The following is a 57671-nucleotide window of genomic DNA, read 5'->3' as shown; positions in this document are numbered from 1 at the left end:
AAACGGGTTTGACCGCACGATGAAGACCGCGCTTTACGTAGCCCGCATAATTCATCATGATATCGTGTATGCCGGAGCAAAAAGCTGGCAATGGTGGCGGGCTGTCGGCGGTGATTACAAAGACGGGTTGATTCGTGAATATACTGCGGAGGATAATTTCCTGGATGGCAGGGTGGAAGACTCTAAATTAATGTGGGCTTTAGGCAATTATAGCCGTTTTATCCGTCCGGGAGCGGTGCGGTTATCCGTTTCGGCTTTCGACAAGGCAGAAACGTTGCTCCCCGGCGGCGATACCGACCAACAGGGATTGATGTGTACTGCATATAAGAATACAGACGGAACATACGTAATGGTGGTTATTAACTATGCTGATGAGGAAAAGGAGTTTTCTATCCGCAAAGATAAGGTCGGAAACAGGCAATGGCAGATGTATCGGACATCCGATAAGGAAGGGGAAGATTTGCTGCCGGTAGGGAAAGTGAAAAGCGGAAAGGAAATCCGGATTCCGGCGCGTTCTGTCATGACTATGCTTTCGTCGGACTAGCTGCCTCTGTTCTTTTTTATACGGGAAAGTCTTGAAAATAAAACTCCGCTTTCTGTTTCGCTTCCTTTAGAAAACGGTATATTTATGTGCCCGTCCATTGCTTTCGTAGCGATGGGCGGGCGTAATGTTTCATTTCCGACAGAGAGAATATCCTGTCCTGCAAGCATCACTCTTTCTTGTATTGTGTCGGAGTTTTTCCCGTATATTGCTTAAAAGCCGTACTGAAATATCGTGAAGAAGCGAAGCCGACCTTCTCGGAAATTTCCGTAAAGTTCAAATCAGTCTCTTTAATAAGTTTTATGGCCTGCTCGATACGGATTTTATTGATGTAATCATTCGCCCCCATACCGGCAATGGCTTTCAGCTTATTATATAACGAAGCACGGCTCATTCCCACTTGGGTGCAAAGGAAAGGAATGTTCAATTGAGGATTATCCAAGTTATCCACAATCGTTTTATTCAGCTTCTCCATGAAAAGGCTGTCCGTCTTGGTAAGGTCGTTTTCGATAGGTGCAAGATAAATACCCACTTGCTGGTAATGTTTCCGGGTTTGCATCCTGTTGTAAAGCTTGTTCAATATCTTGCCCGTCAATTGGCTTATGTCAAACGGCTTTTCCAAATAACTGTCCGCCCCCAGCATGTATCCGTATTTTCTACTGGCATCATCGCTCCTTGCCGTCAACAGGATAAGGGGAATATGGCTCACGCTGATATCTTCCTTGATGGTCTGGCATAATTGATACCCGTTCATGCCTGGCATCATGACATCGCTGACGATAATATCCGGTTTTTCGTCACAAGCCATCCGGTAAGCCGTTTTGCCGTCATTTGCCGTCAGTACCCGTTTAAAAACCCCCTTCAGCTCATCGGCGATATAATTCACGAGAGTCATATTATCATCTACTACCAGAATCGTATATTCTTTGGGGTTAATGGAGTTTATAATCCCTTGGTCGGGAATATCGATATCATTTGCCGGCTGGGAAGAAAGCAATTCATTCAAATAAGACTTGTTTTCAGGCATCGGGTTGTTTTGTTCCTGTGACACAGGAAGTTCAAAGTAGAATGTAGCCCCTTCCCCCGAAGGATTGGTATAAGCACCAATCTTCCCCTTGTGCAGCTCAACCAGTATCTTGGCGTATGACAAGCCGATGCCGCTTCCGCCTTGTTCGTTGTCCCCTTGATAGAAACGTGTGAAAAGCCTGTCCGTATCTACGTTTTCCAGTCCCGGTCCTTGGTCGGAAACGGATATCCTTACGTTTTGCCGATTATCGGACAGTTCGGTGCGGATGGTGACAACACTTCGTTCGGGGCTGTGCTTGATAGCGTTAACCAGTAGATTCGAAAGAATGACAACACATTTTTCCTTGTCGAAAGTCACATTCCCTATCCGTTCGTCCAGTGTATAGTCGAAAATGACGGTATTATTGTCCTCATCATCAATGAAATCGACGCAAGTTTCCCTTATCCACCGGTTCAGATGATAACTGCCCATGTTCAGCCTTGCCATCCCCACTTCCATCTTTCTGGCATCAAGCACCATGTTAATCAAATCTTTCATTCGCTGCGACTGTTTGAAAACCATCAGCAATTGTTTATAATGACTGTCACCCGGCTGAATGGAATCAACCATCTTTTTCAAAGGAGCATATATCAGAGTCAGAGGCGTGCGAAGCTCGTGGCTGATATTAATCAGGAAACGTACCTTCTCTTCATATATCTGCCGTTCATGTTCCTTAATCATCCATTTGACTCGGTTGGACTTCCTGCGGAGAATTGTGAATACAGCGGCGGACAACATCGCTGAAAACAGTATTCCCATGATGGCGATAAACCACCAGGATTTGTACCAGGGAGGCAAGACGACCAATGTCAGTACCTGTTGGCGGGCAGACCACCTCCCGTCTTTTTTCGTATAGCTGACGCAAACCGGATAAGAACCCGACACGAGCGAGGATATGTTCAGTTCGGTGTCATAACTTGTCAAGGTGTTTGCATATTTCTCGTCCAGACTGTAACGAAACATACGGGAGCGCAGGATATCGTCGCCTGAGACCAGGAAACGCAGTTTGATGTTGCGGCTGTCCCAAGGCAGAACGATTTTCCCGTTTTTCAATTCATACATCCTGTTTTCTTCGCCCACAAAGAAATCCATCAGAAGGACAGGCAAGTCCTTATCTTCAGTCTGCTGCAAATCCTTGATATCGGCATCTATGCAAAGCAATCCGTTGACACCTCCCATATAGATATTCTGGTCGTTAGCCAGCAAAACAGGTTTAGACAGATATTCATTCTTGGAAAGACCGTCCGATTCCCCGTAAAGCCTGAATTTTTGTTCTCGCGGATGATAAGAGAAAAGATTCTGCCCTGCCCCTATCCAGACATTTCCTTTATTATCGCACAACACAGACTTGGTTTCCTGAAACAGGGAGTCGCCGAGACGAGTCGGTTTCCCTCCTTCCTGATAGACATACAGTCCCCTGTTGCTCGCAATCCAATATGTCCCTTTCCTGTCCCAAGCGACAGCGTTGATGAAATAAGCCGTATCGGAATGGAATACCGGATATAAGTCCTTCCCTTTCTTTTCCAGCTTATAAATAGTCTGCGTATCGTGAAAATAGGAAAAACGTTCGTCACTGCCTATTGCGCAAATCATTCTTTGCGGAATGACAGGTAAATTATTCTCCACCTCTTCCATCCGTCCGTCCGCCTGATAATAGCGAATGACAGGATTAGTCAGCAACAGAATCGTATTTGCGGTCTCGTTATATACATTGGACGAATTCCGGCTGTATTTTATGTAATTGTCCGATTTGAACCGAAGAGGTAAAAAAGGTCTTCTTTTCCCGGTTTTCTTGTTGAAAAGGAAAAATCCTTCCGAATAAATCGAAATCAGCAGTTCGTCCGTAGAATAGCCGCAGATGGAGACTATCTTGTCTCCCCATGTACCCGGATAATGTTTGAACTCGTTTTTGCCGGTATCGAGCCGGTTGATGCCTCCGCCGTCCGTGCCTATCCAAATAAATTCACTGCCCGGTTCCTGAAAGAGAGACAATACCGTATTCTCGCTCAGGCCTTTCGCGTTACGTAGAGGTACGCTTGAAAACGTTTTCATGTAAGTCTTGCGGACATTCACCAAACCGCCCCGGGCAGTCCCCAGCCATATATTATTGTTTTTGCTTTGATGTATATGCAAAATGGTATTAACCGGGAGAGAATGGACATTTCCCGACTCATGTTCAAGGACATCGACCTGCCCGTTTACGGGGTCTATGATATTGACTCCCCCGCCGTCTGTCCCGGCCCATATTTTCCCGTCAATCAAAGTTATGCATAAGACCAGATTGCTGCTCAATTTTGAATTGCGTGTGGTGTAATGGGCGAGCACCTCTCCGGTTCTCGATATTTTCTTTATGCCGTTGTTATAATCCGTCAGCCAAAGATGACCGTTGCCGTCTACACACAAATCCGCATAAATATTTGTTTCTGAGAAAGGAACAGGCTGCAGGTTTTTCACATTGATGTCATACAACAATAATTTATTGTTTTTCCTGTCGGAACATATCAACGTGTTCCTGTCCCAGAATTGCATCCGTTCGATAAAGAAATCGTTTGTAGCTGGTGAAACCCGTATTTCCTCCATCTCGTCGGAGCGATAGAAATAACGGTATAACTTGCCTCTCCCTCCGAAAATCAGTCCGTCTTCCGTCTTACAGACAGCTCCGGCCAGAATAGTCTTTCCTTCAAGCATATACGGGGTCAGGCAGTCGCATGCTTTGTCATACCGGGCAATCCCGTTGTAGGTAAGTATCCACAATTGCTTGTTCTCGTCCTCGATGACCTGTATGATTTGTTTATTATGTAAAATGCTGTCCGGTACGAACGTCGGATAAGGTTTCAATTCCTTTCCGTCATAACGCGCCAACCCGTTTGCCGTCGCTAACCAAATCAGCCCGCCGCTATCTTCATAAACATAATTTATATAGGAAGGCATTCCCTGATGCATGCCGATTTTCGCATAACTGAAACCGGCTTTGGCATATACCTGGGAAATGAGGGCGGAGAAACAAATGAAAAGGAGGCATATATGGCGATACGGTGATTTATTCCTCATAATGGTCAGATGTTTTAACATGGCACAAATATAAAATAAAAAAATTAACGTCGATTCAAAAAAACCGTTAAATATCCCGACCGAAAGACACCGTTTGTCTCCTTTCAGGCCTTTTCCCATCCCTGGGAAAAATTCCCCCGAACAGAGCCGGACAATGGCGGACGGGTTTCCTTCCCCTGCAATACACTTGGATAAGCGGGAAAGACATAGCAAGACTCCGTTGGATTCAACATGAAAATACATTGGTAAACGGACAACAGCCTCCAAATGTGATTATCAAATGTTTAAAAATTCCCTTTTAGTGAAAAATGGACATAAAATAGATATTACTGGAAACAAAAAAAATGAAATATCCTCATCTTTGGCTCTGAATTATGAAAAGGCCTTATCATAAAAACACTAATTTAAACCTGATAAATGTTTACTTTAAATCATTACCCCCCGGCACTGCACACGGGAAAAATCGTTGTCTTTTCCTTTTGTCATATTACGGAAAGTATAAATAGTCCGATACAATCGGCATGTTCCGCCAATACATCATAATCCTTTCAATCCAATCCAGATTGGATGTTTCCCGTATTTAGAAAACATATTTATAATGAGAAGTTATATGAAAATTCACATTTTAGCCCTTTGGATAGTGACTATGACTACGGTTCCTATTTCTATGCAGGCTTCTAAACACAGTAAAAGTAGTTACCTTCCGTCCAACACGGCCAATCGTTTCTCTGAGACTGCGGCCGGAAAGGATGGATACGACCAGACCCAGAAGAAAATAACCGGTGTTGTCCAAGATGAGAACGGGGAGGTAATCATCGGGGCGACTATTAAAGTCGTAGGAACCTCGCAAGGAGTGATTTCGGATATCGACGGAAAGTTTCAGATAGAGGCGCCGGCTAAGTCCGTGTTGGAGGTTTCCTATGTCGGATATTCAACCCGGAAAGTCTCAATCAACAACCAGACATTCTTGAAAATAATACTCAAGCAAGATGTGCAGGCCTTGGACGAAGTTGTAGTAGTTGCTTATGGAACGAAAGACAAAGCGACCGTGACAGGTGCATTGTCTACCATGTCGAGCAAAGAGTTGACAAAAATTCCTGTGGCAAGTGTCACGAACCTGTTGGCGGGAAGCATGCCGGGTGTGACAAGCGTACAGACAACCGGACAACCCGGACGGGACGAAGCTTCCATCTATGTGCGCGGTGGAGGTTCGTTGACGGATGCTGCCTCCAAACCATTGATTCTGGTAGATGGTATCGAGCGTGATTTCAACTCTCTTGACCCTAACGAAATCGAGTCTGTTTCCGTATTGAAGGATGCCTCTTCCACTGCGGTGTTCGGTGTGAGGGGTGCCAACGGAGTTATTCTTGTAACGACAAAACGAGGCGTTACGGAAAAGCCCTCCATATCGGTAAGCAGTTCGTTGAGTTTGCAGCAACCTATTGCCTTAGTCCAGCAGACCAATAGTTATGACTATGCCAGGTTTTTCAACTTGAGGCAACAGCTTGACGGGGTAACAGATCCCACAATGTATTTTACGAAAGAACAGGTGGAGGCATACCGTACCGGTTCCGAACCGATTCTCTATCCGAGTACGGATTGGGGAGACTATATGTTCAACGATTTTATGCTGCAAAGCAAGAATAACGTGAATATCACCGGCGGAACCGATTTAGTCAAATATTTCGTGTCGATTGGATACCTCTATCAGAACGGTATCATCAAACAGGGGTTGTACACTCCTTACGATAACAACTATCGGTTTGAAAGATATAATTATCGTGCCAACTTAGATTTTACTCCCACTAAAACAACGACAATAAAAATCAATATCGGCGGTAATGTCGGGAAGACACAAGAGCCTAACAGCGTGAACGGCGAATCGCCCTGGACATATGCCCAAACCTGGTCGCAACCATTTGCCAGTCCGGGGCTTGTGAATGGTGTCAGGACAATTGTCAATCGAAGCATGTTGCCCGCAGCATTACAAGGAGACCCGTTGCGTGACGGTTTCTATCCGTTTGCAGGTTATGGATATAAACAGGAAACCAAGATGAAACTGAACATGGACTTGGAGTTGATTCAGAAATTAGATTTTATAACAAAAGGACTTTCAATAGGTATAAAAGGAGCATACGACAACCGTTTCAATTTAACTAAAAATAGGACAGGGGGAGGTGTCGCCTACCAGCAGGCAAGTTATAAGACATTCCTGGAAGACAGTTCCATCCTTCCCACCGATCCTTCCTATGACAAAACAATCGTATATACGCCTTTAGGAAGTAATATCCCCCTGTCTTACAGTGAATATAACAGTGCCGACCGTAACTGGTACATAGAAGCCAAAATCAATTATGACCGTAAATTCGGTGACCATAATCTCTCCGGATTGTTACTGTACAATCAATCCAGGGACTATTATCCGATGACAGCTACGGGAAAATCGGCCGACTATGTATATATACCGCGCGGATATGTCGGATTAGTGGGACGTGTCACTTACGATTACCTTAGTAAATATCTGCTTGATGTAAATATGGGATATAACGGTTCCGAGAACTTCGCTCCCGGAAAAACGAGGTTCGGTTTATTCCCGTCGTTTTCTGCCGGTTGGGTGATAAGTGCGGAAAAGTTCATGGAACGTCAGAAAGTATTCGATTATTTAAAGTTGCGTGTTTCTTGGGGACGTGTGGGTAGTGACGTCGGTACTTCCGCACGCTTCATGTATATGCCTGCGGTATGGTCTCAGAATGGCACTTACAGTTTTGGAGTATATAATACCAACGGAACGCCTATCTATCAGATGGGAAGTTTGGGCAATGATGACATCACGTGGGAAACGGCCGACAAGCAGAATTATGGTATCGATATGAGATTTCTGAACGGAAGGCTTTCCGTCACGGCAGATTATTTCATGGAACACCGTAAAGATATCCTTATTACCCCGAACTCCACACCGTCGATTATTGCTATGACTTTACAAAACATGAATCTCGGTAAAGTGGATAATCACGGTTATGAATTATCATTGGGATGGCGGGACCAGATAGATGACTGGAGTTATCATGTGAAGGGAAATATTTCTTATTCGAAAAACAAAATCGTCTATATGGATGAAGTGCCCAATGAATATAGTTATATGGACCAGACCGGCGGTTCTACGGGAAGGCAGACTGGCTTATACCGTTTTGAGCGGTTGTATCAATACTCCGACTTTATAGATGACGGGAGCGGGAATCTCAAATTAAAGCCGGAATTCCCCCAGCCCTATGTAACCGTAGCGCCGGGCGATGCGATGTATGCAGACCTGAACAAAGATGGAATCGTCGATTCCAGTGACCGGGAAACAACCGGATATTCAACGCGGCCAGAGTATATGTTCGACCTGAATGCCGGTTTTGAGTATAAGAATTTTGCGTTCTCAATGCAATGGTTAGGAGCTACCCATGTGGATAAAATGCTGGACAAAGCCTATCGGATTCCTTTTACCGATTCGGGAAGACGCGGATTGCTACAGTATTTTGTAGACGATTGCTGGACTCCTTATAATCAGTCGGGGACGTTGCCTCGTCCTGCTACGGCATCACAGAGCTGGAACAGTGAAAACTCTACGTTGTGGTTGCGGGATGCCTCCTATCTTCGTCTCAAGAGCGTGTCCATGTCCTACACCCTGAGACACTCGAAGCTGCGGAATAAGCTGGGAATCAATTCGCTTGTTTTCACTCTGAGCGGTTACAACTTACTTACATTCTCGCCGCTGGATATTCTCGATCCTGAGACGATTACTTCCGGGGGAGGAGTGTATCCCATGGTGAGATTATATAATTTAGGATTAACTGTCAACTTCTAAATAATAGATTATGAAGAAATTATATCGAATAATAAGCCTTTCCCTAGCTGTTTCGGCCATTACGGGTTGTTCCGATTTGAAATTCGGAAATGCTTTGTTAGACCAGCAGCCGGAGAAACAAGGCGCCGACATAAAAGATATGTTCTCGTCGCGAACAACTTCGGAAACCGTTTTGGCAAAGGTCTACAGTTGCCTTCCTTACGGACTTTTCCTGAACAACCAAGGAACATCCAGAAACAAGTTGGGCAATACCGTCTTGGAAAACATAACCGATTTGTCGCAATCATTCGTCGAAAGCAACAGTAATGGTGCCAGGAATCTATATTATAACGGAGCGCTGAGTGCGAATGTGGGCAGTGCAGTGCAAGGAAGCGAAGCCTATCGGTGGGGGGACGAAGTGGATTGGACTGCCATACGTTACGGATGGACTTATATAACCCATATAAACGAAGTCCCGGACATGACGGAAGACGAGAAAAACGAACGTGCGGCCGAAGCGAAAACCGTGATAGCTGCCAGTTACATCGATATGTTGCGCAATGTGGGCGGAGTATGCTGGATTGACCATGAAATCGATATAAGCGAAACCATGCAGTTTCCCCGGCTTACTTTTGAAGAAAGCGTGAACAAAATCGTGGCGTTGCTGGATGAGGCCATTCCCCATCTTCCCTGGAAATGGGATGAATCCAATGACGGACGCATGAACAAAGCGGGAGCGATAGGCTTGAAATTACGCCTGTTGTTGTTTGCCGCCAGTCCGACATTTAATTCCGACCAGCCGTATCATCCCGCAGCCGATACATATACCTGCTATGGAAATTACGAAAAGGCGCGTTGGGAAGCCGCAAAAGCTGCCGGAGAAGCGTTTTACACCGAATGGAAGGCCAACGGGGAGTACGGGCTTACCCAGCCTGTAGATAAAAACTCCATGCAGGATAAAAGAGAAGCCTACCGGTCTGCTTATTATGACAGAGGAGGAACCGAAGTCCTGGTCTCTTCCCGTATGGGGTATGGCGAAGATATACATTCACTGTATTTGTCACAGCGGTTTTATTCCGCCCCGACCCTGAATTATGTAGACATGTTCCCTTGGAGCGACGGCGAAGATTTCCCTTCGGATTTTGATTGGGAAAACTGTTCGGATAGAGATCCTTTCTGGAAAGAAGAAGGAGGGGTAAAGGTGGAGGCACGCGACCCGCGTTTGTATGAAACGGTTGCAGTGCCCGGAGATACCTATTATGACGGTACACAAGCCCCTATTTACACCAACCATCCGAGTTATGTGACCGGAAGCGGTTTCTTGTTTATGAAGTTTGTTTTGCAAAATTCCTCTCAGCGTGCCAATCGTCCGGTGCAGTGGCCGATACTTCGCCTGTCTGAAGTCATGTTGAGTTATGCCGAAGCGTTGAATGAAGTGAACGATGGACCGACTGCCCAGGCGTATGATATCATAGACGAAATACGTGATAGGGCGGGCTTGTCGCCGATAAATAGAACGATGTCTAAAGATGAGTTCAAAGAAGCCGTCCTTCGGGAAAGAGCGTTGGAACTTGGTATGGAAGAGGTGAGATGGTATGATTTGGTCCGCCACGGGCGGAAAGCGGATTTCACCAAAACACTGTATGGTTTGTCCTCACGGGGCGATAAAGCGACAGCTCCTACCTCTTTTACTTATAAAAAGATAGAATTGAGTAAAAGAAGCTGGTGCGACAATTGGGATACTAAATGGTATCTATCCCCCATACCTGTGACGGAGTTAAATAAAAATTATGGAATGACCCAAAATCCCGGATGGTAATATCGGGGATAAAAAAGGAGAATTATGAAAAAAATATTATTTGCCACAATAATAACGGTTTGTGCTTTACCATCGGCGGCTCGACAGGCGGACTCGATAGCCGTTAAAGACATCAGCATAGGTTATAACATAACTGAAAAGGCAAACCAGAGTGCATTGTCAAGTAAAAGGATAGAAAGTCCTGAATTCGACTATTCACCTGAGGTTGAATTAGGAAAGGCCTTATTCGGAAAAATAGCGGGACTCAACGTTTCGCAAGGAAACGGTATTCCTTGCAACAACCATGCATCTCTGTCAATGCACGGGTACACTCCGCTTGTTTTAATCGACGGTTTCCAACGGGATATATCGATGCTGAACATCCATGAAGTAGAGTCTGTAAGTGTGTTGAATGACGCTGTGGCTGCTGCGCTATACGGTGTGGAAGGAGCCAACGGCGTTGTGCTCATCACTACCAAACGAGGAGCTGAATCGAAGTTGCGTGTAAACACCAATTATCAAATCGGTATAGCGACCCAGTTCAGGAATCCGCAGTTTCTGAATTCTTTTGAATACGGGACAATGCTGAATCAGGCCTTGGCTAATGACGGTCTGGCTGCCAGATATTCGGACCGGGAACTCGAAGCTTTCAGAACAGGAAACTACCCGTATGTGTATCCGAATGTGGACTGGTGGGGGGAAGTGTTCGACAACACCGCTGTCAACCACCAGTTCAATGTCGCCATATCGGGAGGAACCTCCAAGTTCAAGTACTATACCGCTGCCATGTATTCGTATGACGAAAGCCTTTTGAATGGAAAAGATGTAGATTCGCGTTATAGCATTGCTCCGACTGATATCAGGTTGAATGTCAGATCCAATATCGATGCCGTAATAACGCCGACGACGAATTTTAAAATGAATATGTTGGCACGGCTTCAGGAAGCCAACGGAGTAGCCGATGCCACAACCGTATTCGATGCACTGTATAAAACTCCTTCGGCAGCTTTCCCCGTGCAGGCAGAAGACGGAACATGGGGAGGCAATTCGATGTTTGCCAATCCTGTCGCATTGTTGAAAGGTAAAGGAGTGACGAGGAAAACATTCGGGACGTTTTTCGCAGACCTCACGCTTACCCAGGAATTAGACGCCGTTACGAAAGGGCTGTCGGCAGAATTGGCCGTAGCGTTCGACTATAACGGCGTCATGACAGATGCTTCCAGCCAAGAATACAGATATGTAGACCCCAACGGGAGTTTTCTAGGAGACGGAACCTTGGTGTCGAATCCTATCTATTACGGGAAAAATTCGGAAACGCTGAGTTATTCCCAAGGAAGAGAGAGCATTTATACGGCTATCACCTTTAATGCAAAGCTTGCATACGAACGGAATTTCGGTTTACACCATGTGACCGGTAACCTGCTTTATAATCAACGGTCTTATTCGGCGCAAGGGCGTAATAACTCCGTGAATCGAATGTCCGCCTCTCTGCTTGCCGGTTATTCATACGATAACCGTTACCTGGTCGATGCGGTAGTCAGTTACTCCGGTTCCGGATATTTGCCTAAAGGAGAACATTTCAATACCTATCCCGCCGTTTCGTTGTCATGGATTGCGTCGAACGAATCCTTCTTGAAAGATAATCCGGTGGTAGACCTGCTGAAAGTCAGAGCCTCCTACGGATTGTCCGGTTGGGATGGCAATCTCAGCCATGAACTTGCGTTGAGCGGTTTCGTTTACGACGGCAGTTATTATTTCGGCAACAATGCCGGAGCGGCCTCCGGGCTTTTCGAAAGCGCATTGCCTGTTGTCGGCTTGACTGCCGAACGCTCCAAACGAGTTACGATGGGCATAGACTTCGCAGCTTTCGGCAATCGGTTAGGAGCATCCATTGATGCCTACCATGAAGAAAGAAGCGATATTCTGCTCAATACGAATTCCCTGAACTCGGATGTTGTCGGTATAACTACCGGCAGTAAGAATCTGGGTGTAAATAGATACAAAGGTATCGACGCCTCATTAAGCTGGAACGACCGGATAAGAAAATTTGAGTATGGCATCAAATTGAACTATTCTTATATGCAGAGTGAAGTCGTAAAAGACGAAAGAGGTTATCAGGAATATGATTATCTTTATCGTACAGGGAAAGCGGTCGGCCAGTTTTACGGTCTTGAGGCAATCGGTTTTTTCGATTCGCAGTTGGATATCAACAATAGCCCCAGGCAGACATTCAGCGATGTCAAGCCCGGTGATGTGAAATACAAAGACCAGAATGGCGACAATGTTATCGACAGCAAAGATATTGTCAGCATGTTCGGGACAAGCCTGGCGCCTGTGTATTACGGCGCTTCCATTCGCTTAGCCTATGAAGGCTTCGAGATAAACGCTGATTTCCAGGGTGCGGCCGGAACGACCGTCAATATAATGAATTCTCCTATTTATCAGCCGCTTGTAGATAATGCAACCATGACAAGAACCTATTTAGACAGGGAAATCCCCTGGACTTACGAAAATAGGAATATTGCCACCATGCCGGTATTGTCTACCCAGAAAAGCTTGAATAATACACAAGGCAGCTCTCTTTGGTACCGTGACACCTCTTATTTTAAGTTGAGGAATTTGAGGCTCGCTTATACCTTGCCCAAGAAATGGGTGAAAAATACGAGCATGACTGTGTACGTTCAGGGAACCAACCTGTTTTCTGCTGATAATATAGAGTTTGCAGACCCCGAAGCGATAGGTGTGGTCTATCCTTCCACACGTTGTTATTGGGGAGGATTGTCTGTTAAATTTTAAACTATTTAAGACTGATGAATATGAGACTAAAAACGTTTTTATGGATTCCGTTATCTGCATTCGTGATGGCCTCCTGCGATTTTCTTGATTTTGACGAAACCAACGCCAGGAATACAGACGAGAATATCTATTCCGGTTGGTCGGGGGTGAACAACCTGATGAACGGCGTGTACACCTATCTGCCTCAAGATTTCGGAACAGTCAGCGGAGCCATGCGTGATTGCGGTTCGGACGACGCCGAATATGGAAAGGCCGATGCGGTGGTGCAAGCCTTCAATGACGGTAGCTGGTCGGCTACCAATACTGTGGATGACATGCTGTCTCTGTACGATGGGATTAGGGCAGCCAATAATTTTCTGGAGAATTATACGAAGTTCGATATTGAGAAGTATAAGTATGACACCAACTATTCGAGCTGGAGCCAAATGTTAAAATATTACCCCTATGAGGCGAGGTTGCTTCGGGCATTCTATTTGTTCGAGTTGGCACGCAGGTACGGGGATATACCGGTGCCGCTTTATACAATGACGCCGGAGGAAGCCAATTCCTTGCCGAAAACGCCGTTTGGCGAAGTAATCGAATTCATCGTGAAAGAATGCGACGAGGCGGCTCCCAATCTTCCGTTAGACCCTTATCAGTCGGAGACCGGACGTGTCACGAGAGGTTTTGCATTGGCTGTGAAATCGAAGGCATTGTTGTATGCCGCCAGCAAGCTGCATAACCCCTCTGGCGATGCGGAGAAATGGAAACGTTCTGCCGGTGCGGCTTTAAGCCTTATCAATCTTAACAAATATCAACTGGACCCCGAAGGAGCGCCCAACAATGTAAGTTCGAAAGAAGTCGTATTGTTCCGTATGAACCCCACATCTTCCAGCTTTGAGTTGAACAACTATCCGATACAGTTTACCAATGGCAAGCGTTCCGATCCGGCAACATCGACTTTCCCGTCGCAGAATCTGGTCGATGCTTTTGAAACGATAAACGGATATACCGTGACATTGGGAGAAAACGGCTGGATTACCGAAGATTCGGATTTCGACCCGTCTGCCCCTTACGAGAACCGCGACCCCCGATTGGCTAAGACAGTCTTGTATGACGGCGCTACCTTTAAAGGACGCGAATTAGCCATATATGAAGGAGGGGAAGATGACTTGCCCTTGGCTAGCGGAGGCAGTCCGACAGGATACTTTATCCGGAAATATCTGCAGGAAACAGTCAACTTCACGTCCAATGCGGAAACCACCGCTTTGCATTTCTGGGTGATTTACCGGTATGCCGAGACATTGCTCACCTATGCGGAAAGTATGGTAGAGGCTTTCGGTGATCCCGACTACAAAGATGCGCAATATACATTGTCCGCACGGGAGGCATTGAACCAAGTCCGGGCAAACGCCGGAATGCCGGATGTGACATCGACGGATAAGGATGAGTTTATAGAAAGGCTCCGGAATGAATGGAGAGTTGAATTTGCATTTGAAGACCATCGTTTCTGGGATGTGAGAAGATGGATGATAGGAGAAGACACGCAAAAGGAAATATACGGAGTGAGCATAACGAAAGATGACGATACGTATTCATACGAGAAGTTCCTGTATGAAAGAAGAGAATGGAAAGATTGCATGAATCTGTATCCCATACCTCAGAAAGAGTTGTATATTAACCGAAATCTACTGCCTCAAAATACAGGATGGTGATTTCAACTGTTCAAATACGTAATTTAACAAATAGAAGTTATGAAAAATATTGCTTATAATTTTTTGTACAGCATGAGTTTGCTGATGATGATTTTTGCAGGAAACGGATGTTCGGAAGTGGATATCGATTCCCAGAATACGGCTGCGCCCCAAGTGGAAACCGATGCCTTGGAGACTTACCGGGTGGGTTCCGGAGCTTCGTCCGACATTTATTTTAAGGTCGTAGGCAATGTGCCCTGGAAGATAACCAGCAGCGACGAAAGCGTATGTGTTGCATCTCCCTCATCAAGCGCCGTGAGCTCGTTGAGCGAGGATGTTGTTGTTACGGTGAATGCCAATCCCGCTACGGAACAACGGGAAGCCACTTTGACGATTAGCGGAGAGGGGACCGGGCAGGAGTATGTCGTAAAGGTTGTCCAGGCAGCTAAAGGAGCATTGGATGTTGAAGTGTTATGGGAGAAATCTCCGTCTGACCCCAATAAGTACCAGACGATAGAAGCTGCCGGTACAAACCAGGATGGAAAAGATTTGTTGAAGCTCACAACGAATTATCCGTGGACAATCACGGCAACTTCCGCGGAAGATGGTACCTCCTTAGACTGGGTAAGCTTTAGCAAAAGCCAGGGGGAGGCTGTGACCGAAGAAACGGTAAAAATCATCGTTTCTCCCAACAGCGTCGTAAAGAGAGAATGCGTCATTACCGTCCAGAATGCCGAAGGTGATAAACATTCTTTTACACTCGAACAAGACGGAGTTACATTGGAAATAACGGAAGAAGCCAAAGAAGGAGATACAACTGAAGAAAGAGTCGATTTCGCGGGAGGAAGTAAGAGTTTCAGAGTAAATACTGGAGTCGAGTGGACAGCAGGTCTGGTCAATCCGGATGAACTTAACGCTGCAGTTGTAAAGAACGATGATGGAACATTTACGGTAAAATTGGGACATACCCCCAGTATGGATACAAGAGAGCCGAGAATGGTAGAAGTCGGAGTTTACATTGACGGTACTTTGTGTGAGACTGTATCCGTTTTGCAGAAAGTCGGGTTTGATATATTGGATAATGGCAAATGCGAGTCTGTTTTTGATTATGACACGTATAAAGGCGGAGTTGTCATAACAGCTAAAAAAATATCGGACGGATGGCCGAATGTTAAGTTACAGACTAGAAAAGATAATTGGTCGTACGGAACTTATGTTTGGAAAGTAAGAGACCTCAATATAAATGTAAGTGAAGGCACTATGTTTAAAATCCACTGTCAGAGAGAGGGAGCAAATGCCAAGGGAAATTGGCATCTCCTGTTGCCTTTTAATAAAGATAATGCGATAAATAGTATTGTTCTCGGAGGCGCTGACGCTCATTGGGGTTCGATAGCGGGCGGTTATTGGTCAAGCATGACTACCGGTATGACAGAAGAGGACCTCAAGGAACTGCATACTATTCAACTTGAAATCAAGAGAATAAATGACAGCAATGCCGAATTTATCTGGATTTTCAATGGTGATGAGGCTAATAAGAAAGTTTTGAAAGTGGAAGATGCTGCAGGTGTCACCCTGTTAGACGAGATTGCAACCGGCGAGAAAGGAAAAGGCCAGATTACTTTCGGTTTGGATAATGTCGGCCAGAGCGGTTCGTCTTGCACTATCGAATCTTTCGTGTACACACCGGCAGAGACAACAGGAGAATAATCATTCTCAATATTAAAAACAAAGAAGATTATGATTATGAGAAGAAAGATGTTTAATTTATTCCAGCTATGCATTTGCATGCTTTTGCTTATGGCTTCGTGCGACGACGAGCAAGACATGAAAAGCGTAGACCTGAGATACAACCCCGAAAGTAAGTATGTATTCTCGGCAAAAGGAACCGAAACGTATCAATTCCAAGTCAAATCGACTGATTTATGGAAGGTGTACGGCAAAAGCGACTGGTGTATGATTTCGCCGGAAGAGGGGGCGCCCGGAGAAATTTTTGACGTCACGCTGAGGTGCAAGGAAAATGAAAGTCTGGACGACCGGACTGACACTCTCACCGTGCAAAGCGATTATTGGGTCGGAACCCAGTTCGTCGTGTTGCAAAAAGGTACGGCTTATCTCATGTTGACTCCGGAGACGGGGGTCGATGTGGAAGAGGATGAAGAGGGCCGGTATGTTTACTTCAACAAAGATGAGGCGCAAACGGCAGTCATGAAGGTCGCTGCGAATCAGAAATGGTCTGTCAGTATTCCCGAAGATGCCGAGTGGTTGGAGGTGGCAGGCAATACGTCCGGAGAAAATGACGGCTCTTTCACTCTTTCTGTCTCTCCGAACGGGGGAGAGCAACGGGAATGTGTTGTTACCCTGCTAGACCGGAACGGGAAAATCAGTGATCCGCCCGCTACTTTCAGAATTGTGCAGGAAGGTATAGTTCTGCAGACCGACGAAACTTATTCCAGAGTCGATACGAAGGGCGGCGAGATTTCTTTCACAGTCAAATCCAATAGTAAATGGACAGCGAGAAAAGGAAATGAAAGTGATGACTGGTACACGATTGTTTCTCCTTCCGGAGAACAGGACGGCGACGGGCAGTTGATACTCGACGTCTCTTCCAATAATAATACCAGTTTCAAGACTGCCGATATTATCATAGAAACGGTAGCTGAAAGCGGAGCAGTCTCTATCTCCAAGACGATAAGTATCAAACAGGGCTATGAGCCTATAGCGGATGAATATCCGTTCGATGAAGAGGAAGGTAAAAAATGGGTTACGAGGTCCGGTAGCGTGACCTTCGGCAGTGAAGGCGCGACCATGAGCGGAGGCATGCAATGTTCGCAGCCGAACATGCCTCTCGGCACTTATAGCTTCTATCTCAAATCGATGAGCAGCGATGCCAATCCTTTTATCAATCTATGTACTTCTCAGCCTGCCTGGAATGAGGTTTCATTCATATTGCGGGGACCTTCCCGGAAAGCGGATGCACGTACCATGCCTTGGGCTCCCGGAACGGAAGACCAGTATGATAAGACAGATGTCGATATAACCCAACCGCATGTCCTTACGGTGAAGCTTTATGACAAGGAAGGACAAGTCAAGATTGAATGGTGGTTTGACGGTGAATATATGACTGAACATTGGGGCAGGTATGAATCGACGACTCCGGGCGTCAATCCGTTCGACTGGCCGACTGCGGTTGTAGAAAACCGTGTCGAGGTCTTCTTCGGGCTGTTCGATACCGCAGGTTCATGTACGTTTGAGAAATATACCTATCAGAAACCTCTTGATTGGAATGACGGATTATAATGATATCCTCTGAAACAATCGCGTGAGAATCAAAGCCGGCGGATTGTCTTACGGCAGTGAGAACGGCTGCCGGCTTTCATTTATAAACTATTAATAAACAAGACATGGTTATGAAGAATAATTGGCTGTTATACATGAGCATCATTTTTGTTTTGCTTAACGGCTGTGCCGCAGACTCTTTGAGCGAGACAAACCTTTCGGCGGAACAGGCGAAAGAAATAAAGTCTTTTGCTTTGGTTGTAGATGAAACCAAGTACTATGGGGTGATTGATGAAGAATCGAAGGTGATAAAAGTAGGAGGAATCGATTATTCATCCAACATCACAGACGTGGAATGGACATTGGCCGACGGAGTTGTCATGGGCGAACCCGACCCCAAGACTTTTGTCGGCAAACAGTGGGACAAAGAAGCCGTTTTCTCTTTGGAGGCCGGAGGGCGGAAAGTCGATTACAAGATTATATTGAATGACTATCAGGGATATATCAAGAAGAAATACATGAATGTAGGATATTTGCCCGTCAGTGAATATCATCCTGAGAAACGTGAACTGAAATGGGATGTATTGACTCATATCATCATTACTCCTCTTTATATAACCGCCGATGGCGAACTTGACGACAGGAAGATGACCTGGGCTATGGAAGGAGGAGTCAGTGCGATTGCGGCAAGAGCCCATTCGAAAGGAGTAAAGGCCTTAATCTCTATCATGAGTGTTCCGGGAGAAGACAATAATACGTCTTTTTATACGGCATTGGAAACCCCGGAAAAACGGACGAAACTGATTGACAACCTGATAAAATATTGCCAAAGAAACGATTTGGATGGAATCGATGTAGATTATGAAGTAGGAGCATATTCGGGTCAACAAAGCAATGTACGGTTGTTGCCTTTCATGAAAGAACTCTATGAGAAGAAAGGTGACTTGCTCCTTACCGGTGCGGTATGGGTGATTGACTATTGGAAACCTTTATACACGACAGAATATCATAAATATGTCGATTACATCAATCTTATGGCCTATGGATTGGGAGGATGGAACGGTTCAGAAAAGGAAGAAGGCCAGCATTCGCCGTATGAAGGGGCAGTGAAAGCGATAGAACTGTGGACGAATGACTTGCAGGCACCGAGGTCTAAACTGTTATTGGGAGTACCTTTTTACGGCTTTTCCTGGGATGGGCTGGAAGGCATAGAAGAGGGACTTAATCCGTTTATCTCTTACGCCAATATCATGAAAGCCCGTCCGGATATGAAGGATGAAGATAATTTCGGTAGAACATGGTATAACGGAAGGAATACCATCAGGAAGAAATGCCAATTGGCGAAAGAGGAGGATTTGGCGGGCATCATGATTTGGGATTTGCGTTATGATGACGACCGTCCGGAATTCTCACTGTTGGATGTCATTGCAGATGAGTTGGATATGGCAGATTAAAGGGTGTACCCGATGATAAAGTTAACAGGTTAATACACAGTGTTTAGTGGACATATAGATACAGCGCGGTGGACATATATACTCACCATCGTGTATCTATATGTCCACCACGATAAGTATATATGTCCACCGGACTGAAAGACGATGCCTTATGATTGTTTATTGAATACCCTATTTCAGCTTCTTCCGGTACTCGTCCGAATTCAATATTTCCAACGCTTTTTGTACACTTTCGTTTGTCGTATTCATCACCCGGAAATATTCGTTCATATCCCAGAGGTCGCGGGCAATCAGCGCTTTGAGCTGTGTCTTGATAAGAGGAACCGATTTCCGGTATTGTTCTTCATTGAACTTCACCCCCTCTTTCTCGCCCATTTCCCGCAAAGTAGCCAGCATATCGTCGTTGATGACAAACTTTTCGTTGAATGATTCGAATTTCTTGTATTTGCCGGTCAATTCTTTCCGGTGTTCTTCAATGAACTTCATGGTGAATTTGATGACGGCGCCTTTGGCTACCAGGTTCCGGTGATAATCCGTATAAAGCGTGGTGTCGATAGGCACGAAATAATCCGGCATGATGCCGCCTCCGCCATAAACCGTACGTCCCAGTTTCTTCGTCTGCACTTTCAATGAATCCGGGAAATGGATGCTGTCGGCATTCATTAACTCACCGTGGTTGAAACGCTCTATCAGGTCTTTGTTGTAATCGGCCGTGCTGTCGTATGGTTTCTGTATGCAACGTCCGGAAGGAGTGTAATAACGGGCGATTGTCAATCGAATCATAGAGCCGTCCGGAAGGTCGATGGGCCGTTGTACCAACCCTTTTCCAAAGGAACGGCGGCCTACGATGATACCCCTGTCCCAGTCCTGCACCGCACCGCTGACAATCTCACTGGCGGAAGCCGTGTATTCATCCACTAATATGATGAGTCGCCCGTTGCGGAAATCGCCGTTGCCCTTGGCATAAAAATCGCTGCGTTTGGCGGTCCGTCCCTCAGTGTAGACAATCAGTTCTTTTTGTTCCAGGAATTCGTTGGCGAGGTCAATCGCTGCGTTCAGATATCCCCCTCCGTTTCCTTGCAAGTCGAGAATCAAGTCCTTCATTCCTTGCTTCTGGAGGTCTTTCATGGCTTTCTTGAACTCTTCGGCCGTAGTCGCTCCGAAACGGTTGATTCGGATATAACCGGTTTTCGGTTGAATCATATAAGCGGCATCAAGGCTGAGGATAGGAATTTTATCCCTTTTTACCGTGAATTGCAACGGGTCCTGTACGCCGCGGCGGACAACCGTCAGATTCACTTTTGAACCTTTCGGGCCGCGGAGACGCTTCATGATATCTTCCGTGCTCATTTTTACCCCGGCAATCGCACTGTCGTTGACGGCTACGATACGGTCGCCGGCAAGGATGCCGACTTTCTCGGAAGGGCCGTTGCTGACCGGCTGCACCACCAGCAAAGTGTCTTCAATCATCTGGAATTGTATTCCGATTCCTTCGAAGTTGCCTTGAAGAGGTTCATTCATTTTTTTCACTTCTTCGGCATCCGAATAAGTCGAATGCGGGTCGAGTTGCGCCAGCATTTTAATAATCGCCTCTTCTACCAGCTTGTTCTCGTCTACCTTGTCTACATAAAAATTGGAGATGGCGAACTCTGCCATCTGCAATTTGCGCATGGCAGACGAACCGAAATTCTGGGCTTGTGCGGTGACAGCACACAGACATGCCAGGAGTATGTAAATCTTCTTCATGGTTATCATCTTGTTTTCCGTTAGTCATTCATCGTTCTTTTTTTCAGTTGCCCGTTGTCTATATCCGCGGCTCGTCGTAGATTTTCATTCCTTCCGGAATGAACTGGCTGATGTCTTTGTCGTAAGTCAGCAGCTCGCGTACGATCGTGGAACTGACGCAGGTCAGCTCCGGCTCCGTGAACAGCAGGATGGTTTCGATGCCTGCGAGCTTGCGGTTGATATCCGCAATCGTTTCCTCATATTCGAAATCCTTCACGGTACGGATGCCCCGGACAATGAACTTCGCGCCGACTTCCCGTGCGAAGTCGATGGTCAGGCAGTCGTATGACATTACCCGGATACGAGGAGTGTCTTTGTAAAGTTCCCGAATCATTTCCTCCCTCTTCTCGATGGGAAAATACGTGTTCTTGTTCTCGTTGATGCCGATTCCTATCACAATTTCGTCCATAAAGGTGAGTGCACGTTTCACAACCGAATAATGGCCGATGGTGAAGGGGTCGAAAGTACCCGGAAATATTGCTTTTCTCATGATGCCAAGTCTTCTTCTATAACCAGATTGTCTATAATGAAATTCTGCCGTTCCATCGTATTTTTGCCCATGTAGAACTCAAGCAGTTCTTTCACTGCATCCGTTTTGCGCAGGGTTACTTGTTCCAGACGCATGTCCTTGCCGATGAAATGCTTGAACTCGTCCGGTGAAATTTCTCCCAGACCTTTGAATCGGGTGATTTCAGGGTTCGGGCCTAGCTCGTTGATGGCATTGATACGCTCTTCCTCGCTGTAGCAGTAGCTTGTCTTTTTCTTGTTGCGTACACGGAACAGGGGAGTCTGCAGGATGTACACATGCCCTTTCTTTATCAGGTCCGGGAAGAATTGCAGGAAGAAAGTAATCAGCAGCAACCGGATGTGCATGCCGTCTACATCGGCATCGGTAGCTACGATTACTTTGTTGTAGCGTAGTCCGTCCAGGCCGTCCTCTATATTAAGGGCTGCCTGGAGCAGGTTGAATTCTTCGTTTTCGTAAACCACCTTTTTGGTGAGCCCGAATGAGTTCAACGGTTTACCGCGGAGGCTGAATACCGCTTGGGTATTTACATCGCGGCTCTTGGTGATGGAACCGCTTGCGGAGTCTCCCTCAGTGATGAAGATGCAGGAGTCTTCTTCCAGTCCTTTCCCTTTCGGGTCGTTGAGATGGATGCGGCAGTCCCGCAGTTTGCGGTTGTGCAGGTTCGCTTTCTTTGCGCGTTCGCGCGCCAGTTTCGTGACGCCTGCAATTGCTTTGCGTTCTTTTTCCGATTCCTGTATCTTTTGCTGGATAACCTCGGCTACGTCCGCATTCTTGTGCAGGAAGTTGTCCACTTCCTGTTTGATGAAGTCGCCCACATACTTGTTGACAGTCATGCCTCCGGGAGCCATGTTGGTGGAACCCAGTTTGGTCTTGGTCTGGCTCTCGAAAATGGGCTCTTCCACATTGACGGCGATGGCGGCAACCAGACCGTTGCGGATATCGGTGTAATCCATGTTCTTGTTGAAAAACTCTTTGATGGTGCGGGCGATGTGCTCCTTGAAAGCGCTTTGGTGCGTGCCTCCTTGGGTGGTATGCTGCCCGTTGACGAAAGAGTAATATTCTTCTCCGTATTGTCCGGTATGGGTGAAAGCGATTTCAATGTCTTCTCCTTTCAGGTGGACGATGGGATAAAGCCCGGTGGCTGTCATGTTATCGTTCAGCAAGTCTACCAGCCCGTTGCGGGACAAGATGCGGTGGCCGTTGTAGATAATGGCAAGCCCGGTGTTGAGATAGGTGTAATTGCGCAACATCGTCTCGATAAATTCGGGCTTGAAAGCGTAATTCAGGAATAATGTGTTGTCCGGTTCGAAAAAAATATAAGTCCCGTTCTCTTCTCCGGTATCCTGCGTTTGGTCTGTAAGCAGTTCTCCTTTAGAGAAGGTGGCGATGCGGACTTTCCCGTCGCGGTAACTGCGCACCTCAAAACGGGAACTCAATGCGTTGACGGCTTTTACGCCGACCCCGTTCAGCCCCACGCTTTTCTTGAAAGCCTTGCTGTCATATTTGCCGCCCGTATTCAGCATGCTGACCGCTTCAATCAGCTTTCCTTGCGGGATGCCCCGTCCGTAGTCGCGGACGCTGATACGGAGGTTTTCCTCGACGGTAATCTCGATTTTCTTACCGGCTTGCATTTTGAACTCGTCAATACTGTTGTCAATTACTTCTTTCAGGAGGACATAGATTCCATCTTCGGCATGTGCACCGTCGCCCAGCCTTCCGATATACATACCGGGGCGTGTGCGTACATGTTCCATGTCACTCAAGTGGCGGATGTTGTCGTCAGTGTACTCTACTGCATTGTTGTTGTCTACAGGTATCAATTCGTTCTCTTCCATAGTTATTTTTATTTTATCTCTTTGATGAACGCACGGCGGCGCTTATGTTGTTGAGTCTCGAAATAATCCCATTGCGCCTGGACTTTTCCGTTCATTTCCAGTTCGGGATTGCTTTCTGCAAAGATAAAACCTAATTTTTGATAAACCGGAATTAAATCGGAAAATAACAAAGCGTTAACACCTTTGTTCTGGTATTCCGGCTTCACGGCAACCAGTAGTAAATCAAGCATTTTCGCACGTCGTTTCATGAACAGCGCCTTCAACAGGTAGAACCATCCGAGAGGCAACAGGCGGCCGTGCGATTTCTGCAGCGCCTCGGCGAGCGAAGGCATGGAAATACCGACGGCTACCAGTTTGTCGTCGGCGTCGGTGATAAGCGTAACCATCCGCAGGTCGAGAATCGGAAGGTACATCTTGACGTACTGGTTGATTTGGCGTTGCGTCAGCGGCGAGTATCCGTAGAGAGGGCTGTATGCTTCGTTCATCAGCTCGAATATCTTCTGGCCGTAGTCTTTGGCTATTTTCTTCCCGGAGGTGTATTTTTTTATTTTGAGGTTGTATTTCCGTTGGATTAGTTCGGAGATGCGCTTGTGTTTGTCGGGGATGGCGTCCGGAATGTAGATTTTGTATTCCACCCAGTCGGCGTCTTTTTCAAATCCGAGTTTCTCCATGTGCACGGGGTAGTACGGATAGTTGTAGATGGTAGCCATCGTGCTGAGCTGGTCGAACCCTTCGATTAACATTCCTTCCGCGTCGAAGTCGGTAAATCCGAGAGGGCCGGCAATATGGGTCATTCCCCGTTCCTTTCCCCAATCTTCCACGGTCTTGATGAGCGCGGAAGATACTTCGGCGTCGTCGATGAAGTCTATCCATCCGAAGCGGACGTTCTTGCATTGCCACTTTTCGTTCGCCTGGTTGTTGATGATAGCGGCTACACGTCCCACTATTTTGCCGTCCCGGTAGGCGAGGAAGTAGTCGGCTTCGCAAAACTCGAATGCCGCGTTTTTCTTCTTGTTGAAGGTGTTGAGCATATCGTCGTAGAGGTCAGGCACAGAGTAGGGGTTATCCTTGTACATTCTGTAATTGAAACGGATGAATTTTTTAAGTTCTCTTTTCGTGGAGACTTTCTTGATTGTAATAGCCATATCTCGTATTTATGATTTGAGGAGACAAAGATACGTGATAATCTTTAAATTACAACGTGCGGGATGGCAAAAACTGTGCGGACGGAAGGCAAGGGCCGCCTCATTTTTCTGTCTTGGGGTTCAATCCGGCAATGAAGAACGGGTCTGTCCCGACGAGAAGCAATAAACATTGCCTGCGAAATCGCAGACAATCATTTTGTCTCCGGATAAAGCCACGGTCGAGAATAACGGCGCTCCAATATATTGTTTGTTTTTTATAATGCCTGTCGTCTGGTCGGCCGCGTACAGGTAGCCGTCGGAAGCCCCGATGTAAACGATGCCTTGCGATGCTGCAGGGCTGGTTTCTACTCCGGCTTGCGGGGCGGTGGAATAAGGGGCGGTGTACACGAGAGAGGGAGACGTCTCCAGTTTCCATTTATTGAAGAGGGTGGATTTGTCCAGTGCGAGAATGCCGCAGTCGGCGGTTCCGAAGATAATTTCCTCTTCCGTGACAAGCGGTGTAGAGGTAACGTCCAGGTTGGCGGACAACTCCTTTTGCCGAAGTATTCTCCCCGTTTGAGGCTCTATGGTGAAAAAGCTTTTGGAAGAGATAATCCATAATTCCCCGTCTTTGTAAACAGGAGACGCTCCCCGGTTGCTAAGCCCGTCGCCGGACAGTTTCCAGAGTAGTTTCCCGGTGTGGATGTCATTGGCGTATAATCCTCCCCATTGAGTCCCGCTGACTAATACCTCTTGGGCAACCGTTAGCGTGGTGGTAGCACCTTCCCGCTGTTTCCAGTCTTTGTTTGTCCAGAGCCTTTTTCCTGTTTTCAGGTCGTAGGCGGACAGGCCGGAGCCGATTCCGGCGTAGACCGTTCCTTCGTGTACGGTCAGGCCTTCCGGCAAGTAGGGATAACCTTGCAGGTCGATGTATCGTTTCCAAAGCAGATTTCCCGATTCGGCGTTTAAGGCGTACAGATGGCAGGAAACATCCTGGACCGCAATGATTCCGTTTTCGTATGCCATGGTGTTTTTAACGGAATTGGCTGTGCGGAATCTCCATAGCGGTTTGCCGGAATTGAGGTCGAAAGCGCAGACGGACGTGTTTAATGATACGTTATCGTCCGTGGTGGCGATGAATACTTTTTGCCCGGCAATGACGGGAGAGCTCATGAAAATATTGCCGCCCGCATTGGCTGTCCATTGAAGTTGCAGAGGCAGCTTGATGCGGGAATCGTTGACGCCGCCGGAATGCGCCGCATTTTGAAGCAGCGTATTCCAGTCATTGCCCGGAACGCTTGCCGGCTTGAAATCTTTCCGGTAGAGGAACCGGCTGGCAGCGGTCACTTTCTTTCCGTCCGTGAAAGAAGAGGTGACTGTAAGTCTCAGTTTTTTCCCGTCTGTACCGGCAGGCACTTCGATGTCTCCGTTCCAGTTCCAGTCGGTGAGGGGAGCCAGGTCGCCTCTGGCTATTTCCCGGTTGTCCTCCGTATCGTTCAGTACATAGGACACGCGCGATGTCTTTGCCTGGGAATGATAGGCATTGACGGAAACGGGAATCCGGCCGCCGGTATCGGGGCGGATGGCTGCGGTTTGGTTGTCTATGGGAGAGACGATGGCGATGTGCGGTTCGATGAAGGCGTATCTTAATTCCGTGCTGATATTGTTACCGGCATCTATCTTGATTTCGCGGAAAGCGGCGGGCGAGTGGTCGATGCCGCCTTTGTCCAACGTGCCTGTGCAGATGGTGTAAATACCGTTCTGGTTGCGGACGTAGTTATAGTGCATGTGCCCGTATATCTGGGCTTTGGTGTTGAAGGCCCGCAAGTCGAGCATGTGGCGGTCGTCGGCTTTGAAGACGAAGATGTCGCTCGGAGTAAGCAAATCGTGGTTGAAGAGGATTAAGGCCTTGTCTTTCCCGATGTGGGCAAGGTCGTTTTTCAGCCAGTTATATACGTCCGTTAGGGTATAGCCGGTCGGATTGTCGCCGTGGTCGATAGGAGTGACTACGTAATGGATATTGCCCACATCGAAAGAATACCATGTCGGGCCGTAAACAGATTCGTAAAGTTCTTCCCCGTATTTGCCTTTCACAAGGTCGTGGTTGCCGATGCAATAGTAAACGGGACAGCCCATCGTCTGTGCGTTGACGATTTGCCGGTGCATCCGCAATCCCGGTTCGTAACAGATGTCTCCGGTATGAATCAGGAAAGCGGGCTTTTCGTTATTGATATACTGTTTCAGGTCGGTGACCCAGCGTCCCATTCCTCCCGTCACTTCGGTGTCGGTGATTTGAATAAAGGAATGCGCTTTGGATTTCGTGCGTTCGCTTTCGGCCAGCAGGAAGTCATAGCTTTTTCTGTTTTCGCTGACGGGCAGGTAGAACTGCCCGGTTTCGAATCCGGCGGGAGTGGTGACGGTGATAAACCGCGTCTTTTCAAATCCGGGTAAAGAGAACCGGCCTTTCTTATCCGTCTCTACCACGTTTAGCCCGTCTGTTACCAGGATTCCCGCCAGCGGTTTGTCTTCTTTGTCCGGTGTGCCCGACTGGTTGGTGTCGATGTAGACTGTTCCTCTGAATTGAGCGCATAGCGGCAGGCATAGCAGGATTGGCAATAGTACGACGGATAATCTTTTCATGGCCGGTTCTCTGTTTTTAGTGTGTTAAGCTAATTTCTTTTATTTCAGTTGTTTCATTTCCTCATTGTAACGCATTTCTTCTTTGCACAGAGGCTTGTACCAGGTTTTTCTCAGTATCAGCGTGGTTGCCAGAAGCAGTCCGATTGAGCTCCAGAGCCCCAGTTGTTCACGGACAACGAGATACATCGGAATGACGGTAAGGCTGCATTGCCAGACAATGCCGACCGCCACGTTGAAGGCATCCCTTTTGAAATTTTTATTCGGCCGGATGTGAGGGTAACGCGCCGCCGCTTTCTTTTCAATCGGTTTCCACCATCCCCAAGGGCGTACGCGAGTGTAGAAACTGATTAATGTTTCTTCGTCGGTTGCAGGGGCGCTATAGGTTCCCAGGATACAGCCTGCCAGGGAAACGCCGAACAGTACGGGGAAGAAGTAAAGCACCCATGCGTCGGGAACGGTGAATTTCATGATAACGGCCGCTATGACTCCGGCGGTCATTCCCCAGAAATAACCTTCACCGTTGAAACGCCACCAGTGCCATTTCAATACGTTGGCGGCGATGTATCCTCCGAAGAGCGCACCCACAATCCATTGGAAGATTTCGTTGATATCTTTCAGGAAGAACCCGATAACGGTGCTGATTGCCACTACTGCCACGGAAATTGCATAACTGCTGCGTATCTGTGTCTTTACGCTTGCGTCCGGACGGATGTATTTCAGGTAGATGTCGTTCACGATGTAAGCGGGAGCTGCATTGACCGTGGAGGCGAAAGTAGACATGAAAGCAGCCAGCAACCCCGCCAGCAGCAGGCCCGCCAGTCCTGCCGGGACATAACGTGTAATCAGATGCGGGAGAATCGTCTCGAAATCGGTCCGTGTGGTCTCCATCTGCGCCAGTCCGCCGTCTTCCTTGAAAAAGTAGATAGCCAGCAGGGCGAATCCCATAATCATCAGGTAGCGGGGGATTAGCAGGACAACGGATACGGAACCGCTCATCAGGGCGGCTTCTTTGGGGGATTTGCAGGATAGAATCTTCTGCATGTCATAGTTGGGTGCGGGGCCTGCCATACTCATAAAGACTCCTTTCAGCAGGGCCATCATGACAAAGATGCTTATCAGACTGTAAGGTTCATTAGCCATTCGTTCGGTGAGAAGGTTCATCCGGCTGCTCCAGTCGATGTCGAGCGTCCGTCCGAAGAAAGGGGAGTCCCATCCGGCAGGTACGAATGAGTGAATCATTTCCGGCGCCACCATTTGCATGGCAATGACGACAATCACGATGCCCGCTACCGTCATAATCAGGAATTGGACGACGTCTGTCCATACGATGCTCAACATCCCTCCGAGCATAACGTAGAAAGTGGCGATGGTTGTGAAGAAGATGCCATACACGTGGGGAACGTATTCCGTGGGAACATGGAAGGGGAAATACGGGGATACCGCTTCCCAGGGGATGAATATCTCCATGAACTTACCGATGCCTATGAATCCGTAACTTAAAAAACCTAATACGCTTAATAAGGCGAATATTATCACCACAGTGTGGGAAAGCGTCGCCCCTTTTCCTTTTCCGAAACGGGTTTTAATCCACTCGGCGCCGGTGAGCACGTTCGAACGGCGCAGCCACACGGACAGGTAAACCATTAGGAATATCTGATTGAATACCGGCCATAGCCAGGGAATCCACAGGCTCTTGAACCCGTAGGCGAACGCCCAGTACACCATAAGCATCGTACCTGTGATATCGAACATTCCGGAAGCGTTGGACAGGCCGAGCATATAGAATGGAAGCGTTTTTCCTCCCAGGAAATAAGAGTCCATGTTTTGGGCGGCACGTTTTTTCAGGATGAGTCCGATGGCAATCATGGCAACCAGGTAAGCGCAGATGATGAGAAGGTCGGCAGTGTGTAATTTCATATGGTCGTTTTGGTTAATTGATAAGTGGCGGCAAAGGTAGGGGGAAAGCGGGCGGGAAACAAATATTATTTTAACTCATTTCGATACTATCCTTTAAATATTTCCTCGCTTTGGATACGGAGCCGTTTGAATGCGGAACTGTTTGAATGTAAGGCCGTATCGCCAGTTGCCCGGATAGCCGTATCCATCAGGGTTTCTGTCCTTTTTCAACATGGAAACCCTGACGGTCCGGGATACGGTCGGTAAAATGTCCGGAGTTACAATGCCGCAATGCTTTCTTCTAAAACAAGCTTGTTCGTTTCTATGAGCCGGCAGATGTTCTCTACGGATTTTGCAGAACGGAAACCGTCTGCCGGCGTATGCAAACAGTAGTCTGTCAGTCTCTCGATTGTGGAAGTTGCCACATGCATCCGGGTATCGGAAGAAGCATAATAAATATACACAGTCCCGTCTTCGTCCGCAATCCATCCGTTGGAAAAGAGCACGTTGGATACGTCTCCGATTCTTTCTTCTCCCCGGGGGGCCAATAAAAAGCCGCCGGGTTCGGCAATGGTTCTTGCCGGGTCTTCCAGGGATGTCATGTACAAATAGAGAACATAACGCAGGCCGGAAGCGCATGCGCGTACTCCGTGGGCGAGATGCAACCATCCTTTGAGGGTTTTGATGGGATGAGGCCCTTCACCGTTCTTTACCTCTTTAATCGTGTGGTAATGGCGGTGGTTTATAATGGTTTCTTCTTTTACCTCTGCATGGGTGATATCGTCTATCAGCGCCCAGCCGATTCCTCCTCCGTTTCCGGCATCGATAAAGTTATCTTGCGGGCGTGTGTATAGGGCATATTTCCCGTTTACGAACTCCGGGTGCAATACGACATTCCGTTGCTGGCTTTTAGCAATCAGATTGGGCAGGCGTTCCCAGTTTCTCAAGTCTTTGGTGCGCACAATGCCCGCTTTGGCTATGGCGGAAGACAAATCGCCCGGTGCAGCGTTGGCATCCAGGCTTTCACTGCAGAAGATTCCATAAATCCAGCCGTCTTCGTGAGCCGTCAGGCGCATGTCATATACATTGGTTTCCGCCGGGTCGGTGTTTGGCAATGCCAAAGGGTATTCCCAAAAACGGAAGTTATCTATTCCGTTAGGGCTTTCGGCGATGGCGAAAAAAGATTTCCGGTCGCTTCCTTCTACACGTACTGCCATCAGGTACTTTCCGTTCCATTTGATAGCTCCCGAATTCATGGCGGCATTAATGCCGATTCGTTCCATCAGATACGGATTGGTTTCCGGATTCAAATCATAACGCCATTCCAAAGGGGTGTGTTCATTTGTCAAGACCGGATATTCGTATCTTTCAAAAATCCCGTTGCCCGGAAGAATCATTTTGTTCGGACGGGTTATCAGAGCTTCATGCGCTTCTTGCAGAAGGCGCAATCTGTTATCATAAATTCTACTCATAGTGAATTGTTCTTTCTATATCTTTCTAAAGTCGGAAGTTACCGGAAGTGTGGGGGCACTTCCGGCGGATTCATACATTTTTATAGGACTGATGTGGTTATGTGTGGGCTATAATGTAAGAATCGTAATCTTTTCCGTCTTCACGGAACTTTATCCAGAAAAAGCCGTTTGGTTCCCGCCCTTCATCATATTGCACTTTTTCCATCACCACATTCGAAATCTTAATTTCACTACCGTTCTGTCCGGCACTATTGATAGTATATAATGTCGCATCGGTCTTACTGCCTTCTGTACGATTTCCTTTGAAAGAAATAACAAAGCCGTTTCGTATATTTTTGTCTCCGGCCTTTATCGTTGTGATACCGTCTGTTTCATTGATGGAACATCCGCCCGGTATTCCGAAGGAACCTTGGATAAACCATCTTGCTATATTCTTTTCAAACGGATAATCAATGCATTTCACGGTGATTACGGCCGATGTTCCGAGTATATCGTCGGTGACTGTAATCTTCTGATTCAATGCCATTTTCTTTTCAGCGCCATTTATAACCAGTTCCGGCTTATCTTTAGAGAGAACACATGTCATGGACGAACCGCATTCGATAGTGTAATGTCCGCTACCGTCTATTATAGGAATTTTTACTTCTTCGCCAATCCACAAGTTGTCGATTTGGGTCGTTTCTATATCAAGTCCGCCTGTTACCCTTAGTTTTATGGAACTTGTAAGTTTCATTTTGTCGGTAACAGTAATATTGACTTCTCCTTTGGAAACTCCTGTTACTTTAATGGCGTCTTCCGCTATTTCCGCCGTTGCTATTTCCGGATTTTCACTGACTACTGAATATTCGCCATTACCGGATGTGATATTGATATTCAAGTCTTTGCCTATCATGCAAACTTTTCCCGTTATATCCTCAATTACCAGATGATTGACGCATACTTTAACCTTCAAGGTCGTTTTATTTCCGTCGGCATCGGTTACGATAATATTGCAGAAATCACTGCTAAGTGCGGTAACTAATATTTTGCCATCGTTGTTTATTTCGGCAGTAGCTACTTCGTTGTTGCTGCTTTCCACTCGATAGCCGCCATTACCGCTGATGATATTAACTAGTTCTGTTTCGTTTTCACCCAGGAACATGACTAATTCTTCTTTGTCCAGTTTCAGTTCGAAATCTTCTTTTACCTTGATGGTGAACGCGGCCGAATGTTTGCTCCAATCCGTTACGGTAGCAGTTGTAGCTCCATCCTTCAGGCCATTGATGATAATACGGTTGCCATCTAAAGCGGCACTTGCTATGTTCTCGTCAGCTACGGTTATTTTATAATTGCCATTCCCGTTTGTGATATTGATTTCAGCAAAGGGGTTGGCTCCGTCCGCTTGTATGAAAACCTCCGTTTTGTCGATAGTCAGCTCACTGTACGAGGGGATGTCTTCCGAACATCCGAATGTTAGTATGGCGGAGCTTAATAAAGCTCCTGCCAAGTATATAATATTCTTTTTCATTCGTGTATTAATTCATTTTAAGTTCAGTTGTTCCTTTTATTTAAATCTTCCGGTGATAGTTACCACACTGTATTTAGGTACATTAACCGAACGTTTTCCGGTTGAAGAAGGATTCAGTTTCTTGCGGAACCACTTTACACTGGAATTGGAAGTATATGAAACCATACTTTCAAATTCTTTGCCTTCGATTTCCAGTAAAGCGTCAAATGCTCTACTTTTTGATTTGTTCACCAATACGATGGTATAAGTATCGTCTTTGATGTATGCCGATGCACTCAAATCCCTCGGAATTCTATTTGCCGTAGTCGATACGGTTTCTACATCTACACGTGTCGAACCTCTTTTGATATATCTGGAGAATTGCCCGATAGAGTAGTAACGGTCTACGCGATAATAGTTGGTACTGAAATCCCAAGCATCAGTTTGGAGAAGGTTTTCACCGGTCGTTGAGCATTGACGTGCTCCTGCCCACCATACAACGGCATTGGTACGCGCCTTCGTCAGGTAATCGTGATAGTTCTTTGCCCATTTCATCGCATCATTCCATGTCTCGTCGCGGGTTTTATCGTCACAAGTTTCTGTTTGCCATACGTGGATTCCATTTTCTTCGGCTGTTTTCATCGGTAATATGTTGGCGTCAACTGTCGAATAACCGTGCCCCGCTGCAACGAGGTTGGCGTCTACTAATTCCGGATTGTCTTTCAGTGCGGTTTCCACCCATTCAACGGCGTTTGCCCACCAAGGTAATTCTCCATAAATGATTTTTGTCTCCTGCAGGCCTTGCCTGTTCAGTTCCGGACGCAGGTTTTCCATTACGAAATCTGCCATTTGCTGGTTTCCCCACATACATCCGTCCCATCCGCCCATAGACTGGTCGGGCTCATTCCAGCCGGAGATACCATAGACATTGATGCCGAATTTCTCTTTAAAAGCTTTTGCGAAACCGGTAAGGAATTCGGCATACTCTTTGCTGTATTTACTATCGAAAGAACCGCTTCCGCCGCCTTTTTCCTCACCTGGACCAAAAGATTTCCACACAATCGGAGGAGTCCATACGGAAAAGAAATAATAGATGTCCATCAGCTTTTTCTTGCATAGATAGTCGATAATCCACAATTGCGCGTATTCTTTGAATTTGTCGCTGTTTGAACTGAAAAGTGCTTTTGCTTCCGCAGAATGCGCTCCTAAATGGTAGTTCTCTTGTGTTTTAAAATTGAATGTTTTGCCATCTTCCGATGCGGATGAAGCACATACTTCTCCACGGTAAATATTAAACCTCAATCCGTTTTCACCATATAGGTCATCCATGATTTGTTCGCGTTTGGTACACCCATATACGGCTTCCGCCCATCCGAAATTACACCCGAAACCGTCGATTTCCTGCTGCTTGCTTTCAGGTTGGATTTTGATAACCGATTCTGTGCTGGGTTCCGGTGAAAGACCGTCATCTTCGTCGGATATGACCATCGGATCTGGAATATACACGTCGTCATGGCTCAGGCTATTGTCATCACAAGCAGTGATGCAGCCGAGCAGCAAGAATAAAGATGTGCTTACAAATAAATATATCTTTTTCATAAATTCGTTTCTTAAATTGTTTTTAATTATTTCCATAACCCATTCTGTTCCACTGATGAGTTGTTCAGCTCTCCTGCAGGAATCGGGAAATATTTATATTTTTCCTTGAAGTTATAAGCTCCCTGTTTATCATTGCCTTTTAATATCATCTGGATTTGGGGAGTTGTGTACCAACGCTTCAAGTCGTCGAAGCGATGGCCTTCACCGAAGAATTCGAGCAGGCATTGGTGTTCAATCTCTTTCATCAAGTCAATTTGTTCGAATTTCTTTTGGGGTAAACCCGCTCTTTGGCGGATTTCGTTCAATGCCCAGTTGGCTTGGTCTTTGTCTGCAACCTTGGCGCAAGCTTCAGCGTATAGTAACAGTGTTTCTGCGAAACGTATTGCACGTACATTATTTGCTCTCCCTTCCACATTGCCCATGTTGTCGGCGCTTCTTGATTTTACGTAGTGTGCGGTATATTTTTTCAGAAGAAACTTACCGATTTGCGCACCGCTGGACTGGCTGACATTAAAGATAGGAGCGCCACCGGCCATTTTGGAAGCATTACCTGTCCAAAGATCATCCATTGTGAAAAGACCACCGTAGAATTTCCCGTCATACCAACCGTTTTCTTCTGATACCCAATCGCCGTATTCACTTGGCGTGAAGAACATACTGGCATAGATACGCTTATCATATTTCGAGTTTGGTTCTGCTGTTTTATCGGGGTTGTCAATTTCTTTCATTTTTTGACTTCCGTCTTCGTTGAATTGCGGATTTCCGTCTTTGTCCAAATCCGGTATCTGAATTTGGGGTTTACCGCCGCGTGTCTCAGTGGTGAATTCGCTGACAAGGAATGCGGAAGGCATCAATTTAGCCCATCCTCCTGATTTGGCGGGACCTACAAATTGTGCCAGTGAGCTTCCCAAACTGATGCCGCCTTCGTTGCCCCATGACATATCGCCGTCACTGCTATATTGCAGTTCAAATACGGATTCGGCATTGTTTTCATTGGCTGTAGTAAAATTATCCACGAAGTTTTCCATCAGTCGATAGCGTTTGCCCGGATTGGAACCGTCAACATAACTGTAAGAGGAATCAATCAGGCCTTTCAACAAGGTTTTGGCTTCGGCATATTTATGCTGCGTTGCATATACTTTGCCAAGTATAGTGATGGCTGCACCTCTTTCGATACGTCCTTTTTGTTCTGCAGGGCGGTTTTCGGGCAGGTTTCCGTCTTTGATGGCGGCAAGCAAATCCTTTTCAATCTGTGCCCAGATTTCGGATTCGGGAGATGCTTTTTTGTCGGCTTCGTCTTCGTTCGATGGGATTAGGCGTAAAGGAACTTCTCCGTAGTTGGTCACTAACAGGAAATACTGATAGGCTCTTAGCGTGAGGGCCTCCCCTTTAATGGTGGCACGATCGCTTTCCGTAATGCCGCTTGCCGGAACATTGTCGATATATCTCAGTACAATATTGGCGCGTTGGATGCCTGTATACAGTGCGCCGTAGGGGTCATTCCCTGTTGTTGCGGAGTTTTGGAATGTGGCAATATCCCACATGCTGGCTTCTTCGTTCAGTATAGTGAAGATATCGTCTCCACGGCTGTTGAGGTTGAGCCATCCGTCAAATGCACCGTAATATCCGTACATCTGGTATTTGATAGGTGAGTAAGCCGCTGCCAATGCACTTTCCGCATCCGCCTTATCTTTCCAAAAATTTTCATTTGTAAAGTGGTTCGGGTCTTTCAGATCCAGAAAAGAGTCGCTGCATGATGTCAGCGCTCCTGAAAGGAGAGCTGATACAAGCATATATGATAACCAATTCTTTTTCATAATTTAATTTTTCAAAGTGTAAATCTTAGTATGTTATAATCCTAGCTGGATTCCAAAAGAGAAAGTGCGGGGAATAGGGTACCGTCCCTGGTCAATTCCTCTGGAAAATACGTTGTAGCTCACGCCGGCTGAAGAACTTTCGCCCAGATCGGGAGTATAGCCGGTATATTTGGTTAATGTCAGCAGGTTTTCCATTGATACGTAAAGACGCAGGTGCTGAATCATTGCTTTCTGTAACCATTGTTTGGGGAATGTATAACCTATATCTATTGTTTTCAGGCGTACATAAGAACCGTCCTCCAACCATCTGTCGGTGTAGGCAAGTTTGTTGTCCGTACCGTCTGATTTGGAGAAGCGCGGCATATCGGTATCGGTATTATCCGGTCTCCAGGATTTGGCTACGTTTGTGCTCAAGTTACCGTTGAATGCTCCCGATTCAAGGCAATAACGCGGGTAGTTGTAGATTTTGTTGCCTGCCACACCGTCGATGAAGATATTGAGGTCGAAGTTGTTCCAATCACCGCCCAGTCTCAGGCCGAAAGTAAAGTTCGGAAGCGGGCTGCCAACATCGTGCTGGTCATTCGTGTCAATCTTTCCGTCGCCGTTCCAGTCTTTGTATCGTACGTCACCTGCTTGTGCACCCGGTTGGATCAATTCGCCTTTGCTGTTTTTGTAGTTTTCAACTTCTTCTATGCTGTGGAAGATGCCGTCTGTTTCAATCAAGTTGAAATAAGACATGGAATGTCCTTTTTTGAACATATTGATACCGCGTCCACCCGCTCCGTGTGCGGAGTATCCTGAAATAGACATATACTTTCCGCCGGCAGTGATTTTGGTAACCTGATTATTAGCTGTGCTCAGGTTGGCTCCGATGTAGTAGTTTGCTTTGTCACCGATAGAACTGCGCCATGTGGCGGATACTTCGAACCCTTTGTTTTGTACCTGTCCGGCATTCTGGATTGAAAGCCCGCTGATACCGGTAGAAGAAGCATAAGGAATAGGCAGTAATACATTATTTGTGTTTTTGATGTAGGCATCTGCCGTTAATGCTAATTTACCATTCAGCAAGGTTACATCCAAACCTATATTGTAAGTCTCTGTATTTTCCCATGTCAGGTTTTCCGGTGATACGGCGTTCACGAAAGGAAGTTTGCCAAACCAGATCGAGTTGCCTTGCAGGTAGTTCATGCCTTCGCTTACCACACTTAGAGTAGGATAATAGCTGTCCATCTCCTGATTACCCAGTTTACCGTAGCTTAAACGCAGTTTCACCTGGTCAAAGATGTTTTCCAACGGGCGGAAGAACTTTTCGCGGTTGATGTTCCATCCCACGGAAATGGAAGGGAAACTACCGAAACGGTGTCCGTCTTTGAAACGTGAAGAACCGTCGCGACGGATAGAAGCAGATAATAGATAGCGGTCGTCGTAAGAATACATCACACGTCCGAAGAGAGAAACCAATGCTTGCTCATACAGTGAACTGCTTGATTTCATGGTAGTCACGTTTCCGGTCATGGTGTCGATGAATTTCGGAATGTCAGAGTTACTTCCGTTCAGACTGTAACTTTTGTCTTTCTGTGCGGAATAGCCTGCCATAGCAGATACGGTGTGTTTACCGAAAGTACGGTCATAGTTCAAGGTGTTTTCAAGCACCCAGGAGTCGAAGCTTGAGAAGCTTTCTGAAAGGTCGGGAGCTTCATTGATACCGTAAGTCCCCAAGTCGTATGCGCCGGTATAATTACGGTTCTTGGTATGATTTCTTCTCACACCTAGATTCAGTTTATATTTCAAGCCGTTAATGATTTCTGCCTGGAGATAAGCATTTAGGAAGATTTGTGTGCTTTCGCTTGTTATATCATTCACTTCGGAGATAGCATAGGGGTTTGGAAGATTGATATCCGCGGATGTCCCCCATCCGGTCGTATTGGTCGGGTCGAAAACGGGAGCGACAGTCGGAAAACGCAATAGGCCGTTCATGGTATCCTGATCGGTACCGCCTTTACCTTCAGCCAGACGAAGAATCAATGATTCGCCTATGGTAACGCGGTTATTAAGGAAACTGAAATCACTTTTCAACCGGATATTGTAAGACTCGTGGCTACTGTTACGCAGAATCCCTTCTTTGTTCAGATAACCGCCTGATGCGCTGAATGATGCATTTTTCGAACCACCAGTGATACCGACATTGGCTTTGTAAACCATAGCTGTGTTCAGCATAATGTCTTGCCAGTCTGTGCCTTCTCCTGTGAATGGTACTGCATCGGATTCTGCTCCGTAGCCATCGGCAGCCAGGCCGTAGTAGCGTGCAAAACGGCTGTATTCCTCACCGTTCAGTACATTTAGCTTTTTAGGATTTTGCTGGACTCCTGTGAAGAAGTTGACATCCACTTTGGTTGGCATTTCTTTACGACCGCCTTTGGTAGTAATCAGTACTACGCCCCCTGCAGCACGTGAACCATAGATAGCAGCAGCGGCAGCATCTTTCAGCACTTCGATAGACTGAATATCGTTAGGATCAATCATGTTGATGTCACCGAATGCACCGTCCACTACGAATAAAGGGGCGTTGTTGGATAGGGAGCTGATACCACGCACGTTGATAGTGGTTCCGTCATTAGGATTACCACTGGAACTCATAACGGATACGCCTGCAATTTTTCCCTGTAAGGCGGTAGCGGCGGAAGTTGCAATATCTCCGTTCAGTTCTTTTGTCCCTACGGAACTGACAGCTCCTGAAAGGTGGCTTTTCTTCACTGTACCGTAGCCGATAACTACTACTTGATCCAGTTGCACATTGTCTTCTGTCATTGATACATTGATAGGAGAGTCGGAAGATACTTTCCTTTCAACTGTTTTCATTCCAATGGTAGAGAAAACAAGTATGTCGTTCATTTTCACCTGTATGGTGTACTGGCCGTCTATGTTGGAGATAGTACCTTTGGCGGTTCCTTTTACTTGGACAGTGATTCCGGGCATCGGCTCATTGGTCGATGCTTCGGTGACTGTGCCTGTTATGTTTATTTCTTGTGCAAACCCGGAAAGGGTAAATAGACACAAGAAAAAGAAAAAACAAAGTATTTTTTTCATGATACTATTTTAAGTTGTTAAACTCTGAAAGTGATTCCTTGGTTATCCCGCCTTTATAAGATACTTTATGAAGGACGTGATTCTAAATATGGGGATTGGTTACTTGTCCTTATCTAAACATAGACCAATCTTGACATATTTGCATTCTCCGCTAAGTTCTTTGCCGCTTTCATTTTTATATGTTACTAAATCAGGCAGACGTTTTAAGAAGATTTCCAGATTAGGAGCATATTGGGCCATTGCCGGATCGCTTTCCAGTAATGGCATGAGAAAGCCCATAGCAGCCTCGTTATTGCCCACTTCACCCAGAATTTTGAGGACATTTAATAAAAACTCTCCATCTATGTTTATAGACATCTGATTGCCTTTAAGCTCGTACTCGCATGGAATGCCGGTTTCAAAAGCCGGTTTCAATAATTCTATCAATTTTGTACCGAGTATCCTGAGGTCATCCGCTGCTGCGCGGGTGGTTCTGGATGTGGGTTGTACCAGGCCTTTTATGGTGTTTAATAGGAATTGGCCGTTAATTTCCAGATAGATACGATTTTCTTTTTCTTTATCATAATAATAGCGAACAATATTACGGCTCATATTCGAACTCCATCTGTCGGGGTTGGTTAGGTCGCTATCCCAGGCATAAGTTCCATATATGCTTCCGTTCGGCATGAATGTGATGCTTTGTAATAAATCGGCGATCATTTGTTGGATGTCCATATTGGCCATCATAGATACTATTATCAGTAATTGGTTCAGTTCATTGGGGGCATAAGCGTCTAAATTTATACTTTCCATTCCCAATCCTGCCGGTAGTTTGATATTTCCGGATTTAAGATGTAGATTTGTATCCCAATCAAACCATAAAGGTGTCATGACGACGGTACTGGCCGGATACGATGAAAGGTTCGATTTTAAAAGATAGGTACCTGCCAATTTGGAATTTGCCAATTCATAATTGACATTCATCGTCATCTTGTCATCCTCGATTTTTCCTTCATAATTCATTGTATATGTAGGTTGGTCAAGGCTACCTTTAAATATATAAGTCGATCCATTTTTATATAAAGGTATATTGGTAAAGGTAAGTTCCTTTTCTCCCGGAACCGGGCAGCTTCCCGTGTATTTAAGCCCCATGCCTTGAATTAGGTTGGCACCCGGAATCAGGCCAATCACACTTTCCAAATCGGTTTCTATGGCAGTAAATGTGACGGTAGCCGATTCATTGTTCTCATCGACAGCCATAACCACTTTCTGTCCTTCAAGTAAGTCACCGTTACATATCATCTCCAAATCAAAATCGCCCGTCATACTGTACTCACCGTTTAAATCAGGAAGTTCATCTTCGGATATCGTAGTATCAGTAATTTTCTGTTCCAGATATTCGTCATCGATACCGTTTACACAAGAAGTGAAAGCACCCGTGTAGCTCAATAGGTACGCTGCACTGATAAGATAAAATAATTTGTTTTTCATAGCATATATTTTTATGATGTTAAACTCTGGGGGCAAAGGTAGGGTGGTTTGCAGCGGGGGACAAATATAATTTTATCAAATACTAATACAATATTAACAAAAACCGTAAAAATGGATAAAAAGAGTGATATGCATTCTTTAATATAATACTAAAATGCTATAAATTAATTTATTTATTGATATGAAAATTAGATGCACGTATATATGAATACGGAAATAAAGTAAAGTTACTTTTCATTTTGAAGCGCAAATAAACTCTGAATTTAGCGGTATATTCAAGAATAAGTCCTATCATTTACAATGAATAATATTTTATTTGTTTATTGGCTAATTTTGATATTATGAATAATATAATAGCTTTTAATATTTCAAACCCCAGTGATATTGCTTTGCAGATTGCAGCAAGAGTCAAGGCTCGGAGGCTTGAATTGGACTTGACTCAAGAGGGACTCGCTACAAGAGCCGGACTAAAGTTTGCCACATATCGCAGATTTGAGCAGACGGGAGAAATTTCATTGAGAGGATTACTTCAGGTAGGGTTTGCATTAAATGCGCTCTCTGAATTTGAATCTCTTTTTGCGCAAAAACAATATCAATCATTGGATGATGTGCTGAATGAACAAGGTGTTACTCGTAAAAGAGGGAAGAAAAATGGATAGTATAAAACAGATAGAAATTATTTACAAGATAGAAAGATAAATATGAAATATACGAAAAGCCCTTTAGACAACTTTTTACAACAGCGGATAAGTGATAATGCAAAAGAACTAAAGAATACGCTCAACGGGACATTGCAAAAGGAGCAAGATTGTTTAGAGCAAATACGTATAGGTAAATCATTGTAAGAAGAATATTGCTGCTTGCGAAGAGCAAATTAAAAAAGTGTAGTTTAGCGTCTTTGCCAACTTATGAAGCTAAAAAAACTGCATTCAAAGATAATCTAATCAGATGGAATATGCTGGGACACATTCAGATGACAAGTATTGAAATGAAGGAATATTTAAAACGCTTGTCTGTTGAGGATATTGATGAATGGGAGCAACGAAATGTTATTAAATCAGCATATACGGCGATATATGAAACTTCAAAAAAGCTGGTTGATACCACTGGCAATATTATCAATAAGCTTGGTTATGTAACAAGCCCGATTAATGAATTGGGTATAAGAAGATTGCAAGCATGCTACTAAATTCTAATATTCCATACTTGTGGAATTCAACTAAAATAAGGGAAGACAATAATCTTTATAATACATCATTAAATAAATAAAAAGCGCTATCTTTGCATATTATATGATATATTGAATATGACAAAGAATACAATGGGTACTAAATTACCTCGAAAGCTGGAGCAGAAGATGCAGGTCGTGGGAGAGCAGATTAAGTTGGCTCGTTTACGCAGGAATTTGAGTGTGGCTCAGGTGGCCGAACGTGCAACCTGTTCTTCGCTGACCGTAGCTCGGATAGAGAAAGGTGCGCCGACAGTGGCAATCGGTATTTATTTGCGTGTTTTGTATGCCTTGCAACTTGACGATGATATTCTGTGGCTGGCTAAGGAAGACAAATTGGGAAAAGCGTTACAGGATTTAAGTTTGAAGACAAGGGAACGTGCATCCAAAAAGGAATAGGCGATGAAGAAATTATATGTATATGCTGATTTTGACTGGCTGAAAGAGGTTAAACTCATTGGCGAGTTGGGATATGAATCACTTCGAGGCTCGGACAGTTATTGTTTTACATTTAGCGATGAATGGTTGAAAAAACACGGTGATTTGTTTTTGAGTGATGATTTGAACAATTATCCGAGTCAACAATATACGCAGCCGGGGAAAGATATATTCGGATGTTTCTCCGATGCCTTGCCCGACCGTTGGGGACGAACGCTGTTGTTGCGACGTGAGCAGCTTACAGCAATGGAAGAAAAACGACCTGTGCGACGATTGTCTTCATTCGATTTCCTGACCGGTATTGACGACTTCTCTCGAATGGGAGCTTTTCGTTTTAAGGAAGACCCCAAAGGGGAGTTTATAAATGTGAGTGAGTCGTTGAAAATCCCACCTCTGACGGATATCAGAGAGTTGATAGCAGCCAGTGCAGAAATTGAGAAAAGCGAAGAGGGGAATGTTCTTCCAGACAGGAAATGGATTACTCAACTTGTACAGCCGGGTTCTTCATTGGGTGGTGCAAGACCCAAAGCCAATGTGGTAGACACGGATAAAACACTATATATAGCTAAGTTCCCTTCACGTAAAGATGATTACGATGCAGGACTGTGGGAACATTTCAGCCATCTTCTTGCGATAAAAGCCGGCATAAATGCCGCGAAAACAAAAGTACTGGCAACAGGTGAGAAATATCACACCTTGCTTTCGCAACGCTTTGACAGAACCCAAGAAGGGAAACGGATTCACTTTGCTTCTGCAATGACTTTGCTGGGACTTAATGATGGTGACAATGCTACGACAGGACACGGTTATCTGGATATAGTAGATTTCATAATCCAGAACTGTGCGAATGTGGAAGATAATCTGCAGGAACTCTATCGTCGCGTGGCTTTCAACATTTGTATTGGTAATAGCGATGACCATTTCCGCAATCATGGTTTTCTTTTGACTGCAAAAGGTTGGATATTGTCTCCTGCATACGATATGAATCCCACTCTGAACGAGTATCAAAGCCTGCTTGTCTCATCAACTTCCAACAAAGCGGATTTAAGTATTCTACTTGATGCTTGTGAGTATTATATACTCAATCGAAAAACAGCAGAAAAGATTATTTCAGAGGTGGTTGAAACTGTGAAAGGGTGGCGAGAATTAGCTGTACGGTTAGGTATTTCCAAGAGAGAAATGGACATGTTTGCCGGAGTATTGGATGGACGGTGTAAGTTGGAATAACTATTTTTGTGGGTCAAATTTCCAAATGGGATGAGGTACGAGTTTGGTTTATATATAATTGAGCAATAAAATACCAACGGTGACTTTGTATTATGTAGCAGGGGCATAATGTTTATGCTGCATAATTTTTGAAAGGTAAAATTCAACCGGAGAACAGATGAGAATAGCATGTAAAGAAAGTATTTGTTTGATAGGGGTTCGCATTGATTATATAGCTATATAAAACAAAATGTTTGGAGTAAGGAGATTGTCCAATACCCTATAGATTTTCTCCGGATGTTTCTTGTGCTGTGATTCGCCGGTAATATAACGGAGATTGTTTATACCGTGCGACATGGCTTTGGCTTTTGCAATCATTCTTCTTCAGTTTTCTGTCAGTAGATTTTCCATACTTGCAATCCGATTGCACAAGAAGTGAAAGCACCCGTGTAGCTCAATAGGTACGCGCACTAATAAGATAAAATAATTTGTTTTTCATAGCATATATTTTTATGATGTTAAACTCTGGGGGCAAAGGTAGGGTGGTTTCCGATGGAATTGCATTCTAATTTATTTGGAATGTTTGATTCGCTTGAAAAAGTGTAGAACAACGCTTATGTATTTTGATATTTGTGGTTCTGAACCTTATTGTACTATACCTTATCTGATATAATAATGCTGATAGTGCAATAAATTATACCCTTTATGGTATAATGCTAAACATTTGTATTAACTTTGCCCCCGAAAAGGTATAAAGTTGAATGCTTATGAATAATCTTTCTACTACGGTCAAGATGCTGCGAAAGCAGTATAATTTGACGCAAGAAGAACTTTCGTTGAAGTCGGGGGTAGGATTGCGCTTTGTGCGAGACCTTGAACAAGGAAAGGAAACGTTGCGCCTCGATAAGGTGAATCAGCTCCTTGACTTTTTCAATTATGAAATGGTTGCCACTCAAAAAAATAATAATCGATGAGACAAGCCCATATATTTTACAAAGAATTATTGGCAGGCATTCTGACAGAAAACGATGCCGGATAAAATCAGCACTTTTATCAATAAATGCACTTTTAAATTTGCATATCTATGTACTATCTGTACTTTTAAATCGGCATTTGCTATTATCAAGACATTAGCCAACTTTCTCTATATGAAGTATCTTAATATGAAGAAAGCACTGACTGCATGGCAGAATTTGCAGCCCATTGTCGGAGAAGGATAGGGAAAGACTTAGCCGCCGTTTTACTGTGGACTTCAACTACAACAGTAACCATATTGAAGGTAACACATATGGAGGACGTATTGCATTCAGAACGCCCGATTACTCAACAATGGAGTTTGATACGGCTCTGTTTATAGCTACCGGGAAATACGGCTTTCTCACGGTAGACGTATCTCCCGGCTTAAAAAATCGTTCTTGTCCGGTAGGAGATTGGGATGTCTTGTTGTTGTCCTATCTGACTTTCTGGTTCAAAGTTACGGCAATGACAGTTATGTCGTCCGGAACGGTTTCTATTTCTTTTAAGGTTATTTGTTTTCCTTTCTGGGAGATTCCTATTTTTTTCCCTGTCAGGACGTCGTATGCTTTTACGGCTTTCATGCCTGCATTGACAGGAGGCATGACGAATGAGGAGGACGTATATCCGCCTAAAAGGTAAATATATATGGTATTATCCTTATAGGTAAAACCATATTGTCCGTCTACCGGTTGCCAGGGGCCTCCGCGCGTTCCGTAGATGGCTTCGTCCGCAGCATGCACCCACTTGCCGAATTCAATCAGACGTTTTTCCACCGGGAGCGGTATGTTACCGTGCCTGTCGGGACCTACATTGATTAAGCAGCACATATTTCTCACCATGCAATCGGAAAACAGACGTTTTATTTCTTTGAGCGGCATGATATACGTGGAATCTTCCATAATCTTCGTATATCCCCATCCCGGGGCCAGGGTGAAACATTTTTCCACCACTCCGCTACGGATGTCTCCCTTTACCGCCCCGCCGCCTTCTTCGTTCGTGTAGTCTCCTATCCATCCGCAGCGGATATTGGTTACAATATCGGGCTGGTATTTTCTTACGATACCCATCAGTCCCAAGGGTTTGCCGGTCGTTTCTTCCTTATCCTGGAAATAAGGATTAACGGGCCAGGCGTTGTCCGGGCTAAGATATTGGCCCGATTCCCAGAAGTAAGCCCCATCGGCATCCTTTCCCTGTTGGGCTAACCAACCGCCATCCCAGAACAATTGGTCTATCTTGCCGTATCCGGTCATAAGTTCCTTGATTTGGCAATACAACTCTTCTTTCATCAGTCTGGCATTCTCTTTATGGGCGGAGTCGGTCACATACCCGAACCTGTTGGGCTTGCAGTCGGTTCCCGTTACATCGTAATATCCCGGAAAACGCCAGTTGATAAGTGTTTTATAAATACCTACCTTCAATCCGGAAGCACGGCAGGCATCTACGTATTCTTTCACGAAATCGCGGTTGTGCGTTTGTCTGGAAGTGAAAGCATTCATGTATCTGCTTTCGAATAAAGCATATCCGTCATGGTGCTGTGTAGTCATATTCATGTATCTCGCTCCCATCTTTTTGGCAAGTGCCACCCATTTCTCTGCATGGAAGTCTTTCGCGTCAAAATACAGGTCTCCTGCCTGGGGATAGGCTAACTTTCGATATTCCTCCGGCTTGATTCCGTTGCTTTCCATATACCATTCGCCTTTTCCCGGCCCGGCGTATAATCCCCAATGCACGAACATTCCGAGTTTGTCGTCGAGCATCCAAGCTATTTTCTCGTCCGGTTGCATGGTGACACCCAGGTCTGTTTTTATCTCACGGCGTTGAGCTTCCGGAATGCCTGTATAAGTTTTTTCCTGGTAATCGCCTGTACGCTGTATTTCTACTTCATCGACCCAAGCGAACGTGTTGCCTTGGGAGTTACCGAAAATAAATTCGAGGTTTGCTGACGTTTGGTCTTTTGAGACGTTTAATGTCTGTTCGAAACGTGTCCATGTGGCGAGTGCGGTAGACAGGCTGATGTTGTTCCGTCCGAGTCCCGCAGTCTGCATTGTCATGTCGTCGGCGCCGCTTTCGGTACGCATCCATGCCGTCACTTTATAGGCGGAAGAGGGTTGCAACGATAGTTTGAAACTTACCGTAGTGTTGGGTGAGAGTTTCAACGCCTTTCCTTTTTGGGCTCCTGTCTCGCAGATTTCCGCTTTCCCTTTATGAAGATTCCATGTCTGCCTGTCGTCATCGAAACGGAATGCTATGTTGTGTTGTGCCATTAACGAAGGTAAAATAGATGCAAATATAAGAGCGGTAATGATTTTCTTTTTCAACATGTTTTTTCTGTGTTTATTGTATTTATGAATATTGTTATTGGATAAGATAGCCGGTTTTATAGATGTTTATATTTTGTGTAAGTATGGACAGAGAGAAAATAATTCCGGATGTTCATTGCTTTTCTTAATTCTGGCGGTTGTTGCGGCCGGATTTCTGTTTCTCGGAGAATTCCCGGTTTTATATGCAGGCTGCCTGTGTAGACAGACCGTTTGACTGTAAGTATTCATTTTCTTAGAAATTTAGTGTGAACGATTGGGTGGCTCCCGCATAAACCGGATTGTCCGAAGGACGGAGGCAGACGGTCTGTGTTCCGCCTTTCCGGTCGGAAATACGAATCGTGGCGTGGATGGGCTGGCGGGTCTGTCCCAAATCGGCGATGTGGACCACATGCTGTTCCGTCCCTGTTCCCTTCAACATCAGTGCACAGGGCTTATCTACCCGGATATGCAGGGAACCGTGGCTGAATTCTCCCGGCTGGTAGAACACTATCTGCCAGATATCTTTTTTAGGGTTTCGGACCGCTTGTATGTCGGTTGTATTGCTCAATATCTCTACGGGAATGTTTTTCCTGTATTTCTCCATATCAGAGGCATTCCGTTTACCCGGTACCACCACATAGGCATACGTCCCGTTCTGCGGTTGGAAACCGTGGTCGAGGCTGAGCGTAAATACCTCTTGCTCTATCTTGTTTTTCTGGTCTACGCTGTTGTTGATGTCATACCAACTGCCGCTTTGCCGCTGCAATCCCGTTATGATGCGTCCGCCTTGCGGAAATACATAGCCTATCCCGTCATGCCATACCCAGTCTGCCGCTTCATATGCCGTTTCTGTTGAAGGAATGTCCTTTTGCCTGCCACCGACTGAAATGGCGGCTCCCGAAGAAACGGCCAGGCATTGGTTGATTGTCGTATATACGGCTTCCGGGGAGGTGGAACGGATGTCCGAACCCAGGCAAACCACTTCATCGTCGAAGAAGAACCATGCTTTGTGCGCGCCGGTGTTGATATCCTTGTACGTATCCATATAGGCATAGGCGGATACACCGTAGAGGCTGTCGGACACGCCGCCCGCAAATGTCGAAGTGCCTAATGTCTGCCAGTCGCTTGACGCCAGCGGGATTTCCTTCAATTGGGGAGCCGTCACGCCGGGGATGCGTGTCCAGTTCCAGACTGGCGGGATGTTGTAATATTCCCCTCCCCGGGTCGTGATATTGGTGCATCCGTCTGACAGGAAATAGGTTTTCAGGTTCTCGCCGTTGCCGTATTCGCAACGTGCCGTACGTGCGGACACCAGCCGGACATCGAACGTGTAATGCGGGCGTACATGGAGGGTGTAGTCTCCGCGGAAATAGTGTGTATGTTTAGGTTTTATACCGTCACTCGCCGCTTTCCTGCCTTCCATACGGGCGACAATATCGCGGAATTCGTCTTTATTGGCATCATCCAGTTCAATCATCCGTTTGGCAAATAGGGCGGCATTCGACTTGTCCAGGATACCCGGACGGCTCACTCCGCGTCCCAAGACATCGAATGACATATACTTGCCGCGTATCGTGGCATAATAGGTTTCACGCATGAATTTGCTGAGCAGCTCCAACTTGTCTTGCGGGATGGCGAAACGGGTGCCGCGGGTGTACATGGCTACCTGTGTCACGCCTTTTAGAATCTCGTCGCCGTAACCGCCGATGTACAATTGCTGTCCGTGCTGGAAATAACTGTTGTCGTGCTGGAAACCTTCTCCAGTCGTATAGACGATGGGATTGTACACGTTCTCAAGTGCATAAACCAGGTCTTTGTCATTTCTCGACAAGCAGGAACGGTATATCCAGTGCAGGGCGATGTCGGTACGGTTGGCGCCGGTCCATTTCGCCGGGTCTCCCCCGTCTTTCCGTATGCGGTCCAGTATTTTCTTTTCCAGCTCTTCCGGCAACTGTCTGGCGCCGGTGCGCATCTGTATGAGCAATACTCCCAATTTTTGCGGTTCGGCTATCTGGTTGTACCACCAGTTATGACACCAGGGATTCCGTTCGTGCCAGTATGCCAGACCTTTCTCTATCTTGTCATACAGTGCCTCTTCTTTATAATGTTTATTCTTCGGATTGGTATAGGCGAAGACAAAATCTCTGATGCGGTCTACATGCACCAGCGGCGGCCAGTTGGTACGTTGGATGCTGGCGTAGTCTACATCTGTGAACGAGCCGTCTTTGTCATTGTATTTTGCCAATGCGGTGTCGATAGAGGGATTGGCTGCGAAATCCTGGCGGATTTTCTGCATCAGGGTCTCGAATTCGTTCGGATGTCGCGGCCCGGACGTTGCCGCATGCAGTTGCCCGATACTGGCGGTTTGCAGTACTGCGAGGATTAGCAATAGTAAACAGTTCCTTTTCATTAATATTAGTCTCTTTACGATTAACGGCGTAAAGGTAATAAAAAAGTGAAAATGTAATTATACTTACCGGCTTTTCTGAACGGTATTCCGGTTATTTTATGTTTTTACGGAGGATTGCCGCCTGTTTTTTGAGTTTTGGAACGGGACAGAGTGTCCGCCGTAAGGAAACACTCTGTCCTATTGAAGTGAATGTAAAATCAGGATGAAACCTTGAAGACGGTTATTTGAAAACGGCCTTCACCGGTCTGCCTATCCACACCTGGGGTTGTTCGAGATTGAATATGTAGGCTATTGTGGAAGCTACGTCATATTGCATCATGCTTATGTCGTCAAATTGGAATCCTTTCTTTATGTTCTTTCCTGAAATGATGAACGGCGTTTCCATTTCTTGCATGGTTTTCCCGCCGTGTCCTTTGCCGGTGCCTCCGTGGTCGGAAGTCAATATGAAAATCGTGTCGTCGAATATTCCCGCGTCTTTTACTGCCTGTACTATCTGCCCGATGTAAATGTCCAGTTCTTTTAGTTTTTCGTAATAGGCGGGAGTGTTGTGGCCTTCGGTATGGCCGGTGTGGTCGGGGCTGTCATAACAGATGGCAACGAGTGCCGGTTGTTTTTCTTTGATGTATGCGGATGCCATGTCTCCCAGTTCCTTAGGAGTCTTGTTGTAGTCGGCGACATGGTAATGGTAGCTCATGGAAAGCGTGTCTACCAGATATTTGATTCCCTCCCACTCATACAGGCAGCCTATTTCGGCCTGGGGACGGTTTTCACGCAATAGCTGGAAGACGGTGGGGAAAATTCCGTGTTTGTTTAACGCGCGTGAGGGCAGTTCCGGAGTCCTGGAATTCCATTCGGTGTATCCGTGGAGTTCCGGGCCGGCTCCCATAAACATTGACGCCCAGTTGATGGCGCTGGAAGAGGGGAGCGCGGAACGTTTCTTCAATGTATAAGCCCCGTTTTCCATCAGTTTCTTGACATTGGGCATGTCTGCTTTGGGAAGGCTGTATGCTCCCCAGCCGTCTAAACCGATGAGGACCACGTGTCCGGCTCTGGCTTTTCCTTTTGCATTGCAGGAAAGTGTGAAACTGAAGAGAAGGGCGAATGTAGCGAGCAATGTTAATAAAGAATGTTTGTTCATGATATGTTTATTTAAACGGTTAATATTTCTGTTCCTCTTTTTAACGGGGGAACCGTAATTTGTAATGACAAAGGTAAGATTATTTTTCGAATCTGTCCATACGTTGTATGTTGGAAATGCGGGACAAAGGTAGGGCGATTCCGGGGGAGGGACAAATACAATCTTAGCATTAACCGATACTTTTGCGTTATTTATCCTAAACTGATACTTTACCGTGTGAAATAAGGCGGGGCGGGGAAGCGTGCCTCGATTTGTCCTATATTTGCCGGAAAACAAATTATAGTACCATGAGAAAGATTTGGATGTGCGGTGGCGTGATGGCTGCTTTGTTTCTCTTGCTGGCAAGCGGATGCGGCAATCCCCGGCGTACGGTCGGGTTCGGTGGAATCTGCGCGGATGATCCGTGCGGTCGGGACGGGCTTTATAATCCTGGAAGGGGATTCCGGCTGGAGACGGCTGTGGATGTGGTGAATGAGAAGGACAATCCGGTGAAAGAGTTGGCGGAACTGTCGGATAAGTATGCTTCGGACAGCGTTTCGCTCGCCCAGAGTTATTTTTATCTTACCTGCTTGGCGGGTGAACGGCTGTCGGAAGAGAACTTCCGGACCATGCAGACGTATTTTGACGAGTTGCGGAGACAGGGGAAGAAGGCCGTGTTGCGTTTTGCCTACGAAAGGGATTTCATGGGACGGGCTGCCGCAGGGCCCACCGGGGAACGGATATTGGAGCATCTGGAACAGTTGAAGCCTTTTCTGGAAAAGAATAAGGATTTGATTCTGGTGGTGCAGGCCGGGATGATTGGGGCGTGGGGAGAATGGCATAGTTCCGTCCGCGGATTGGAAAACTCGGAAGAGATAAAGACGGCCGTATTGGAGAAGTTGCTTGAGGTGGTCCCCGAAGAGAGGAACGTGCAGGTGAGGCTTCCCGGTTTTAAGAATTTGCTGAAAGGCAAGCCGGAATTGTATAAAAGGATTTCTTTTCACGATGATTTTATCGTGATACGGCCTGACCGGTGGGACGCCGATATGCATGAAGGGACTGCCCAGTTTGAACAGATTGTGGAAGAATCGCCGTACCTGGTTGTAGACGGGGAGTTGCCTTGGGGATTCTGGAGCGTAGGCGCCGACCCGGACAGTCCTTCTACCGGATGGATTATTGACGGGTTGCAGGCGGCGAGACGCCTGTTTTTGCAGCATTATACTTCGTTGAGCGTTATCCATAATTATAAGGAGCAGCATCCCAACAACAGGTTTGACGAGAATAATCCTCCCGAATATTCCATGGTGGTCTGGAAGAAGACGATGATAACGGAAGATTCCCTGCGCCGGTATCGCATGCCTGTGTCCGACAACTATTTCCGGAAGACGGACGGGACGGAAACGGAACGCAATGTGTTTGACTATATACGCGACCATTTGGGTTACCGGATTGAATTGCAGTCGCTTCAGTTGCCTGTCAAACTGAAGAAAAGAGGGGAGAACCGGCTTGACCTGAACCTGGTAAACAGGGGATTTGCCACTGTATTCGGTGAACATTCCGTTTATTTCGTATTGATTGATAAGGAAGGGCGGGTTACGGAATTTCTTACCGGCACCAATCCTTCGGACTGGCAGCCGTTCCGGCCGGGAGATTCCGCCTGTACGCCGCTTGTGCATTCCGCAAGTTGTTCTTTGAAGTTGCCGGATTTGTTGGCTGCCGGGAAGTACGGGTTGGGGCTGTGGATACCGGACGGTTCGGACAGGTTGAGGTATGACCCGCGTTATGCCGTCCGCTGTGCGAATGGAAATGCCGTATGGAAAGTGTCCGGAGACGGGAAATACGGCATTAATGTGCTGACGGCTGTGGAAGTGGCGGAGTAGATGCCTGTCCGGGGCTTATGTATTGTAAATCAGTATGGCTGTATAGGCGATGTAACAAAGCACCATTATGCTTCCTTCGATTCGGGTGATGGTCCTTTTGGCGAAGAACAGGCCGAAAACCCAAAGCAGGATGCTCGAACCGACCAGTACGGACAAGTCGAAATTGGTGATGCCGCTGAGGCGGAGAGGAGTAATGCCGGCGCTGCATCCCAATACGAAGAAGATATTGAAGAGGTTGCTGCCGATTACATTTCCGATAGCGATTTCCGGATTTTTTTTCAAGGCGGCTACGATGGATGTTGCCAATTCCGGAAGGGAAGTTCCCCCGGCCACCAGGGTCAGTCCGATGATAGATTCGCTGACTCCCAGGCTCCGGGCAATACCCGTGGCGCCGTTGACGAATAATTGGCCTCCGTAAATCAGTGCGGCCAGGCCGCCGATGATGTAGAGGATTGATTTCCACCAGGGAAGTAGTTTTATCTCTGTCTCTTCCGTTATTTCCGTTGCGGGAGGTGTCGCCTGTTCTCCGGGGGCGGTCGGCTTGGAAGCGATGGCGAATGTGTATCCCATGAATATGGCGAAGAAACAGAGCAGCAGCAAGCCGTCTGTCCTGTTCAGGATATTTTCGGAAGCGTGGTCCAGAAAGACGTCATTGGCGCAGATGAGCAGGACGACGGAAGAGAGGATGCAAAGGGGAATCTCTTTTTTGAGGGTGTTCCGCGTGACGACGATTGGGGCGAATAAAGCCGTACAGCCCACAATCATCAGTGTGTTGAATATGTTGCTTCCTACCACATTGCCTATGGAGATGTCCGCACTGCCTTTGACGGCGGAAGATACGCTGACTGTCAGTTCCGGTGCGGAAGTTCCGAATGCGACAATCGTGAGACCTATCACAATGGAAGGGATGCGGAGACGTCCGGCTACTGAAGCCGCACCGTCCGTCAGGCCGTTGGCGCCTAAAAGGACCAGGAGTAGTCCTCCGATAAGCAGGAGTATATTCATCGTTTTTCTCTTTTTTATTTTATTTTGCAAAGATAATCAATTTGGAGGCATAATGTCAAGCATCATCCGGATGTTTGGCCGGTTTGTTCTTTAAAAAATCAGTTTTTTTGTCAAATACGGAATCTTCCCGTTTGTATTTGTACGAACGGGAAGATGGGGAAAGGGGGAGGAATGAATCCGGTGCTGTTTTTTATATGTGTTGATTATCAGTGCTTTATGGTTGCCGTATTGATGGTTAAAACCTGCCTGTTCTTGGTTTAAAAGGAAGGGGTCCTTGGTTTAAAACCAATGCCCTGTTCCTTTTAAACCAACGGGGTGTTCCTTTTAAAGGAACGGTTATGTCCTTTTTCCCCTTCTTGAAGCCCTGCTTCCCGGTTGATATTTATTTTTACATCATGCATCATGGGGTTCCGGCTGTGTGTTGTAGTGTTCTTGGCAACCGGAGGGGTGTTTTGGGAAGAACCGCGGTTTGTCACTCTTTCCTGCAGCGGACCAGTATTTTCTTCCCGTCGTTCAAAGTACTGGCAAATAGGTAGGTATCTCCGCCTTCTGCCAGCTTGAGGCGTTTCCGGAGTTCTGCTACTGTGGCTGGAAAATTGCGTACGGTGAGGTTCGCTTTCTTCAAATCCGCCAGGTTTTCTTTTATTTCTTTCTTGTTTAATCCGCAATGGCCGGTGATTTGGAATATCCTTCCCGGAAATTCCTTGATTTGCATGTCGGAGGTGTAAAGGTGGCTGTTGGGATGTAGTTTCCGGACGGGATAGTTCGCTGTAATGCTGCGGAAAGCGCCGGCTTTCAGGAGGGAGGAGTTGGGTTCGTACAGGTATTTTCCGAGCGTGTTTGTATAGTTGCATCCGCTTTGTTGCTCCTGTTCGCGTGTGAATACGAAATGCTGTTCTTCCTGTTCTTCTTTTGAGGAGAGATTTACGCAGTGAATGGGGATTTCTGCAGGTGGATTTTTTCCGAGCAACAGCAGTAGTTCTTTGCATTCGTTATTGACGGAAATAATGTGGGCTTCCAGGGTATGCGGCAATTCTTTTAATGCCGACGAAAGGTCAAGCATCGGAGAGAGCTTGAGCATTACCCGCCCGGCCTTTTCCAGTAAAAGTTCTTCGAGTCCGGCAACATCCGGCTCGCAGTCGGAAATGGCGACGGTTTTGTTTCCGTGTTCGCCGCGACGGGCAGGGTCGAGGAAGATGCAGTCTGCCGGAGACATCATGTTCAGGTAGTCTGTTCCGTCTTCATTGCGGATGCTTATGTGATTCAGGCGTAGTATCCGGAAGTTATGCCCGGCGATTTCGCATAATTCTTTCTGGCGTTCTACGTAAGTGACCGCATTGAATCTGCCGGCAAGGAAGGCACAGTCTACTCCGAAACCTCCGGTTAAATCCGCTAGGGTTTCTCCTTGCAGAAGCCTTGCCTTGTAACGGGCGGTGATTTCTGACGAACATTGTTCCAGAGACAGGTGTTTCGGATACCGTATGTCTTCTATTTCTTTCCATGACGGGATTTTTTCAGTTGCGATTTGCCGTCCTGCTATCTGGGTGATGGCAACCTGCATGTCTACGTTGGGGTATTTTCGGGCTTGCAGCGCCAGGTCGCGCACATCGTCAGACTGATGCCTGTTGATGAACTGCCGGGTTTCGGAGGATAGGGGTGTCATCGGTTGTTTTTGTTCTTGGTTTACGGTATTACTTTGTATTTTTGTCGGGCTGTTTCCCGGCTGCATAGGTTGAAATGCCACCATTCGTTGGGCAGTGGGCGGAATCCTGCCTGTTTCATGACTTTCCGCAACAGTAATCTGTTCTGCCGTTCTGTCTCGCTTATTTTTCCACTACGCACTAATTCGTTTTCTTGTGTGATGTGGGCTTCGATACCTAAATGGTCTACTTTGGTTCCCATCGGCAGCGGTTGTCCGAGAGAGTCCTGAATGCTGATATCTACAGCCAGTCCGTAGTTATGGAGCCCGCCGCCGCGGTTCGGGTTAGAGACGTATTTGTATTGGGGTGTTCCTTTCACTGCATTCCACATATTCTTCTGTATAGTCATCGGACGGGCGGCATCATAGATGAGAAGGCTGTACGACGGATGTAATCGTTTCAACGCTTTCTGTGCTTTTACAAGGGCGTGTGCGGCATCGGGATGCAGATATGCTTCCTGTAAATCGTCATACAGGACTTCTCCCGTGAAATTATCGGCCTGTGTGTACATCAGTTTCACGACAAGACTGCTGTCTAAATCTGTAACATCGACTAGTCCCAGAGAATCCATATAAAGCGCTGTCCGGCTTTTCCCCGGTAGAGAGTTCGGTACGGCGGGGTTGCTGCGGACAGGAAGGGGGGCCGTACATTCATTGTCCGTATTTACGGGATTCTTTTCCCCTTTTGTTCCGGAGGTGCAGGAAGCCCCTGCCAACAACAGGCAAAAGAGAAGTAATTTGTATTTTAAAATTATCATTGCATTTCCGATTTGGCGTGTCAAAGATACTCCTTTTTTTCCGAGTGTTGGTTGTAGGCTTTTATTTTCTTTGAATAACTGCTTTTTAAATAACTACTTTTTTCATTTGCCGGAACGGACACATGTCTTTTAGTCAGGAAAATTGGAATGGAATTAGCAGGAGGGACCGGCGGGTATTTGAGAGGGACCGGTAAATAGGCCTCTCTTTGTCCGGTATGGATTGTATTTTCCCTTTTCGGGAAAAAGATAAAAATCTTTTTCTTTCTTCTGGCTATTGGAAAATGAGATTTTATTTGTCTTTAAATACTCATTGAATACCGGAATCTTTTTGTATTTTATAAAAGTCATATCAGGATGGGGTATTATATGATTACACAATATAGATATTCGGTTAGTTGCTTGTCCAGATATATAACTGCATTTTTTCCGAAAGGGGGTGAAGTTTCATGCGGCTTTCTTAAATAACAGGCCTCTATGCCGGATGTTTGCCTGGCAGATTATGATGATTGGAGTTTGTTTAAGGTTTTGAGTATGATTCCTTCAGGTTTAAAATATAACTTTTATATATAATTTTATTATTTTTATAAGTAATGTTAAATCATATTCATCATTTGGTAGTAAAATTATACCTTTGTTCAAAATTAGAAGTTATAATGGCGTTATTTTAATTTGTAATATATCGTATGAGCCATTTGTGAAAATCGCTCCAATATTGTTTGTTTTGTTTGTGTTATCCCATTTTGAATTCCAAGTGTGGTTTCAAAATGGGATTTTTTGATGTTTCATATTCCGGTCTTTATTATCTTTGTGTTGTTTTGGTAAATTAATCGTGGGTTGTAATGAATGACTTGGTTGTGATAAGGGAGTACATGCCGGCCGACAAAGGGGCGGTGATGGATTTGATTCGGTTGAATATTCCTGAATACTTCGCTCCTGCCGAAGAGGCTGACTTGGAGGAGTACCTGGATAGCGAGAGGGAGCTTTATTATGTGTTGCTTTTCGAAGGTAAAATAGTCGGGTGCGGCGGAATTAATTTTGCTGACGGCAAGTCGGTAGGGAAAATCAGTTGGGATATTCTGCATCCGGAATATCAGGGCAGGTCACTGGGGTCACAACTGCTCAGGTACAGAATTCGGGTCTTGAAGTCAATCGGCAGTGTCCGGAAGATAACCGTCAGGACTTCGCAACTGGCTTATGGATTTTATGAAAAGCAGGGTTTTGTATTAAAGGAAGTCCGACGGGATTTTTGGGCCGAGGGATTTGATATGTACAGGATGGAGTATGAAGGTTGAGTGTATTCATGTATAAGGGGTATCCTGTATAGAGAACCGTTGATTCGGATTCTGTTATTTGGTTTCCGCATAATGATACCGGGAAGTAAAGAGGGTGTTTTTTCACAATCTTTACTTCCCGGTTTTATCGGTAATGGTAAAAGGTGACATCAGTCGTTGTCGTTGTCTAAATCAATGACATTAAACTTCAAGTCGAATGTTATTTCCCAGAAATTAGAGAGTTTCACTTCATATTCATAACGGTCTTTCTCAAGTCTGAGAATCTTGGCATCAGGATAATTCTCTTTCACGAATTTCAAGATTTGAGCCGGTACGGCCTTTTCCGGCACTCCCATCCGTTTGCATTTCATTTCTTTCCATTCGCCGTTCTTATCAAATTCCAATTTGTCGCCATTGATGAATATCACGTCATAAGAGCTGTCGAACCACTCTTTTTCCATCTTGGCAAAAGCTACTTTTATATCGGGGAAATTTTGTTTGATAAAAGTTTGCGCTTTTGCGGGTAATTGTTCAAACGTAATGGGGACGTCATTGTCTGCCATTGCTAACTGGAAACTGAACACACATGCTAATAAAAGTATAAGTTTTTTCATGACTAAATGTTTTTAAGTGAATGATTATTTAATTTTCTGATACAAGTATATGCCTTGAATCTGAAAAGAATCTGAAAAAGCACTTTAGTGTTCGGATAAAAACGTTTTTTAACAAAATTAGCGGTTCTCTTACATAATTTGGGGGAATGGTGAGAATGGGGTGGGGAAAATTTTGATATGAGAAGATTTGTTTTTGGCAGGTAGTTGGTTTTGTGTGATTTTGCTTATTCGTTGGTGGATCGCTTGCTGGTAATTTTGTGATTGGCGGTTCCTGTGTCATGTTACAAGTGGACTGTTGACATCGGATTGTAATCAAGATAAAGGAGGCGGTTTTATGATAAAATCGATAATGCTTGTGTGGGACGGGACTTTGGTGAGTTTTAACACTCACGAGGTTCCTTATTCTTCTATATAGGGCTCTGTTTGAGAGTCGGGAGTATTGTCAGTTGATAAAAAGGGATATTCAGTAAATGTCCCTAAAAAGTAAAATAGCATATGAAGATG

Annotated in this window: 35 protein-coding genes (1 of these 35 running past the window's edge); 15 read left to right on the top strand and 20 right to left on the bottom strand. The window is 45.9% G+C overall.

Annotation, left to right across the window (positions count from 1 at the left end):
- On the top strand, positions 1-544 hold the final stretch of the coding sequence (locus Q5076_RS08565) for a glycoside hydrolase family 30 protein (protein ID WP_303012451.1). It extends 1040 nt beyond the left edge of the window; 544 of the gene's 1584 nt are visible here — the last part of the coding sequence; its start codon lies beyond the left edge, outside the window; it ends in the stop codon at positions 542-544.
- 166 nt (positions 545-710) lie between these two features.
- Here Q5076_RS08565 and Q5076_RS08560 read toward each other — a convergent pair whose 3' ends face one another.
- Positions 711-4658: a response regulator gene (locus tag Q5076_RS08560; protein ID WP_303012450.1), complete on the bottom strand. Its 3948-nt coding sequence runs from the start codon at positions 4656-4658 to the stop codon at positions 711-713.
- A gap of 610 nt (positions 4659-5268) precedes the next feature.
- Here Q5076_RS08560 and Q5076_RS08555 point away from each other — a divergent pair.
- The 7 genes from Q5076_RS08555 (at position 5269) to Q5076_RS08525 (ending at position 19484) form a co-directional block, all read left to right on the top strand.
- Positions 5269-8508 (top strand): TonB-dependent receptor, encoded by a 3240-nt coding sequence (locus Q5076_RS08555; RefSeq protein WP_303012448.1) that lies wholly within the window; start codon positions 5269-5271, stop codon positions 8506-8508.
- A 10-nt stretch (positions 8509-8518) separates the two neighbouring features.
- Positions 8519-10306 (top strand): RagB/SusD family nutrient uptake outer membrane protein, encoded by a 1788-nt coding sequence (locus tag Q5076_RS08550; RefSeq protein WP_303012446.1) that lies wholly within the window; start codon positions 8519-8521, stop codon positions 10304-10306.
- Positions 10307-10330: 24 nt separating this feature from the next.
- The gene (locus tag Q5076_RS08545) at positions 10331-13081 is read left to right on the top strand and encodes a SusC/RagA family TonB-linked outer membrane protein (RefSeq protein ID WP_303012443.1); all 2751 of its coding nucleotides are present in this window, start codon (positions 10331-10333) and stop codon (positions 13079-13081) included.
- A 20-nt stretch (positions 13082-13101) separates the two neighbouring features.
- Positions 13102-14775 (top strand): RagB/SusD family nutrient uptake outer membrane protein, encoded by a 1674-nt coding sequence (locus tag Q5076_RS08540; RefSeq protein WP_303012441.1) that lies wholly within the window; start codon positions 13102-13104, stop codon positions 14773-14775.
- 39 nt (positions 14776-14814) lie between these two features.
- Positions 14815-16461: a BACON domain-containing carbohydrate-binding protein gene (locus Q5076_RS08535; protein WP_303012438.1), complete on the top strand. Its 1647-nt coding sequence runs from the start codon at positions 14815-14817 to the stop codon at positions 16459-16461.
- A 30-nt stretch (positions 16462-16491) separates the two neighbouring features.
- On the top strand, positions 16492-18051 hold the full coding sequence (locus Q5076_RS08530) for a BACON domain-containing protein (protein WP_303012437.1): 1560 nt from the start codon (positions 16492-16494) through the stop codon (positions 18049-18051).
- Between the two features lie 110 nt (positions 18052-18161).
- Positions 18162-19484 carry a glycosyl hydrolase family 18 protein gene (locus tag Q5076_RS08525; protein WP_303012435.1) on the top strand — a complete coding sequence of 441 codons (1323 nt, stop codon included), beginning with the start codon at positions 18162-18164 and terminating at the stop codon, positions 19482-19484.
- Between the two features lie 171 nt (positions 19485-19655).
- Here Q5076_RS08525 and Q5076_RS08520 read toward each other — a convergent pair whose 3' ends face one another.
- The 12 genes from Q5076_RS08520 to Q5076_RS08465 all read right to left on the bottom strand — a co-directional run bounded on the left by Q5076_RS08520 (position 19656) and on the right by Q5076_RS08465 (position 40224).
- Positions 19656-21230 (bottom strand): S41 family peptidase, encoded by a 1575-nt coding sequence (locus Q5076_RS08520; protein ID WP_303012433.1) that lies wholly within the window; start codon positions 21228-21230, stop codon positions 19656-19658.
- Positions 21231-21288: 58 nt separating this feature from the next.
- Positions 21289-21759: a pantetheine-phosphate adenylyltransferase gene (gene coaD / locus Q5076_RS08515; protein WP_303012432.1), complete on the bottom strand. Its 471-nt coding sequence runs from the start codon at positions 21757-21759 to the stop codon at positions 21289-21291.
- Positions 21756-23633: a DNA topoisomerase IV subunit B gene (locus Q5076_RS08510; protein ID WP_303012431.1), complete on the bottom strand. Its 1878-nt coding sequence runs from the start codon at positions 23631-23633 to the stop codon at positions 21756-21758. Before Q5076_RS08510 ends, coaD begins: the two co-directional genes overlap by 4 nt.
- Positions 23634-23641: 8 nt before the next feature.
- Entirely contained in the window at positions 23642-24778 is a 1137-nt protein-coding gene (locus Q5076_RS08505; RefSeq protein WP_303012429.1) for an N-acetyltransferase, read from the bottom strand.
- A 120-nt stretch (positions 24779-24898) separates the two neighbouring features.
- Entirely contained in the window at positions 24899-27397 is a 2499-nt protein-coding gene (locus Q5076_RS08500; protein ID WP_303012428.1) for a PQQ-binding-like beta-propeller repeat protein, read from the bottom strand.
- Positions 27398-27436: 39 nt separating this feature from the next.
- Positions 27437-29314 carry a sodium:solute symporter family protein gene (locus Q5076_RS08495; protein WP_303012426.1) on the bottom strand — a complete coding sequence of 626 codons (1878 nt, stop codon included), beginning with the start codon at positions 29312-29314 and terminating at the stop codon, positions 27437-27439.
- Positions 29315-29571: 257 nt separating this feature from the next.
- Complete coding sequence (locus Q5076_RS08490; RefSeq protein ID WP_303012424.1) at positions 29572-30765, bottom strand: glycosidase; 1194 nt, start codon at positions 30763-30765, stop codon at positions 29572-29574.
- Between the two features lie 97 nt (positions 30766-30862).
- On the bottom strand, positions 30863-32272 hold the full coding sequence (locus Q5076_RS08485) for an Ig-like domain-containing protein (protein WP_303012421.1): 1410 nt from the start codon (positions 32270-32272) through the stop codon (positions 30863-30865).
- A gap of 36 nt (positions 32273-32308) precedes the next feature.
- A complete protein-coding gene (locus Q5076_RS08480; protein ID WP_303012419.1) occupies positions 32309-33850 on the bottom strand; it encodes a glycoside hydrolase family 30 beta sandwich domain-containing protein in 1542 nt (513 codons plus the stop codon).
- Positions 33851-33876: 26 nt separating this feature from the next.
- Positions 33877-35667 carry a RagB/SusD family nutrient uptake outer membrane protein gene (locus Q5076_RS08475; RefSeq protein WP_303012417.1) on the bottom strand — a complete coding sequence of 597 codons (1791 nt, stop codon included), beginning with the start codon at positions 35665-35667 and terminating at the stop codon, positions 33877-33879.
- A gap of 33 nt (positions 35668-35700) precedes the next feature.
- Positions 35701-38754 (bottom strand): TonB-dependent receptor, encoded by a 3054-nt coding sequence (locus Q5076_RS08470; protein ID WP_303012415.1) that lies wholly within the window; start codon positions 38752-38754, stop codon positions 35701-35703.
- Between the two features lie 99 nt (positions 38755-38853).
- On the bottom strand, positions 38854-40224 hold the full coding sequence (locus Q5076_RS08465; RefSeq protein ID WP_303012414.1) for a DUF4925 domain-containing protein: 1371 nt from the start codon (positions 40222-40224) through the stop codon (positions 38854-38856).
- Between the two features lie 341 nt (positions 40225-40565).
- Between Q5076_RS08465 and Q5076_RS08460 the strand changes: the two genes are divergently transcribed.
- The 5 genes from Q5076_RS08460 (at position 40566) to Q5076_RS08440 (ending at position 44070) form a co-directional block, all read left to right on the top strand.
- A complete protein-coding gene (locus Q5076_RS08460; protein WP_303012412.1) occupies positions 40566-40883 on the top strand; it encodes a helix-turn-helix domain-containing protein in 318 nt (105 codons plus the stop codon).
- Between the two features lie 296 nt (positions 40884-41179).
- Positions 41180-41413, top strand: coding sequence for a hypothetical protein (locus Q5076_RS08455; RefSeq protein WP_303012410.1), 234 nt, complete (start codon positions 41180-41182; stop codon positions 41411-41413).
- A gap of 117 nt (positions 41414-41530) precedes the next feature.
- On the top strand, positions 41531-41851 hold the full coding sequence (locus Q5076_RS08450) for a helix-turn-helix domain-containing protein (RefSeq protein ID WP_303012408.1): 321 nt from the start codon (positions 41531-41533) through the stop codon (positions 41849-41851).
- A 3-nt stretch (positions 41852-41854) separates the two neighbouring features.
- Positions 41855-43117: a type II toxin-antitoxin system HipA family toxin gene (locus Q5076_RS08445; protein WP_303012407.1), complete on the top strand. Its 1263-nt coding sequence runs from the start codon at positions 41855-41857 to the stop codon at positions 43115-43117.
- A gap of 746 nt (positions 43118-43863) precedes the next feature.
- The gene (locus Q5076_RS08440; protein WP_303012473.1) at positions 43864-44070 is read left to right on the top strand and encodes a helix-turn-helix transcriptional regulator; all 207 of its coding nucleotides are present in this window, start codon (positions 43864-43866) and stop codon (positions 44068-44070) included.
- Positions 44071-44547: 477 nt separating this feature from the next.
- Here the strand turns inward: Q5076_RS08440 and Q5076_RS08435 are convergent, their stop codons facing one another.
- The 3 genes from Q5076_RS08435 to Q5076_RS08425 form a co-directional block, all read right to left on the bottom strand.
- Entirely contained in the window at positions 44548-46434 is a 1887-nt protein-coding gene (locus Q5076_RS08435) for an alpha-L-fucosidase (protein ID WP_303012404.1), read from the bottom strand.
- 232 nt (positions 46435-46666) lie between these two features.
- Positions 46667-48823 carry a polysaccharide lyase 8 family protein gene (locus Q5076_RS08430; protein WP_303012402.1) on the bottom strand — a complete coding sequence of 719 codons (2157 nt, stop codon included), beginning with the start codon at positions 48821-48823 and terminating at the stop codon, positions 46667-46669.
- 220 nt (positions 48824-49043) lie between these two features.
- Positions 49044-49961 (bottom strand): alkaline phosphatase, encoded by a 918-nt coding sequence (locus Q5076_RS08425; protein WP_303012401.1) that lies wholly within the window; start codon positions 49959-49961, stop codon positions 49044-49046.
- Positions 49962-50248: 287 nt separating this feature from the next.
- Here Q5076_RS08425 and Q5076_RS08420 point away from each other — a divergent pair, with 287 nt between their 5' ends.
- Positions 50249-51820, top strand: coding sequence for a DUF4874 domain-containing protein (locus Q5076_RS08420; RefSeq protein ID WP_303012400.1), 1572 nt, complete (start codon positions 50249-50251; stop codon positions 51818-51820).
- 15 nt (positions 51821-51835) lie between these two features.
- Here the strand turns inward: Q5076_RS08420 and Q5076_RS08415 are convergent, their stop codons facing one another.
- The 3 genes from Q5076_RS08415 to Q5076_RS08405 form a co-directional block, all read right to left on the bottom strand.
- Complete coding sequence (locus Q5076_RS08415) at positions 51836-52825, bottom strand: calcium/sodium antiporter (protein ID WP_303012397.1); 990 nt, start codon at positions 52823-52825, stop codon at positions 51836-51838.
- Between the two features lie 472 nt (positions 52826-53297).
- Positions 53298-54488, bottom strand: coding sequence for an SAM-dependent methyltransferase (locus tag Q5076_RS08410; RefSeq protein ID WP_303012395.1), 1191 nt, complete (start codon positions 54486-54488; stop codon positions 53298-53300).
- 20 nt (positions 54489-54508) lie between these two features.
- Positions 54509-55282 carry a M15 family metallopeptidase gene (locus Q5076_RS08405; RefSeq protein ID WP_303012394.1) on the bottom strand — a complete coding sequence of 258 codons (774 nt, stop codon included), beginning with the start codon at positions 55280-55282 and terminating at the stop codon, positions 54509-54511.
- A gap of 839 nt (positions 55283-56121) precedes the next feature.
- Here Q5076_RS08405 and Q5076_RS08400 point away from each other — a divergent pair.
- Positions 56122-56574, top strand: coding sequence for a GNAT family N-acetyltransferase (locus Q5076_RS08400; protein WP_303012392.1), 453 nt, complete (start codon positions 56122-56124; stop codon positions 56572-56574).
- A gap of 149 nt (positions 56575-56723) precedes the next feature.
- Here Q5076_RS08400 and Q5076_RS08395 read toward each other — a convergent pair whose 3' ends face one another.
- On the bottom strand, positions 56724-57167 hold the full coding sequence (locus tag Q5076_RS08395; RefSeq protein ID WP_303012390.1) for a PepSY-like domain-containing protein: 444 nt from the start codon (positions 57165-57167) through the stop codon (positions 56724-56726).
- Positions 57168-57671: the final 504 nt, after the last annotated feature.

The sequence above is a fragment of the uncultured Bacteroides sp. genome, assembly GCF_958445495.1.
In the GTDB taxonomy this organism is placed as follows: domain Bacteria; phylum Bacteroidota; class Bacteroidia; order Bacteroidales; family Bacteroidaceae; genus Bacteroides.
The sequence above is the reverse complement of the archived record's forward strand: the minus strand, read 5'-3'. Positions and strand labels throughout refer to the sequence as shown.

Excerpts from the sequence above, each read along its gene's own strand:
- Q5076_RS08430 (WP_303012402.1), bottom strand. The coding sequence starts at position 48,823 with ATGAAAAGGAACTGTTTACTATTGCTAATCCTCGCAGTACTGCAAACC.
- Q5076_RS08505 (WP_303012429.1), bottom strand. The coding sequence starts at position 24,778 with ATGGCTATTACAATCAAGAAAGTCTCCACGAAAAGAGAACTTAAAAAA.
- Q5076_RS08510 (WP_303012431.1), bottom strand. The coding sequence starts at position 23,633 with ATGGAAGAGAACGAATTGATACCTGTAGACAACAACAATGCAGTAGAG.
- Q5076_RS08465 (WP_303012414.1), bottom strand. The coding sequence starts at position 40,224 with ATGAAAAACAAATTATTTTATCTTATCAGTGCAGCGTACCTATTGAGC.
- Q5076_RS08485 (WP_303012421.1), bottom strand. The coding sequence starts at position 32,272 with ATGAAAAAGAATATTATATACTTGGCAGGAGCTTTATTAAGCTCCGCC.
- Q5076_RS08460 (WP_303012412.1), top strand. The coding sequence starts at position 40,566 with ATGAATAATATAATAGCTTTTAATATTTCAAACCCCAGTGATATTGCT.
- coaD (WP_303012432.1), bottom strand. The coding sequence starts at position 21,759 with ATGAGAAAAGCAATATTTCCGGGTACTTTCGACCCCTTCACCATCGGC.
- Q5076_RS08475 (WP_303012417.1), bottom strand. The coding sequence starts at position 35,667 with ATGAAAAAGAATTGGTTATCATATATGCTTGTATCAGCTCTCCTTTCA.
- Q5076_RS08435 (WP_303012404.1), bottom strand. The coding sequence starts at position 46,434 with ATGTTGAAAAAGAAAATCATTACCGCTCTTATATTTGCATCTATTTTA.
- Q5076_RS08520 (WP_303012433.1), bottom strand. The coding sequence starts at position 21,230 with ATGAAGAAGATTTACATACTCCTGGCATGTCTGTGTGCTGTCACCGCA.
- Q5076_RS08415 (WP_303012397.1), bottom strand. The coding sequence starts at position 52,825 with ATGAATATACTCCTGCTTATCGGAGGACTACTCCTGGTCCTTTTAGGC.
- Q5076_RS08455 (WP_303012410.1), top strand. The coding sequence starts at position 41,180 with ATGCTGGGACACATTCAGATGACAAGTATTGAAATGAAGGAATATTTA.
- Q5076_RS08540 (WP_303012441.1), top strand. The coding sequence starts at position 13,102 with ATGAGACTAAAAACGTTTTTATGGATTCCGTTATCTGCATTCGTGATG.
- Q5076_RS08470 (WP_303012415.1), bottom strand. The coding sequence starts at position 38,754 with ATGAAAAAAATACTTTGTTTTTTCTTTTTCTTGTGTCTATTTACCCTT.
- Q5076_RS08420 (WP_303012400.1), top strand. The coding sequence starts at position 50,249 with ATGAGAAAGATTTGGATGTGCGGTGGCGTGATGGCTGCTTTGTTTCTC.
- Q5076_RS08495 (WP_303012426.1), bottom strand. The coding sequence starts at position 29,314 with ATGAAATTACACACTGCCGACCTTCTCATCATCTGCGCTTACCTGGTT.
- Q5076_RS08400 (WP_303012392.1), top strand. The coding sequence starts at position 56,122 with ATGAATGACTTGGTTGTGATAAGGGAGTACATGCCGGCCGACAAAGGG.
- Q5076_RS08525 (WP_303012435.1), top strand. The coding sequence starts at position 18,162 with ATGAAGAATAATTGGCTGTTATACATGAGCATCATTTTTGTTTTGCTT.
- Q5076_RS08555 (WP_303012448.1), top strand. The coding sequence starts at position 5,269 with ATGAAAATTCACATTTTAGCCCTTTGGATAGTGACTATGACTACGGTT.
- Q5076_RS08440 (WP_303012473.1), top strand. The coding sequence starts at position 43,864 with ATGAATAATCTTTCTACTACGGTCAAGATGCTGCGAAAGCAGTATAAT.
- Q5076_RS08560 (WP_303012450.1), bottom strand. The coding sequence starts at position 4,658 with ATGAGGAATAAATCACCGTATCGCCATATATGCCTCCTTTTCATTTGT.
- Q5076_RS08550 (WP_303012446.1), top strand. The coding sequence starts at position 8,519 with ATGAAGAAATTATATCGAATAATAAGCCTTTCCCTAGCTGTTTCGGCC.
- Q5076_RS08545 (WP_303012443.1), top strand. The coding sequence starts at position 10,331 with ATGAAAAAAATATTATTTGCCACAATAATAACGGTTTGTGCTTTACCA.
- Q5076_RS08425 (WP_303012401.1), bottom strand. The coding sequence starts at position 49,961 with ATGAACAAACATTCTTTATTAACATTGCTCGCTACATTCGCCCTTCTC.
- Q5076_RS08445 (WP_303012407.1), top strand. The coding sequence starts at position 41,855 with ATGAAGAAATTATATGTATATGCTGATTTTGACTGGCTGAAAGAGGTT.
- Q5076_RS08490 (WP_303012424.1), bottom strand. The coding sequence starts at position 30,765 with ATGAGTAGAATTTATGATAACAGATTGCGCCTTCTGCAAGAAGCGCAT.
- Q5076_RS08410 (WP_303012395.1), bottom strand. The coding sequence starts at position 54,488 with ATGACACCCCTATCCTCCGAAACCCGGCAGTTCATCAACAGGCATCAG.
- Q5076_RS08535 (WP_303012438.1), top strand. The coding sequence starts at position 14,815 with ATGAAAAATATTGCTTATAATTTTTTGTACAGCATGAGTTTGCTGATG.
- Q5076_RS08530 (WP_303012437.1), top strand. The coding sequence starts at position 16,492 with ATGATTATGAGAAGAAAGATGTTTAATTTATTCCAGCTATGCATTTGC.
- Q5076_RS08395 (WP_303012390.1), bottom strand. The coding sequence starts at position 57,167 with ATGAAAAAACTTATACTTTTATTAGCATGTGTGTTCAGTTTCCAGTTA.
- Q5076_RS08405 (WP_303012394.1), bottom strand. The coding sequence starts at position 55,282 with ATGATAATTTTAAAATACAAATTACTTCTCTTTTGCCTGTTGTTGGCA.
- Q5076_RS08450 (WP_303012408.1), top strand. The coding sequence starts at position 41,531 with ATGACAAAGAATACAATGGGTACTAAATTACCTCGAAAGCTGGAGCAG.
- Q5076_RS08500 (WP_303012428.1), bottom strand. The coding sequence starts at position 27,397 with ATGAAAAGATTATCCGTCGTACTATTGCCAATCCTGCTATGCCTGCCG.
- Q5076_RS08480 (WP_303012419.1), bottom strand. The coding sequence starts at position 33,850 with ATGAAAAAGATATATTTATTTGTAAGCACATCTTTATTCTTGCTGCTC.